Raw genomic sequence first — 55574 nt, 5'->3', positions numbered from 1 at the left:
TTCATCCCGAACATCCCGCTGGCCACGAAGAACAACATCGAGCGGCTGCGCGAGCAGAGCGCCGAGGGCCGTCTGGCCGTCGCCACCGCCGAGACCGGCTCGATCCCGGTCACCGTCATCGACGCGGCGGACGACCGACGCACGGATGCCGAGGCCGGCCGGACCGCCGGAGGCGAGCGCCGCCCGTGACCGCCCACGCCGACCTGCCCGCCCCGGAGCACCTCCTCGATGAGGAGAGGCTCCGGGCGGCAGCCGCGCTCGAAGCGGAGATCGGCGGCCTGATCGGCCGCTTCCGGCGCGTCGTGGCCGACAACGCCCAGCGCCTGAGCCCCGGTCTGCTGCCCGGCTCCTACAAGCTGTTCACGATGATCGTGAAGACGGGCCCGGTCTCCTCGAGCACGCTCGCCGAGCTGCTGCAGGCCGACAAGGGGCAGATCAGCCGCACCGTCCGCGAGCTGGAGGCGCTCGGCCTCGTCGAGCGGGCGCCCGACCCCCACGACGGCCGGTCGGCCCTGCTCACGGCGACGGCGGACGGCGCATCCCGCCTCGCCGCGGCCCGCCGGCCCAACGAGAGCCTCCTCGTGCAGGCCCTGAGCGACTGGTCGGTGACGGACATCGATCACCTCAGCAGGCTGCTGCGGGCACTGAGCGAGGCACGTCGCCCCGATGCCGCGGAGGACGGACGCGCGTCTTAGTGCAGAGGTGACACCGGCGTAACACGCGGGAGACATTGGCCGTATTGACTGAGGTCAGCCTCAGCCACCACGGGGTCTGCCGATGACGACACGCAGAGAAGGAGCGAACGATGCGATTCCATCCTCTGCGCACCGCCACCGCCGCCACGACCGACATCGTCGAGGTGCCGTCCCCGCCCGAGACGATGCGCGCCATGGTCTACGACCGCCCCGGCGAGCCTGGACTGCTCCGCGAGGCCCGCGTCCCGGTCCCCGATCCCGCGCTGAGCGAACTGCTGGTGCGGGTCGTGGCGGCGGGCACCAACCCGATCGATGCCAAGACGCGCGGCGGGCGCGGGGTGACCCCGCTCATCGACGGGTACCCGACGACCCTCGGGTTCGACTTCAGCGGCGTCGTCGTGAAGAGCCCGTTCGAAGCGCACCCGCTGCAGCCGGGCACGCCGGTCTTCGGAATGGTCTCCTTCCCCCGCACGAGCGGCTCGTACGCCGAGTACGTCGTGGTGCCGAGTCTGTCGGTGGCGCGGAAACCCGCCACGCTCTCCCACGTCGAGGCGGCCGGTGTCCCGCTGGCGGCCCTCACCGCCTGGGGGCTCGTGGTCGAGACGGCGCACGCCCACGAGGGTCAGCGGATCCTGATCCACGCCGGTTCCGGCGGCGTCGGCCACTTCGCCGTGCAGCTCGCCGCCTACTTCGGCGCGCACGTGACCGCGACCGGATCGCAGGCGAACCTGCCGTGGCTGCGCGAACTGGGGGCCGCCGTCGTCGTCGACTACGCCACGACGCGGTTCGAGGACATGGTCGGCCAGATGGACGTCGTCATCGACCTCGTCGGCAACGTCCACGACGACACCGGCACCCGTTCGCTGACCGTCCTGCGCCCGGGCGGTCTGTACGTCATGGTGCCCACCGGCGGGTTCCCGGGATACGCGGATGCCGCGGCCGCGGCCGGCGTGCGGGCGACGACGTACAAGGTCATCCCCGACGGCGCCGTTCTGGCGACCCTCGCCCGGCTCCTCGAATCCGGCGCGATCCAGGTGTACGTTGACCGCGTGTTCGATCTCTCCGACGCGGCCGAGGCGCACCGCGAGCTCGAGCGGGGCCACACCCGCGGCAAGCTCGTGCTGAGCGTCACGGGCAGCTGAGGCCCGCATGACCCGCCGTGTCCACGTGATCGTCCGCGGCACGGTGCAGGGCGTCGGCTACCGCTACACGATGCGGATGATCGCTCGGGAGGCCGGGGTCGCCGGATGGGTGCGCAACCGGCGGGACGGCACCGTCGAGGCGGAGGTCGAGGGGACGCCGCCGCGCGTCGACGAGGTGCTCGCCTGGATGGCCGAGGGGCCGCCCGGGGGCCGCGTCGACGCCGCCGACGTCACCGACGTGCGCGCGACCGGGCGGAGCGGCTTCGACGTGCTGCCGGACGCGTGAGCCGCCCGGACGGTCTCAGTCCTGCATCGGCCGCAGGATCCGGTCCAGGAACCGCTTCGTCCGTTCGTGCTGCGGGGCCGTGAACAGGGACGACGGATGCCCGCGCTCGACGACCACTCCCCCGTCGAAGAACACGACCTCATCCGCCACCTGACGGGCGAAGCCCAGCTCGTGGGTCACGATGACCATGGTCCAGCCCTCGTCGGCGAGCTCACTCAGGACGAGGAGCACCTCGCCCACCAGTTCGGGATCGAGGGCGCTCGTCGGCTCGTCGAACAGCAGCAGGTCGGGGCTGAGCGCCAGCGCCCGGACGATCCCGACGCGCTGCTGCTGCCCGCCGGAGAGCTCGTGGGGGTACGAGTCCCGCTTGTCCGCCAGCCCGACACGGTCGAGCAGACGCTCGGCATCCGCGATCGCCTTCGCCCGCGGCACCTTCCGCGCGTGCACAGGACCTTCGATGACGTTCTCCAGCACGGTGAGGTGCGGGAACAGGTTGTGGTGCTGGAACACCATGGCGGAGCGGTCCCGCAGCGCTCCGCGCTGGACCTTCGACTGCGGCTGCGCGAAGTCGTGGCGCTGTCCGTCCGCGAACTCGAGGACGCCGGCGTCGGGACTCTCCAGGGCGTTGAGACAGCGCAGCACGGTCGTCTTGCCCGAGCCGCTGGGTCCGATGAGGCACGTCACCTGACCTCGGTCCACGGCGAAGTCGATGCCGTTCAGCACGACGTTGGCGCCGAACGCCTTCTTCAACCCGGTCACGCGCAGGAGCGGCTCGTCAGTGCGCGACATAGCGGTCCAGCCTCTTCTCGATGATGTTCTGCCCCAGCGAGAGCACGAGGCAGAAGACCCAGTAGATGACGGCGGCCTCGGTGTAGATGATCAGGAACTCGTAGCTGAAGGCGGCGATGTTCTGGGCGACGCGGAACATCTCGGTGACGGTGATCACCGCGGCCAGCGAGGTGTCCTTGACGAGCGAGATGAACGTGTTCGACAGCGGGGGGACCGAGACGCGCGCGGCCTGCGGGATGATGATCCGCCGCAGCGTGCTCGCGCGCGAGAGCCCGACGGTGAAGCCCGCCTCCCACTGCCCCTTCGGAACCGACAGGATCGCCGCCCGGATCACCTCGGCGGCGTAGCCCCCGACGTTGAGGGAGAACGCGATGATGGCGGCCGGGAGCGGGTCGATGCGGATGCCGATCTGCGGCAGTCCGTAGAAGACGAGGAACAGCTGCACGAGCAGCGGCGTGCCGCGGATGACGGAGATGTAGAACCGGGCGATGCCCGACAGCACGACGTTCCCCGAGATCCGCATGAGGGCCGCGGCGATCGCGAGGACGAGCCCGATGGCGAACGACGCGACGGCGAGCGGGATCGTGACGATGAGGCCCGCCCGCAGCAGCGGCCAGAAGGAATCGAGGATGAGCTGCCAGGTGTCAGCGTCCATCGACATCCTTCCCGGAGAGGGGGTCGGGCCCGACGCGCGCGCCGCGCGCGGCGCCGAGCCCGACGAGAGCTGCCGTCACTCGCTGACGTCGGCCCCGAAGTACTTCTCGCCGATCTCGGCGAGGGTTCCATCTTCGCGCAATTCGGCGAGGGCATCGTCGATCGCCGTCACGAGCTCCTCCTTGTCCTTCGTGGTGGCGAAGGCGCTGAGCGAGGGCTCATCCGTCTCGACGGCGACCTTCAGACCCGTGGGGCCCTCGTTCTTCTCGTAGTCGAGGAAGGTGAGCGAGTCGTTGACGGTCGCGTCGACGCGGTCCTGCCGGAGCAGCTCCACCGCCTGCGCCCACCCCTCGACGGCTTCCACGTTGGCGCCGTTCTGCTCCGCGAGCTCGTACCAGTTGCTCGTGAGCGACTGCGCGGTCGTCTTGCCCTGCAGGTCCGAGAAGCTGGCGATCGAGTCGTCGCCCTCTTCCACGACGATGACGCCGGGCGAGACGGTGTACGGCTCGCTGAAGAGGTACTTCTCCTCGCGGTCGGGGTTGATCGAGACCTGGTTGGCGATCACGTCGAACCGGCCCGCGTCGAGACCGGCGAAGATGCCGTCCCACTGCGTCTCCTGGAACGAGATCTCGAGGCCGAGCTTCTCCGCCACGGCCTCGGCGATCTCGACGTCGTAGCCGACGAGCTCGCCGGACGCGTCATGGAAGCTGAAGGGGCGGTAGGTGCCCTCCGTGGCGACGGTGAGCGTGCCGCCGTCGACCAGGCCGAAGTCCGCCCCGTCGGACGTGCTCGGATCGGCTGCGTTCGAGGCGCACCCGGTAAGGGCGAGGGCGGCGGTCAGGACGAGGGCGCCGAGGACGGCAGGACGACGGGACATGGAACTCCTTGAGGGGGCGTGGACTGCGGCCGAGCAGCTCCGGTGCGCCGCGCGGCCCCCGGGTACAACGCTCAGCGCTGCGGGATCTTCCCGGATGCGACGTCCTGTTTCCCGTGAATTCCCGGGGTCAGCGCCCCAGGCCCGCCGCGAGCTCGGCGAGCACGTCGGTCGCGTCGTCCCGCCGTGCGAGCCCCGCCGCCTGCCCCGCCCACAGCGAGGACAGCTCGGGGTCGCCCGCCGCCGCGGAGCGGAAGACGCCGGTGAGCCAGTTCTGCGCCGGGAAGGGCGCGATCGCGCCGATCGCGTCGATCTCACGCACCGCGCGATTCGGGATGCCGCGCGCCAGCCGTCCGCTCATGGCGCGGGTCAGCACGGTGCCGGTGTCGCCCGCCGCCGCGAGCGCCGCACGATGCCCGGGCGAGGCCGCCGACTGACGGGTGCGCAGGAACGCCGTCCCGACCTGGACACCGGACGCGCCGAGCGCGAGCGCGGCCGCCGCACCGCGACGGTCGGCGATGCCGCCCGCGGCGATGACGGGGACGCCCACCGCGTCGACCACCTGCGGCACGAGGGCGACGGTCCCCACGAGGGAATCCGCCGGCTCGCCGAGGAACGTCACCTTGTGGCCGGCGGCTTCCGCGCCGCTCGCGACGATCACGTCCACGCCTCCCGCGTCAAGGGCGCGCGCCTCGGCCACCGATGTCGCCGTCCCGATGATCCGGATGCCCCGGCGGTGCGCCTCGTCGACCAGATCGGGTCCCGGGACCCCGAACACGACGCTGAGCACGGCGGGCGCGGCATCCCACACGGCGTCGAGCTGCTCGTCGAGCGACGGCAGGAACCGTTCGGGCGGAGAGGACAGGTCGGTGCCCGCCGCGGCGAACAGGGGCGCGAGCGCCTCCAGATAGGGCGCCAGGTCGACCTCGGCCGGTTCCACCTCGGTGCCGGCGGGAAGCCAGAGGTTGAGATTGACCGGACGGTCCGTCCGCGCCCGCAGAGCGGCGGCGGTCTCGCGGATCCGCGCTCCGGAGTACCCGTAGAGGCCGAAGGACCCGAGCCCGCCGCCGTTGCAGACGGCGGCGGTGAGATCGACGGACGACAGCCCGCCGAACGGCCCGAGCACCACCGGGACATCGACGCCGAACAGCTTCTGGATCTCGTCCGCCATGCTCCGACGCTACCGCCGGGCGGGTGCGGGCGCGACGCCCGGGCACGGAGAAGGGCCCCACCCGGAGGTGGAGCCCTTGACCGTCGTCAGGAACGCGCCTCAGGCGAGGGCGTTGACGTCCAGCGGGATGCCGGGACCGAAGGTCGTCGAGATGGCGCCCTTCTGGATGTAGCGGCCCTTCGCGCTCGAGGGCTTCAGACGCACGATCTCCTCGAGAGCGGCGGTGAAGTTCTCGTCCAGCTGCTCGGCCGTGAACGAGGCCTTGCCGACGACGAAGTGCACGTTGGCGTGCTTGTCGACGCGGAACTCGATCTTGCCGCCCTTGATCTCCTCGACGGCCTTGGCCGGGTTGGGGGTCACGGTGCCGGTCTTGGGGTTCGGCATGAGGCCGCGGGGTCCGAGGACCTTGCCGAGGCGTCCGACCTGGCCCATGAGCTCGGGCGTGGAGACGGCCGAGTCGAACGCGGTGTAGCCACCGGCGACCTTCTCGATGAGCTCGGCGCCGCCGACCTCGTCCGCGCCGGCCGCGAGAGCGGCTTCGGCGGCGGGGCCGGTCGCGAACACGATGACGCGCGCGGTCTTGCCGGTGCCGTGGGGCAGGATGACCGTGCCACGGACCATCTGGTCCGCCTTGCGCGGGTCGACGGCGAGCTTCAGCGCGACCTCGACGGTCGAGTCGAACTTCTTCGAGCCGGTCTCCTTGGCGAGGCCGACGGCCTCGGTGGAGCTGTAGAACTTGTCGCGGTCGATCTTGGCCGCGGCTGCTTCGTAAACCTTGGACTTAGCCATGTTGTTCTTCTCCTCAGCCCTCGACCGTGATGCCCATGGAGCGGGCGGTGCCGGCGATGATCAGCGAGGCGGCCTCGATGTCGACCGCGTTCAGGTCGGGCATCTTGGTCTCGGCGATCTGACGGACCTGCTCCTTGGTGAGCTTGGCGACCTTCGTGGTGTGCGGGGTCGCGGAACCCTTCTGGACGCCGGCAGCCTTCTTGATGAGCTCGGCGGCGGGCGGGGTCTTCAGGATGAACGTGAAGCTGCGGTCTTCGTAGACCGTGATCTCCACGGGGATGACGTTGCCGCGCTGCGACTCGGTCGCGGCGTTGTACGCCTTGCAGAACTCCATGATGTTGACGCCATGCTGACCGAGCGCGGGCCCGATCGGCGGCGCCGGGTTGGCGGCACCGGCATTGATCTGAAGCTTGATCAGGCCGGTCACCTTCTTCTTCGGTGCCATTCCTCTTCCTTTCACGAGCGAGACGGATGCCTCGTTCTCCCGCAGGCCCGGCGGTTCCGGGTCGCGGTGGTGTCCGTGCGCACGCTTACGGCACACAAACCAGACAAGTCTACCGCACGTCAGTCGGCCGCGGCTTCGCGATCCGGCCGGGGCCAGGGCCGCTCGCGGACGCTCTCCGCCCCCTCATTGAACCGGCGCATCAGGCGGACGAACTCGGCGAGCTCATCGGCGTCCCACTCGCGTGTCACCCGTTCGACGGAGGTGCGCCGCCCCTCGAGCTCCGCGCGGAGCCGGCGCCGCCCTTCGGCGCTCGCCTGGTGGGTGCGCGCGCCGGCACCCCGAGGGCCTTCGGTCCGCTCGATGAGACCGTCCTTCATGGCCGCCGCAACCTGTCGATGGACGGTGGAGACATCGAGCCCGAACGCATCCGCGAGCTCGCCGATCGTCATGGGCCCCTGCGCCTCGAGGCGCGACAGCAGGACGGCGGCGGAGCGGTCCAGCTCCGCCTGGCGGGCATACGGGGCGACCCCGTGAAGCGCCACCCGCGACAGCAGCATGTGCTCGTACACGAGCTCGTCGTGCAGGTTCATGTGGCCTCCTCGAGGCAGCGGAGCATCCGTGCCGTGTTTGTATTGTACAATTTGCATGATGCAAACTTCGACGCCGCCGACCCGAGTCCTGTCGCCCTCCTTCGTCCTGGCGTGGCTGGTCAACTTCTTCCAGTACCTCGGCTTCTACCTGCTGATCACGACGCTCGCGCTCTACGCGGTGACGCGGTTCGCCGCATCAGATGCCGCGAGCGGATTCGCCGCGAGCGCCTTCGTCGTCGGCGCGACGCTCGCACGGCTGGTGTCGGGGTATCTCGTGGACGCCTGGGGGCGGCGCCGCATCATGCTGGCGGCGCTCGCGGTCACCGTCGCCGCCTGCCTGCTCTATGTCCCGGCCGTCTCGCTGCCGCTGCTGATCGCCGTGCGCATCGTTCACGGCATCGCCTATGCCTTCGCGAGCACCGCGACGATGACGATCGCCCAATCCGTCATCCCGCCGTCCCGTCGAGCCGAGGGCACGGGCTACTTCGCCCTGGGGTCGACGCTGGCGACCGCGTTCGGTCCGGCTCTCGGCCTCCTGCTGGTGGGGTCGGTCAGCTACGACCTCCTGTTCTGGGCGTCCACCGGGACCGCCGCCGTCAGCCTCGCGCTCGGCCTGTTCCTGCGACCCGCCGCGGCGACGACGGAGGCCGTCCCGGCGGACGCGGAGCCCGACGTGGCGGTCACCGCCCCGGCGCGTGCGCGGTTCTCGCTACGCGAGATCGCCTCCCCCGCTGTGCTGCCGATCGGCGTCTTCATGCTGCTGATCGGCCTCTGCTACGCGGGTGTCATCACGTACCTGAACGCCTACGCCGTGGAACGGGACGTGACCGCCGGCGCCGGGCTGTTCTTCGTGGCCTACGCGCTCGCGATGCTGGTCATGCGCTTCGTCCTGGGCAGGACGCAGGACCAGCGCGGCGACAACGTGGTCATCTACCTGGGGCTCGCCTGCTTCGCCGCGGCCCTCGTCCTGCTCGCCGTGGCGACGGCGGACGGGGAGATCGTGCTGGCGGGCCTGCTGACCGGCCTCGGGTACGGCACGCTCATGCCGGCGTCGCAGGCCATCGCCGTGAGTGCCGTGCCTCCCGCGAAGCTCGGCACCGGCATCTCCACCCTCCTGCTGCTGACGGACGTCGGTGTCGGGCTCGGACCCGTCCTCCTCGGCGTGCTGGTGTCACTCACCGGGTTCGGTCCGATGTACGGGATGCTGGCCGGCGTCGTCCTGCTCGCGGCCGCCGTCTACCACGGCCTCCACGGGCGCCACCAGGCCGGCCGCGTCGGACGGGATGCGCACGCCGTCTGACCCGGCGGCGGCCCCCCCGCCGCCATGCAGAACGCCCCTCGGCCGAGCCGAGGGGCGTTCGTCGCGCGGGTGGGGCCGCTTACTGCTTGGTGACCTGGTCGAAGCTGAGCTCGACGGGCGTCTCGCGCTCGAACAGGGAGACGAGCACGGTGAGCTTGCCGCTCTCGGGCTTGATCTCGGAGATCGAGCCGGGCAGACCCGCGAACGAGCCTTCCTTGATCGTGATGGTCTCGCCGATCTCGAAGTCCACCTCGGTGATGACCGAGCGGGGCTGCGTCGCGGAGCCCTTGGCGGCGCCGCCCTTGGCGGGCGCCGTCTCCTTGACCTCCACGAGCGACTTCAGCATGTTGAACGCCTCTTCGAAGCGCAGCGGCGTCGGGTTGTGGGCATTGCCCACGAAGCCGGTGACGCCGGGGGTGTGGCGGACGACGGACCAGGTGTCCTCGTTGAGCTCCATGCGAACGAGCACGTACCCGGGGATCCGGACGCGCGTGACCATCTTGCGCTGGCCGTTCTTGATCTCGACGACGTCCTCCATCGGGACCTCGACCTGGTAGATGTCCTCTTCGACCTCGAGCGTCGACTTGCGCTGCTCGATGTTGGCCTTCACCTTGCGCTCGAAGCCGGCGTAGGAGTGGATGACGTACCACTTGCCCTCGAGCGAGCGCAGCTCGGCACGGAAGGCCTCGTACGGGTCGTCCGAGGCGGCGTCGGCGTCCTCGTCGGCGAGTTCGGGACCGTCGTACGGCGCCACCTCGTCGGCGGCCTCGGCGGCGCGCTCGGCCTCTTCATCGGCCAGCGACTCCGTGAGCGCCTCGGCGGCGGCCTCGGCCTCGTCGGCCTGGTCGATCTCGAGCGCGTCGTTCACGACGGCATCCGCTTCGGGGTCCTCGATCACGACGTCATCCTCACCGGTCGGCTCGTCGGGCTCGGAGTCGTCGCCCTCGATGTGCAGAGCGGCGTGCTCGGCGGATTCGGCGGACCGCTCCTGGCCGGCCAGGACGTTGCCCTCCTGGGCTTCGTCGTCCTCGCTGGACTGCTCCGCTGCGGTCGACCAGTCGGCGTCGTCGACATATCTTTCAGACACTTGCTTCACTTCCCTCGGGGGTTCGGATGCCGTCTCGTCATCCGTGCGTCACGGGCCTGGGCCCGATCTACGCCGGTACGCCGAAGACGACCTCGACGACCCAGGTGAACAGGAGGTCGAGTCCGTAGACGAACGCCATGACGACGACGACGAAGGCCAGGACGACGCCGGTGAACTTCAGCAGCTCCTGGCGGGTCGGGGTGACGACCTTGCGGAGCTCTGCGATCACCTGGCGGATGAAGAGGGCGATCCGCTGAAAGAAGTTGAGCTTCTTCTCACGGGCGGTGCCGCCTGCTGCGACAACCTCGCCGTTCGGCTCATCCTGGACCATTCAACCCACCTGTTGCTCGGTTCGAGTCAGCTGACGCTGACACGCAGGGCGGACAGGAATCGAACCTGCAACCTGCGGTTTTGGAGACCGCTGCTCTGCCAATTGAGCTACCGCCCTAAGGTCTTGCGACCCGGGTGTCCACCTCTTCCGCACGCCGGCGACACGGACGGATCCGTCTCAGGCACGGCGAAAGAATGCAGACTACTGCGTCGTCCAGTGTACGTCATGGGCACACCCGGCGCGAATTGCGCCGGGTGTGCTCCCCGGCGATCAGCCGATCCGGACGAGCTTCTTGTTGACGAATTCGTCCGCCGCCAGCAGGCCGAGCTCGCGCCCCGTGCCGCTGCGCTTGATGCCCCCGAAGGGCAGGCCGGGCTCGTCCGCCAGCACGAGGTTGACGTACACCATCCCCGCCTCGATCTGATCGGCGACCCGCGTCGCCTGCTCGTCGTCGGTCGTGAAGATGTAGGAGCCGAGCCCGAACGGCGTGTCGTTGGCGATCCGGACGGCATCCGCCTCGTCGGCCGCGCGGTAGACGACCCCGGCCGGGCCGAACAGCTCCTCGCGGTACACGTCCATCTCGGGGGTGACGCCGGTGAGCACGGTCGGTGCGAAGAACGCTCCGTCGCGGGTACCGCCGGTCACCACGGTGGCCCCCTGCTCGACGGCGGACGCGACCTGCTCCTCGAGCCGCTCGGCCGCGGCGACGGACGAGAGCGGCCCGAGGACCGTGTCCGAGCTCCACGGGTCGCCGACGGACGCCGCCGCCATCTTCGCGGCGAACTTCTCGACGAACTCGTCGTAGAGCCCGTCCACCACGATGAACCGCTTCGCGCCGTTGCACGACTGACCGGTGTTGTCGAGTCGCGCATCGACCGCTGCCTGGGCGACGGCGTCGAGGTCGTCGGCGGACAGCACGAGGAACGGGTCGGACCCGCCGAGCTCGAGGGCGACCTTCTTGAGGTTGCGTCCCGCCACCTCGGCGACGGCCGCGCCCGCCCGCTCCGATCCCGTCACCGACGTGCCGTGGACCCGCGGGTCGGCGATGATCTCCGCCGCCTGCTCGTTGGTCGCGTACAGGTTCGTGTAGGCGCCGTCGGGGAAGCCCGCGTCGCGGTACATCGCCTCGATGGCGGCGGAGGACTCCGGGCACTGCGGGGCGTGCTTCAGCAGGATCGTGTTGCCGATCGCCAGGTTCGGGGCGGCGAACCGCGCCACCTGGTAGTAGGGGAAGTTCCACGGCATGATGCCCAGGAGAGGGCCGAGGGGCTCCTTGCGGATGACCGCCGTGCCGTCGCCGTCGATGTCCACCGGCGCATCCGCGGTGATCTTCTCGATGTTGTCGGCGTAGTACTCGGTGATGTCGGCGGCGAAGTCGACCTCTCCCAGCGCGCCGTCGATCTGCTTGCCCATCTCGCGGACGATCAGCTTCGCGAGCTCGTCCCGCCGCTCCCGGTGCAGCTCGGCGACGCGACGCAGCAGGGCGGCGCGCTCGGCCGGTGCGGAGCTCCTGCCCCAGCTCCGGGCCGCGGCGTCCGCCGCCGCGACCGCCTGCTCGATCTCGGCCGCCGTGGCGGTGGGGTAGGTCGCGTGCGTCTCGCCCGTCGCGGGATCGATGACGGTGTAGTCACTCATGGTGCTCCGATCTCCCCCGCTCAGGCGGGGATCAGGGTGTACTTCACGTTGAGGTACTCGTGGATGCCCTCGAGGCCGCCCTCGCGGCCCACGCCGGACTGCTTGACGCCGCCGAAGGGCGCTGCGGCATTGGAGATGACGCCGACGTTGAGTCCCATCATCCCCGTCTCGAGCCTGTCGATCATCCGGTGGCCGCGGGCGAGGTCGGACGTGAAGACGTAGGAGACGAGTCCGTACTCGGTGTCGTTCGCGAGCCGCACCGCCTCGTCCTCGTCCGCGAACGTGGTGATCGCCAGGACGGGACCGAAGATCTCCTCGCGGAGGATCGCACTGCCGGCGACCACGTCCTTCACGACCGTCGGCTCGTAGAACGTGCCGGCGCCCTCGAGCGCATGGCCCCCGACGAGCACGCGCGCGCCGCGCTCGACGGCGTCGCCGACGAGCTCCTGCGCCTTGGCGACCGCCCGGTCGTCGATGAGGGGCCCGATCTGGACGCCGTCCTCGGTGCCCCGGCCCACCTTCATCGCGGCGACCCGCTCCGAGACGCGACGGGCGAACTCCTCGGCGACCGACTCGTGCACGATGAAGCGGTTCGCCGCCGTGCAGGCCTGCCCGATGTTGCGGAACTTCGCGACCATCGCGCCCTCGACCGCCCGGTCGAGATCGGCATCCTCGAACACGACGAACGGCGCGTTGCCCCCGAGCTCCATCGAGACGCGCAGCACACCCTCGGCGGCCTGGGCGATCAGCTTCTGCCCGACCGGGGTCGAGCCGGTGAACGACAGCTTCCGCAGGCGCGGGTCGGCGATGATCGGCGCCGACACGTCGCTCGAGGACGAGGTGGTGATGACGTTCACGACCCCGGCGGGAACGCCGGCCTCGACGAGCAGCTGGACGAAGAACAGCGTGGTCAGCGGCGTGAGCTCGGCCGGCTTGATGACGACGGTGCACCCGGCGGCGAGCGCGGGGGCGATCTTGCGCGTCGCCATCGCGAACGGGAAGTTCCACGGGGTGATGAAGAACGACGGCCCGACGGGGTGCTGCGAGACGATCGTGCGTCCGGTCCCCTCGGGGTTCAGTCCGTACCGACCCGAGATGCGGACGGCCTCCTCGCTGAACCACCGCAGGAACTCGCCGCCGTAGACGACCTCGCCGCGCGCCTCGGCGAGCGGCTTGCCCATCTCGATGGTCATCAGCAGCGCGAGATCCTCCTTGTGCTCCTGCACGAGGTCGAACGCCCGGCGGAGGATGTCGCTGCGCTCTCGGGGAGCGGTCGCGCCCCACGCCTCCTGGGCGGCGACGGCGGCGTCGAGGGCACGGATGCCGTCGGCCGGCGACGCGTCCGCGATCTCGCGGATGACCTCGCCGGTGGCGGGGTCGCGGACCACGAGGGTGCGGGAGCCGTCGGCATCCGTCCACTGCCCGTCGATGAACAGCTGGGACGGGACGCGGGCGAGCAGGTCGCTCTCAGATGTGGTCATCGGGCGTTCTCGCTTTCCGCACGCGCGCGGCGTGCACTCCGGGGGGCGTCGGTGCCGAGGGTCTGCCCGCGGAAGAACGCGGGCCGCTTCACGGCCTGCCACACCATGATGACGATGCCGACCACGATGATCAGCATGCCGAGGATGAACACGATGCCGATGCCGCCGATCTGCGAGCCGGAGCCGTAGGCGGGGTCCATCGAGTCGATCAGGGTCGTGAAGAAGAGGACGGCGAGGATGACGCCGCCCACGAGCGGGAAGAGGAAGGTGAAGAAGACGTTCCGCACCGAGTCGAACCACTGCTTCCGGAAGTACCAGACGCACGCGAACGCGGTGATGCCGTAGTAGAAGCAGATCATCATGCCGAGCGTGAGGATGGTGTCCCACAGCGTGTCCTCGCTCACCACGCGCATGACGGCGTAGAAGGCCGACGCCACGATCGCGGAGACCACGGTGGCGTACCCGGGCGTGAAGAAGCGCGGGCTGACCTTCGCGAAGGCGGGCGGAAGGGCGCCGTAGTGCCCCATGGCGAGCAGCGTCCGCGCCGGGCCGACGAAGGTCGACTGCAGCGACGACGCCGAGCTGGTGAGGACGGCGAGGGAGACGAGGAACGCGAGCGGGCCGAGGACCGGGTCGGAGAGGAAGAAGAAGACGTTCGCCTGGATGTCCTCGTTGCCGAGGCCGAGCTCCCCGTCGCCGACGCCCGCGAACATGATCATCGCGACCGCCAGCAGGAGGTACAGCGACACGATCGTGACGACGGTGACGGTGGCGGCGCGGCCGGGGGTCCTCTCGGGGTCCTTCGTCTCCTCGTTCATCGTGAGGGTCACGTCCCAGCCCCAGAAGATGAAGATGGACAGTGACAGACCGGCGGCGAACGCGCTGAACGAGCCCACCGCGAACGGGTTGAACCACTCGAAGGAGAACGGCGTCACATCGAAGCCGTTGCCTCCGGCGGCCTGGACGATGGCGACGGCGGCGAAGAGCACGAGAACGGCGATCTGGAAGGTCACGAGGACGTACTGCAGCTTCTGGGTCGTCTGCATGTCGCGATAGGAGATGTACGTCGCCCCCAGCATGAACAGCAGGCAGACGCCGATGTTGATCGGCAGCACGAACGCGAGATCGGCGACCCCGGGGTTGCCGGTGATCTGCGAGATGAGCAGGAAGAGGAACTCGACGGCGACGCCGGCGAGGTTCGACAGCACCAGGATGGTGGCGACGACGAGTCCCCACCCGGCCATCCAGCCCACCCAGGGACCGAACGCGCGCGCCGCCCAGGTGAAGGACGTGCCGGCGTCGGGCATCCGGTTGTTCAGCTCCCGGTAGCCGAACGCGACCAGCAGCATCGGGATGAAGCCGACCAGGATGATGGCCGGGATCTGTGCGCCGACGACGGATGCCGTGGGCCCGATCGCCGCCGTGAACGTGTACGCCGGCGCGATGCAGGAGATGCCGATGACGACGGCGCCGATGAGCCCGACCGTGCCGGCGCTCAGGCCCTTGCTGGACAGTCCGCCGTCGGCGCTGACGGGGGCCTTGTCAGGGGCGGTGCGACTCATCGCCCTCCTCCTTCGGATGTGCGGGCGGTGTCCGAGGCGCGGGTGCGCGGGACGACGATCATGGGGACCGGGATCTCGCCGAGGAGCTTCGCCGCGGTCGATCCGAGGAAGAGCCGACGCGGCTGGGCGAGTCGGCTCGACCCGACGAGGATGAGCTCGCCGGGAAGCCAGTCGAGGGACGAGACGGCGTCCTCGATGCTGTCGCCCTTCGCGGTCACGACATCGGCGACCACGTCGTCGGGAAGACCCGCGAGCACGGACGCGAGGATCTCCTCCGCGTGCGCGGCGCCGGCGAGGCGGATGACGCCGGTGTCGACCGAGGCGGGCAGATCGACCGTGACGAGCGATACCAGCCGCAGCGACGCGCCCGTCGCGGCCGCGAGGGCGACCGCCTCTTCGAGGAGGACGTCGGCGCCGGCGCGAGTGCCGATCGCCACAGTCAGGCGCGGGATGCCGGCATTCGTCACGCGCTTGCGCGCTCCGCGGGGCACGAGGACCACCGGAACGTCGGACGAGTGCAGCAGCTGGCTCGTCGTGGACCCTAGTCGATGGCGTCCGCGCGCGCTGCCGTTCGCGGCGCCGACGACGAGGGCGGAGGCCCCGAACTCGTCGGCCGCGTCGACGAGACCTTCAGCGAACGACTCCGCGTACCGGGCGTGCTCGCGATGAGCGACGCCCTCCGGGATGCCGGCGGCCGCCTCGGCGAGCCACTGCTCGGCCTGTCCGAGCAGGTAGCGGTCGTAGGAGGCGTCCGGAGGCGTGATGACGCTCCGGCCCTCGCCGGGGAGGACGAGCACGACGTCGAGCTCGGAGCCCGAGGCGGCCGCCATCCCGCCGGCGACCGCGATGGCGTCGCGTCCGGCCTTCGTGGCCGTGTAGCCGACGACGATCCGGCCGGTCATGCGCGCGTCTCCCCGATGATGGTCCGCGCGGCGAGCCGGCCCATCCGGATCGCCCCGTCGACGTGCTGGTAGCCCGCGCCGGCGAGGTCGCTGCACGCGAACGAGAGCGGCCCGACCGGGGTGCGCAGGTCGGCGCCGTAGCGCGAGAGCCCGCCCATGTCGAAGCTCGCCGCGTAGGCTCCGCGCGTCCACTCCTCGCTGCCCCAGTCGCTCTCGTAGTAGACGACGGGGCGTCCGGCCTCGGGGCCGTAGTAGTGCGAGAGCGATTCGAGGATGCGCTCCCTGCGCTCCTCGGCGGTCAGCCGGAACAGGTCGTCCGCGTTCTGATCCGAGACGAAGCCGACGAGCGTGCCGCGCTCGTCGCCGTGGTTGCTGTTGTCGTACGCCTCGTGGACCAGCTCGTACGGGCTGAACGCGGTGCCCGACAGCCCCTGCTCGCGCCAGAACGGACGGTCGTACACGGCGTGCACCTTGATGACGAAGCCCATCGACAGGTGCTGGTGCATCTGGTGCTGCAGCCGCGGCAGCGGCGGGACGAACGAGATGCGGTTGTACAGCACGGGCGCCAGCGCCAGGATCGCCCGGCGGGCGCGGACCGTCATCCCGTCGGCGACCGCCGTGACACCGGCATCCGACCATTCGAGCGTCCGCACCGGCTGACCCAGGAACACGTCGTCGCCCAGCCGCTCGGCCAGCAGCAGCGGAACCTGCTGCAGCCCGCCCACGACGCGCTTGTCGAGGATGAAGTCGGCATCGACGAGATTCGAGTAGCTGCCGGCGCTGGCCGCCATGAGCAGTGACTGCAGCAGCGAGAACGCGTGGGTCGGCTTGGTGAGCATCGCCGAGCCGGTCGCGAACGCGAGGTTGCGCACCGCCTCGTCGTCGTCGGTCTGCGTCCGCAGCCAGGCGTCCCAGGTGATCGCGTCCCACTCGGCGGCCCTCGGGTGCTCGTGCGGCCGGTCGGGGTCGATCTCGGCCACCATGGCGTCCAGACGCGCCGTGATCTCGGCGATCGTCGCCTCGGTCTCCGCGCTCACGGGGAACATCTCCCCCGTGAAGCGCGCGGTCTCACCATTCGGGCCGACGTACACGCTGTCGCCCTCGCGGTAGCGGCTGAACGTCTCGAGCCCGAGGTCGTCGATCGTCTCGATGAGCGCGTCCTGGTCGGGAGACACCCACTGGCCGCCGATCTCGAGCATCGCGCCGTCGATGACGTCGGTCCACAGCCGACCGCCGACCCGGTCGCGCGCCTCGAGGACCGCGACGGACAGGCCGGACCTCCGCAGCTCGTTCGCGGCCGTCAGCCCGGCTGCGCCAGCGCCGACGATGACGACGTCTCGGGTGATCTCGGTCATGGATGTCTCCTCGGGTAACGCGGTCGGGAAGCGGGTCAGTGCGATGCGAGAACGGATGCCACGACGTCGAGGCCCTCGTTCAGCAGGGCGTCGTCGATCGACAGCGGCGGCAGGAACCGGATCACGTTGCCGTACGTGCCGCAGGTGAGCACGATGACGCCCTCGGCGATGCAGGCCTTCGCGACGGCGGCGGTGAGCGCACCGTCGGGAGCGCCGGTGGCGGGGTCGACGAACTCGGCGGCGATCATCGCGCCGTGACCGCGGATGTCGCCGATCCGGGGATCCGCCGACGCCATCGCGCGGAGGCGCTCGCGGAGGATGCCCTCGATCTGCTGCGCGCGCTCGATGAGTCCGTCGTTCTCGAAGGCGTCCATCGCGGCGAGCGCCGCGGCGCAGGCGACGGGGTTGCCGCCGTAGGTGCCGCCGAGGCCGCCGGTGTGGGCGGAGTCCATGATGTCGGCGCGGCCGGTGACGGCGGCCAGCGGCATCCCGCCGGCGATCCCCTTCGCGGTCGTGACGAGGTCGGGGACGATGCCGAACAGCTCGCTGGCGAACATCGCGCCGGTCCGGGCGAAGCCGGACTGCACCTCGTCGGCGATGAAGACGACGCCGTTCTCGCGGCACCATGCCGTCACCGCGGGCAGGAAGCCCTCGGCGGGGACGATGAAGCCGCCCTCGCCCTGGATCGGCTCGATGATGACGGCGGCGAGGTTGTCGGCACCGATCTGCTTCTCGATCGACGAGATCGCCTTGGCCGCGGCATCCGGTCCGCTCAGGCCGTCGCGGAAGGGGTACGAGGCGGCGACGCGGTAGACCTCGGACGCGAACGGCCCGAAGCCGCTCTTGTAGGGCATCGACTTCGCGGTGAGCGCCATCGTGAGGTTCGTGCGGCCGTGGTACGCGTGGTCGAAGGCGACGACCGCCTGCTTGCCGGTGTGCTTGCGGGCGATCTTGATCGCGTTCTCGACGGCCTCGGCACCGGAGTTGAAGAGGGCGCTCTTCTTCTCGTGGTCGCCGGGGGTCAGCCGGTTCAGCGTCTCGGCGACGGCGATGTACGACTCGTACGGCGAGATCATGAAGCAGGTGTGGGTGAGCTGCGCCGCCTGCGCGGCGATCGCCTCGACCACGCCGGGGTGGGCGACGCCGACGGTCGTGACCGCGATGCCCGAGCCGAGGTCGATGAGCGAGTTGCCGTCGGCGTCGACGACGACGCCTCCGCCCGCGGCGACGGCGGCGATCGGCACGGTGTGCCCGACGCCGGCGGCGACGGCGGCGGCCTTGCGGTCGAGGATCTCCTGGGAGCGGGGACCCGGGATCGCCGTGGCCAGGATCCGCTGCTGGGGAAGGGTGGGGCCGCCGAGGGGCATGGTCGAGGTCGCAGTCGTGCTCATGCCGCGAGCGTAGGGCCGTTGGCGCGCCAGGGCCACTCGCCGAGGTGTATATCCTGACCTCGGTGGTGTACGCGATGTATACCCGGGGAGGCGGTGCCATGACGTATTCGGACGCCGAGCCCACCCTGCGCGCCCTCCTCGCGCGCCGCGAGCTCGACCTGCGACTCGCCTCCGATGAGGCGGACCTCGCCCCGGACGCGCTGGATCGCCCGACGCGCTGGGTCCACAGCTCCGACCTCGCGGACCCGACGCCGTTCCTCGCCGAGGATCTCGTGCTCCTGACCACGGGCACCCAGTTCGGTCTGCGCGCGCCGGCCGACGTCTTCGCGGAGTACGTGCGGCGCCTCGTCGACCGGGGCGTGACGGGTCTCGGCTTCGGAACCGAGGTGGCGCGCGCCGGGATCCCCGTCCACCTGGCGACCGCCTGCCGCGCCGCGCGGCTGCCCCTGTTCGAGGTGCCCTACAGCACGCCGTTCATCGCCGTGGCGCGCGCGAACGCCGCGACGATCGCGGCGCAGGCGTACGCGCGGCGGAGCTGGGCGCTGTCGGCGCAGCGCGCGATCTCGCTCGCGGCGCTCCGCCCCGACGGTCTGCGCGCGACGATCGGCGAGCTCGCCCGCCAGCTCGACACGTGGGTGGGGATGTACGACGCCGCCGGCGAGCTCGTCCAGGAGCATCCCGCGGGGGCGCTCGACGCGGCGACCGCCGGGGTGCTCCGCGAGGAGGTCGGCGCCGTCCTCCGGCGCGGCGCACGCGCCGGATCGTCGCTGCGGTCCCGGTCGCACGCGTTCACGCTGCAGACGCTCGGCCGCGGTGGCCAGCTGCGCGGTGTCGTGGCGATCGCCGCGGGCGACCTCGACCGCGAGGGGCGCGACGTCGTGACCTCGGTGATCGCGATGTCCGGGCTCGCCCTCGAGCAGCACCAGCGCCTCAGCCGCGCCCGGGGCGCACTGCGCGCCGGCATGGTCCAGTCCCTCCGCAGCGGCAATCCGGCGCTCGCGCGGCGCATCTCGCGCGACGTCTGGGGGCCCCTGCCGGCGGCGCCCGTCGTCGTCGCGCTGACGGATGCCGCGGCATCCCGCTCCGAACCCCTGCTCGAGCTCCTGGAGCTGCGCGCCGACGAGCGGCACGGGTCGCTGTTCTACGGGCGCGCCGACGACGGGCTCGTCATCGTCGTCCCGGCGTCCCACGCCGACGACCTCGCCGAGATCCCGGAGCGCTTCGACGTCGACCTGGGGGTCTCCTCCCCCGCCGACTACGACGGGTTCGACGCGGCCGTGGACCAGGCGCGCGTGGCCCGGGACCGCGGCGGCCGCGGGATGTCGGGGTTCGCGGACGTGGGCGACACCGGCATCCTGTCGGCCCTCGACACGCACGAGGGCCGTGCGCTGGCCCGGACGCTCCTCGATCCGCTCACCGCGGCGGATGCGGGGCAGGGGACCCGCCTCACCGAGACGGTGCGGGCGTGGCTCGAGGCCGACGGCTCGCACGAGGCGACGGCGGCCGCCCTCGGCGTTCACCGCCACACCGTCCGCGCCCGGCTCGCGGCCGCGGAGCGGCTGCTCGGCCGCGACCTCACGTCGTTCGCCGTGCGGGCCGAGCTGTGGGCGGCGCTGCACGTCGCCCCCGGATGACGGGGCGGCGCTGCACGTCGCCCCCGGATGACGGGCGGCGCTGCACGTCGCCCCCGGATGACGGGGCGGCGCTGCACGGCGCCCGCGTCAGCGCTCGTCGACCTCGCGGCTGAGGCGCTGCGACGCCCAGACCGGCAGCAACGAGAACAGGATCACGACGGTCGCGACGACGTTGACCATGCTGGCCTCGTTGGGCCGCGCCATCTGATTCATCATCCACAGCGGCAGGGTGTCGACGCCGGCCGGAGCCGTGAAGATCGTGACGACGACCTCGTCGAACGAGAGCGCGAAGGCCAGGATGCCGCCGGCGACGAACGCCGACCGGAACTGCGGGAACGTGACGAGCCGGAACGTCTGCAGCGGCGTGGCGCCGAGATCGCGCGACGCCTCCTCCACGTTGGGACTCATCCGCCGCAGCCGGGCGAACACGTTGTTGAACACCATGACGATGCAGAAGGTCGCGTGGGCGATGATCATCCCCGCGTACCCCACCTGGATGCCGATGGGCTCGAGGATCTGGTTGTAGGTGTTGTTGAGCGCGACGCCGGTGACGACACCCGGGAGGGCGATCGGGAGGACCACCAGCAGGTTCACGGACTGCTTGCCGAAGAACGCGAAGCGCTGCAGCGCGAAGGCGACGAGCGTGCCGAGGACGAGGGCCGCCGCCGTGGCGCCGAGGCCCACGACGACCGAGTTCCACAGCGCGGCGCGGAGCGGCTCGCTCGTGAGCGCCTTCCCCCACCACTCCAGGGAGAAGCCCGTGATCGGCCAGCTCGCGATACGGGCCTGGTTGAAGGAGTTGAGCACGACGAGCGCCAGCGGCACGTACATGAACAGCAGGACGACGGCGACGATGAGTCCGAGGACGACCTTCGCGGGCCGGGAGAGGCGGAGCACGGTTCCTCCTACATCCGCTCGAGCGCGCCGGTGCGCTGCACGCTCAAGAGGTAGATGACGACGAAGGCGATCGGGACGACCGCGAAGGCGGCGGCAATCGGCGGATTGAGGTTGATGTTGGACGCGATGACGCTGCCGATCATCTGGGTGGAGCCGCCGACGAACTTCGCGGCGATGTAATCGCCCAGGCTGAGCGAGAACGTGAACACCGATCCCGCGATGATCGCGGGTCTGATGAGCGGCAGCACCACGGTGCGGATGGTGCGCCACGCGCCGGCGCCGAGGTCGGCGGCGGCATCGAACAGGTTCGGGGGCAGCTGCCGGATCGCCGTGTACACCGGCACGGCCATGTACGGCAGCCAGAGGTAGGTGAGGGTCAGGATGACGGTGGTCTGACTGAACCCCGGTCCCGAGATGCCGAACGGCGCGAAGACCGAGTTGAAGAAGCCGTCCTGCGTGAAGGTGACGCGCATCGCGAGGATCTTCACGAGGTAGCCGGCCCACAGCGGGAGGGTGATCGCGACGGCCAGGACGGCGCGGAGCCACGGCTTCGCGATCTTCGCCATGAAGATGCCGAGGGGAACCGAGACGAGGATGCTCAGCGCCGTGACGGCGAGCGCGATCAGGAGGGTGCGGACCGCGATGGAGGAGTACGCCGGGTTCGTCACCAGCTGCTGGAAGTTGGCGAGGGTGAACCCGGGCTCGACCTTCGAGGTGAAGGGGTCGGTGGTCCAGAACGCCGTGATGAGCAGCATGACCAGCGAGAAGATGTAGATGCCGACGAGCCAGAGCATCGGCAGGGCGAGCAGGCCCGCCAGCTGGGTGCGACGCTTCACGTGCGTTCCCTTCGGGGAGAGTCGTTCGATCCGGAGACCCGGGGAGGGGCGAGGGGTGACGCTCCGGGCGGTGTCCGCGCCGGAGCGTCACTCCGCGGGGGAGATCAGCCCTTGACCGTCAGCCAGGCGTCCGTCCACTGCTGGAAGTTGGTGCACGTCACATCGGTGCGACCGTCGATGCACTGCTCGATCGGAGTGGTCCAGAACCACACCTTCTCGAAGTACTCCTCATCGGTGGCGTTGAAGTAGTCGCAGTGCGCCTGCGCCTCCTCGCTCGTCTCGCAGAAGGCGGCGTTGGCGGGGGCCATGCCGAAGTTCATCGCGATCGCGCCGTTGACCTCGGGCGAGCTGGTGTAGTCCATCCACTTGTAGGCGCAGTTGGGGCTGTCCGCCTCGGCGGCGAGCAGCCAGGCATCCGACCAGCCGGTGGAGCCCTCCTCGGGCAGGACGCTCTTGAACTTGTCGTCCTCCGTCAGCTTGCGCAGGACCTCCCACGACGTGCCGACGACGGTGTTGCCGCCGACGAACGAGGTGATCTGCGCGGCCGGGTCGGCCCAGTACTCCGACACGATGTCGTTCTGCGCCTTCAGCAGGTCGATCGCCGCGGCCAGCTGCTCCTCGTCGAGGGCGTACGGGTTGGTGATCCCGAGGTCGGGCTCGTGCGCCATCAGGTACACCGCTGCGTCGGCGATGTAGATGGGGGCGTCATAGCCGATGATCTTGCCGGCATAGGGGCTGTCGGACTCCCATGCGACGTCCCAGCTGGTGGGCTCCTCGGTCACGACGTCGCTGTTGTACTGCAGGATGTTGGCACCGCGGCCGATCGGGATGCCGTAGCTCTTGCCGTTGATCGTGTCGTAGATCTGGCCCTTCATGCCCTCGACGATGTCGTCGCCGAAGTTGGGCACGAGGTCCAGGTTGATCGGGGCGACGTCGCCGCCCGCGATGAGGCGGAGGCTCGCGTCGCCCGAAGCCGAGACCAGGTCGTAGTCGCCCGTGCGCATGAGCTGGACCATCTCGTCGCTGGTGCCGGCGACGCGACGATTGACCACGCAGCCGGTGTCCTCCGTGAACTGGTCGGCCCAGGCCGGCTCAACGAAGCCGGACCAGGCGATGATGTCGACCTGGCCCTCGAGGTCGCCGAGCTCCTCCTGCATCGGGACGTCGGGGACGTCGATGCTGAGGCCGCCGTCGGCGCCCGGCTCATCGGTGCCGGCACAGCCGCTCAGGGCGAGCGCCGCGACGGCCAGGCCGGCCGCGGCGACAGAGATCTTGCCTTTCATGGATTGCTCCTTCTCGTGGGACTTCTCGGGATTTCTCGGTGTGGTGGTGCGTCAGTGGGAGTCGGGGATCCGGGCGGCGTGGTCGGACGCCCACGCGACGCGGACACGGTCCCCGCGCGCGACGCTGACATCGGCCGCAGGGTGGTGCGAGTTCTGGTTCTCGGCGAGCAGGCGGATGCCGTCGGTGCTGTCGATCACGAAGCGGGTCGTCGGCCCGGTGTAGACGACCTCGGCGACGGTCCCCTCGAGGACGAGGTCGCCATCGCGAGGCGTCTCGGCGCCGGTGACCAGGCGCACCCGTTCGGGGCGGACGCTCATCATCTGCGCCGTCCCGGTCAGGCGGTGAGCGACGTCGGCGGGGATGATGTTCGACAGCCCCAGGAAGCGGGCGACGAACTCGGTCTTCGGGTACTCGTACACCTCGCGCGCCGTGCCGATCTGCTCGATGCGGCCGTCGTTGAACACGGCGACCCGGTCGCTCAGGGTGAGCGCCTCCTCCTGGTCGTGGGTCACGAAGATGAAGGTGATCCCCACGTCGCGCTGGATGAGCTTCAGCTCGATCTGCATCTCTTCGCGCAGCTGCTTGTCGAGCGCGCCGAGCGGCTCGTCCAGGAGCAGGACGCGGGGACGCAGGATGAGCGCGCGGGCGAGGGCGATGCGCTGCCGCTGTCCGCCGGAGAGCTGGTGCGGCAGCCGGGCGGCGTGCTGCTCGAGACGGACCTGGCGGAGCGCGGTGGCGACGGCGTCGTTCCGGTCCGCCGCGCTCGCGCCGCGCACCCTGAGGCCGTAGGCGACGTTCTCCGCGATCGTCATGTGCGGGAACAGCGCGTAATCCTGGAACACGGTGTTCACCGGCCGGCGGTGCGCGGGAAGGGACGTGACGTCGTCGCCGCCGATGCGCACGGTTCCGCTCGTGACGTCCTCGAAGCCGGCGATCATCCGCAGCACCGTGGTCTTCCCCGACCCGGAGGGACCGAGCATCGACACGAACTCGCCCTGCGCGACCTCGAGGTCGAGGCCCTGCACGGCGGTCGTCTCGCCGAACCTCTTCGAGACCCCGGACAGGTGCACGTCACCGCGCTCGCTCGTCGTCAGGGCGGCGGTGTCGGTGATGACGGAAGAAGGCATTCAGAAAACTCCTTGGGACGACTCTGTGCCAGGCACGAGTAAACATATGAAAGCAGAGGTTATATTTCAAGCGTGTTTCCGCAACGATCCGGCATCGGGCCGTTTCCCGGGGTCCGGGTGAAAGGATGACGAGGTGACCTCGACCTCCCCGGCTCCCGCGCGGCGCCCGCACCGGCTGCAGGGATCGATGTTCACGCCGATCGGCGAGGCCGGTCGCGCCGAGCTGGTCGAGCGCCGGCTGGCCGAGGCGATCATGGGCGGCCACCTCCGTGCCGGCGACCGGCTGCCGTCCGAGGCGGACCTCGCCAAGACCATGGGGGTCGCCCCCACCACCGTGCGGGAAGCGCTGACGAGCCTGCGCAGCCGGGGACTCGTCGTCACCCGCCGCGGACGCAACGGCGGCAGCTTCGTCTCGGAGACCGCCGATCCGCTCGCCTTCGCACGGGAATGGCTGATCGCCTCGTCGCGGCTGACGCTCCGGGACCTCGGCGTGCACTACGGCGCGCTCACCGTCGCGGCGGTGCGCCTCGCCGCACGCCGGGCGGCGGCCGGTGAGATCGACGCCGTGCGCAGCAGGCTCGGGCGCCTCGAGACGCTCCTCGACGACGCCGCCCCGGAGCGCGACCTGCCGCTCTGGCGGCAGACGATGGACGACCTTCAGCTCGAGGTCGTGGCGCTCAGCCAGTCCGCGCGCCTCACCCGCGACCAGATGCGCCTCCAGGCGGAGTTCTCGCCCCTGATGCGCCTCCTCGACACCGATGCCGCATCGCGGCACCGGCAGTCGACCGGCTTCCGCGCCATCCTGGACGCCGTCGACTCGGGGGACGAGGATGCGGCCGCCGCCGCGACCGACCGCTTCGTCGCCGCCGCGGTGGATGCCCTCGACGCGCTCCGCCGGCAGCTCGACACCGCCTGATCCCCCGTCCGCCGGGTGTGTACGATGCGAGCACGGCCCTGCGCCGTCCGCCCGAACCCCGACCCGACGGGAGCACCATGACGACGACGACGAACGCGGCATCCGCTTCGGACGCCGTCCTCGACGCGGATGCCGCCGTCGACGCCGCCGCGGCCGCCGCGACCGCCTACTTCGACGCGATCCTGCCGAGCCTCGAGCAGCACGCCGAGCGCATCGCCGAGGCGATCCGCACCGCGGGATCGGAGGGGCTGACCGCCGCCCGCATCGACGAGCTCGTCGAACCGCACGCCTTCTCGGTCCTGGACCACGCCGACGAGCCGGTCTACGGCGCCGGGTTCATCGCGACCGTCGATCTCCTCACCGACACGGCGAGCCACCTCGCGTGGTGGCAGGGCGCCGAGCGCCGCAAGCTCGTCTTCCCGGCGGAGTCCGTCAAGCAGGGCATCGACTACCGCGAGCTCGACTGGTTCCGCATCCCCATGACGACGGGGCGACCGCATGTGGCGGGCCCCTACGTCGACTACCTCTGCAGCGACGAGTACACGATGACCGCCGCGTGGCCGGTGCGCATCGACGGCGCCTTCGTCGGCGTCGCAGGGCTCGACGTGCTCATCGACACGATCGAGCGACGCCTCACTCCCCCGCTGCGCGCCCTCGGCGTGCCGCTCCTGCTCGTGAACGGCGTCAACCGCGTGCTCGTCTCGACGGACGTCAGATTCTCGGCGGGCGACGTGCTGCGCCCGGACCGCGTCGAGATCCTGGACCGCCGCGCCAGCGAGCGCGTCGACCTCGCGATCGTCCGGGTGGCCTGACCGGATCCGTCACCCCTCCGGCGCGTGCGCCTCGAGGAACTCGTACAGATCCGTCGTGTCGACACCGGGGAACGCGCCCGTCGGCAGCGTCGCCAGCAGGGTGCGAGGCGTCCGGACGTTCGGCCACGCCTGGTCGCGCCACTGCGTCTCGAGGTCCTCGGGCGGTCGCCGGCAGCACACCTCGACGGCGTGCCGGGAGACGCCGCGGTTCGTCGTCTCGCGCCCGATGAACCATTTCGTGTCGTCGAAGCGCACGCCCACGCTGACGGAGTGCGCGCCTTCGCTCGAGGCCTCCACCCGCGCGGTGCACCAGTACGTCCCGTTGCCGGTGTCGGTGTACTGGTAGTACGGGTTGAACTTGTCGGGGATGTCGAAGACCACCCGGCTCGTCCACCTGCGGCAGCACAGCTGTCCCTCGATCGAGCCGAACCGGTCGGCGGGGAAGTTCACGTCGTCGTTCTCGTACGCCTTCGTGATCGTGCCGGACTCGTGCACCTTGAGGAAGTGCACCGGGATGCCGAGGTGCCGCGTCGCCAGGTTGGTGAACCGGTGCGCGGCGGTCTCGTACGACACCGAGTACGCGTCGCGGAGGTCCTCGATCGAGATCGCGCGACGGGACTTCGCCTCCTGCAGCGCCGCCGCCGCCTGCGCCTCGGGGATCATCAGCGCGCCGACGAGGTAGTTCGTCTCGACGCGCTGGCGCAGGAACTGCGCATAGGAGTGCGGCTCGGCGTGACCGAGGATGCGGCTGGCGAGCGCCTGCAGCACCGGGGTGCGCGAGTCGCCGCGGTGCGGCACGGTGCTCGACAGGTACAGCCGGCCGTGCCGGATGTCGGCGACGCTCCGGGTGGACGGCGGGAGGTCGCTCACGTAGTGGAGCGAGAACCCGAGGTGGGCGGCGATGTCCGAGGCGGTCCGCTGCGTGAGCGGCCCGCCGGGGTGGTCCACGGCCGCCAGGATCCGCTGGGCGTGTTCCTCGAGCTCGGGGAAGTAGTTGTCCTGCCGCCGCATGAGATGGCGCAGCTCGACGTTGGCGCGACGGGCCTCCTCGGGCGTCGCGGAGCGCTCGTCGTTCAGGCGGTCCACTTCGCCCTGCAGCCGCAGCAGCGTCCGGAGCACCTCGTCGGGCACCGACTTGCCGATGCGGAAGGGAGCGATCCCGAGCGTCTGGAAGGTCGAGCCCTTCATCGCCCGCTCGAGGGCGATCTCGAGGGTGGCGCGCTCGTCCAGGGGCTCCGCCTCGAGCAGCGCGTCGATCGTCGTGCCGAGGGCTCGGGCGATCGCCTGCAGCAGAGTCAGCTTCGGCTCGCGTTTGCCGGTCTCGATCATCGACAGCTGACTCGGCGCACGGGAGACGGCGGATGCCAGGTCGTCCAGCGTCATCCCGCGGGCGAGCCGGAGCTGCCGGACCCGTCGCCCGATCGTGAGGGCGTCGGCGGCCTCGCCGTCGATCGGCGCATCTTCGATGATCGTCATGTCGGGGAGTGTGTCACAGGAGCAGAAGAAGGCGCAATCTTCTCCTGCGGAAGCTGCGTCCGGCGGTCGATCTTCACACAGAGTGAGTGTCACGAAACCGAATCGGCGCCCCGGCGTCGACCTCACCGCGAAGGAGTCGGCCATGACCCTCACCGTCACGGGCATCGCGCCCGTCAACACCCCCCTCCAGGCCCCCGCCGCACCGGCGCTCGTCGTCCGCGGCCGGATGGGCCACCGGTACGAGGCGATCCTGACGCCCGACGCCCTCGACTTCGTCGCACAGCTCCACGCGCGGTTCGGCGGCCGCCGTCACGATCGTCTCGCCGCCCGGATGCGCCGCCGGTTCGAGATCGGCAACGGGCAGGACCCGACGTTCCGGAGCGACACCGCGCACATCCGCGACGACACCGAGTGGCGCGTCGCCGGAGCCGGCCCCGGCCTCGAGGACCGGCGCGTCGAGATCACCGGACCCACCGACCCGAAGATGACCGTCAACGCGCTCAACTCCGGCGCGAAGGTCTGGCTCGCCGACCAGGAGGATGCCACCAGTCCGACCTGGCGGAACGTCATCGAGGGGCAGCTCTCGCTGTTCGACGCGATCCGCGGGCAGCTGACGCACACGAGTCCGGACGGCAGGGAGTACCGCGTCACGGCGGAGCGGACGCCGACGATCGTCATGCGTCCCCGCGGCTGGCATCTGATGGAGAAGCACATCGAGGTCACCGACCGCCACGGCCGCACCCTCGCGGCATCCGGCTCGCTCGTGGACTACGGCCTGTACGTCTTCCACAACGCGGCGCAGCTGATCCGGAACGGCCGCGGCCCCTACTTCTACCTCCCGAAGATCGAGTCCGCCGAGGAAGCGAAGCTGTGGGACGACGTCTTCACGTACAGCGAGCAGTACATCGGCATCCCGCACGGCACCATCCGCGCGACCGTCCTCATCGAGACCCTTCCCGCCGCGTTCGAGATGGACGAGATCCTCTTCGAGCTGCGTGATCACGTCGCGGGTCTGAACGCCGGCCGCTGGGACTACATCTTCTCGATGATCAAGAACTACCGGGGCCGTGGCGCGCGCTTCGTCCTCCCCGACCGCAGCCAGGTGACCATGACCGTCCCGTTCATGCGGGCGTACACCGAGCTGCTCGTGCAGACCTGCCACCGGCGCGGCGCCTACGCGATCGGCGGGATGAGCGCCTTCATCCCGAACCGGCGCGACCCCGACGTGACGCGGCAGGCGTTCGAGAAGGTCGCCGCGGACAAGAAGCGGGAGGCGGGCGACGGGTTCGACGGCACGTGGGTCGCCCACCCCGACCTGATCCCCGTCGCGCAGGCAGAGTTCGACGCCGTGCTCGGCGACCGGCCGAACCAGGTCGACCGGCTGCGGGACGACGTCGAGGTGCATCCGTCCGACCTCATCGACTGCCACATCGGCCTGCCGATCACCGCGGACGGCGTCCACGGCAACGTGTCCGTGGGGATCCGGTACCTCGAGGCGTGGCTGCGCGGCCTCGGGGCGGTGGCGATCGACAACCTCATGGAGGATGCCGCGACCGCGGAGATCAGCCGCTCGCAGGTGTGGCAGTGGATCCACCAGGACCGCACCACCGAGGACGGCACGCCGATCACCCGCGAGTACGTCGAAGGGCTGATCGCGCAGGTGCTGGCCGAGGTGGAGCGCCGCGACGGCGACCGCTTCGACGATGCCGCCGCCGTGTTCCGTGACGTCGCCCTCGGGGCGGAGTTCCCGGCGTTCCTGACCCTGGGCGCCTACGCCGCCTACCTGACCGATGCCGACTGACCCCGCCCGCCGCGACACGGAGGAACGACCATGACCGCCTACTCGAACGACATCGACGCCATCCAGGCCCTCACGCAGCGGCACGGTCCCGCGTGGGGCGCCATCGACCCCGAGTCCGTCGCACGGATGCGGGCGCAGAACCGGTTCCGCACGGGACTGGAGATCGCGCAGTACACCGCCGACATCATGCGGCGCGACATGGCCGAGTACGACGCCGACTCGTCCGTCTACACCCAGTCGCTCGGCGTGTGGCACGGCTTCATCGGCCAGCAGAAGCTGATCTCGATCAAGAAGCACCTGAAGAGCACGAGCAAGCGCTACCTGTACCTGTCGGGCTGGATGGTCGCCGCGCTCCGCTCGGAGTTCGGTCCGCTCCCCGACCAGTCCATGCACGAGAAGACGGCGGTGCCCGCCCTCATCGCCGAGCTCTACACGTTCCTGCGCCAGGCGGATGCCCGTGGGCTCGACCTGCTCTTCACCCAGCTCGACCGCGCGCGAGCCGCCGGCGACGACACGGCGGTCGAGTTCGTCCAGTCGCAGATCGACAGCTTCGAGACCCACGTCGTGCCGATCATCGCCGACATCGACGCCGGGTTCGGCAACCCCGAGGCGACGTACCTGCTCGCCAAGAAGATGATCGAGGCGGGCGCCTGCGCCATCCAGATCGAGAACCAGGTGTCGGACGAGAAGCAGTGCGGCCACCAGGACGGCAAGGTCACGGTCCCGCACGAGGACTTCATCGCGAAGCTCACCGCGGTGCGGTACGCCTTCCTCGAGCTCGGCATCGACAACGGCATCATCGTCGCCCGCACCGACTCGCTGGGCGCCGGCCTCACGCAGAAGCTCGCGGTCACGCACGAGCCGGGCGACCTCGGCGACCGGTACAACTCGTTCCTCGACGTGGAGGAGATCTCGGACGCCGACCTCGGAAACGGCGACGTCGTCATCAAGCGGGATGGCAGCCTGCTGCGCCCGAAGCGCCTGGCCAGCAACCTGTACCGGTTCCGTGCCGGCACCGGCGAGGAGCGGGTCGTCCTCGACGGCATCACGTCGCTGCGAAGCGGCGCCGACCTCCTCTGGATCGAGACGGAGACGCCCTCCATCGAGCAGATCGCGCGCATGGTCGACGCCATCCGCGAGGAGATCCCGGATGCGAAGCTCGTCTACAACAACAGTCCGTCGTTCAACTGGACGCGGAGCTTCCGCCAGCAGGCGTACGACGCGCTCGTCGAGCAGGGAGCCGACGTGTCGGCGTACGACCGCGGCGACCTGATGGACGTCGCCTACGACGACACCGATCTCGCCCGGCTGGCGGACGAGCGGATCCGCACGTTCCAGCACGACGGCTCGGCGCGCGCCGGCATCTTCCACCACCTCATCACGCTGCCGACCTACCACACCGCCGCCCTGTCGACCGATGACCTCGCGAAGGGCTACTTCGGCGACGAGGGCATGCTCGCCTACGTGAGAGGCGTGCAGCGCCGCGAGATCCGGGAGGGCATCGCCACCGTGAAGCACCAGAACATGGCGGGCAGCGACATCGGCGACAACCACAAGGAGTACTTCGCCGGCGACGCCGCACTGAAGGCCGGCGGTGCGCAGAACACGATGAACCAGTTCGGCTGAGCCGGCCGGGGACGACAGAGGGGGCGGATGCTGAATCCAGCTTCCGCCCCGTCTGCGTGCGCTCAGTCCTTGTGCCGGGGCTTCCGCGCGGGACGGTCGTCGAACGACCGCTGCGGGCGATCGCCGCCGCGCTGGCCGGGACGGCCCCGGTCGGGCGCGATGTTGATCAGCTGACCCGAGATGCGCGTGGAGCGCAGCCGGTCGAGGACACCGGCATCCATGCTGATCGGGAGCTCCACGAGCGAGAAGTCGGGGCGGATGGTGATCGCGCCGAAGTCGTCACGGCCCAGGCCGCCCTCGTTCGCGAGCGCGCCCACGATCTGACGGGGCTCGACGCGGTGGCGTCGCCCCACGTCGATCCGGTACGTCGTGAAGTCCCCGCGGCTGCGACGCTCACGGGAGCCACCGTCGGTGCGGTCGCTGCGGCCGCCCTTGTCGCTCCGCGTTCCGCGCTGCGCATCGGCGGCGAGCGCCTTGGCGAGCTGATCGGTCTCGGGGTCGAGCAGCAGCGGCGTCTCCCCCTGGGCGACGACGGCGAGAGCCGCGGCGACATCCTGCTCGGGGACGTCGTGGTTTCGGACGTAGTGCGCGATGACGTCGCGGAACGCCGTGATCCGCTCGCTCTCGGCGAGCGCCGCCGTGATGGCGTCGTCGAAGCGGGTGAGCCGGGTCGAGTTGATGTCCTCGGTCGTCGGCAGGTGCATCTGCGTCGGCTGCTGGCGCGTGGCCCGCTCGATGTGGGCGAGCAGGTAGCGCTCCCGCGGCGTGACGAAGCTGATCGCGTCGCCGGTGCGGCCGGCACGGCCGGTGCGGCCGATGCGGTGCACGTACGACTCGGTGTCGGTGGGGATGTCGAAGTTCACGACGTGGCTGATGCGCTCCACGTCGAGGCCGCGGGCGGCGACGTCCGTCGCGACGAGGATGTCGAGCTTGCCGTCCTTCAGCTGCGAGATGCTGCGCTCGCGCTGCGGCTGCGGGATGTCGCCGTTGATCGGCGCCGCGGAGAACCCGCGAGCGCGCAGCTTCTCGGCGAGCGTCTCGGTCTCGTTCTTCGTGCGGACGAAGATGATCATCCCGTCGAAGTCTTCGACCTCCAGGATGCGCGTGAGGGCGTCGACCTTCTGCTGGTAGGAGACGATCAGATAGCGCTGGGTGATGTTCGTGTTCGTCGAGGTCTTCGTCTTGACGGTGATCTCTTCCGGGTCGCGCAGGTACTGCTGCGCGAGACGGCGGATCGACGCCGGCATCGTGGCCGAGAACAGGGCGACCTGCTTCTCGGCGGGCGTCTGGGCGAGGATCTGCTCGACGTCCTCGGCGAAGCCCATCTTGAGCATCTCATCGGCCTCGTCGAGCACGAGGTTCTTGAGCTGCGAGAGGTCGAGGGTGCCCTTCTCGAGGTGGTCCATGATGCGGCCGGGCGTGCCGACGACGATGTGGACGCCGCGGCGGAGGGCCGACAGCTGCACGCCGTATCCCTGGCCGCCGTAGACGGGCAGGACGTGGACGTTCTTCATGCGCGCGGCATAGGACTCGAACGCCTCGCAGACCTGCAGCGCGAGCTCGCGGGTCGGCGCCAGCACGAGCGCCTGCGGCGTCTTCTGCGTCAGGTCGAGGTTCTCCATGATCGGCAGCGCGAACGCGGCCGTCTTGCCGGTGCCCGTCTGCGCCATGCCGACGACGTCGCGGCCGCCGAGGAGGACGGGGATGGTCGCGGCCTGGATAGCCGAGGGGGTCTCATAGCCGAGATCTTTGATCGCGGCGAGAACGGGGCCGGTCAGGCCCAGTTCGTCGAAGCCCGGGAGGGCCGGGGTTGCGGTTTCGGCCGCAGTATCGCTGTCAGTCACCTCCCCACAGTAGTCGGCCGCCCTGGGAGACACCCGGGCCGGCGTGCCGGAGCGGCGCCGGAACGGGCTGACGCCGGCGGCGCCGACGGCATCCGCGTCAGTCGACGGTCACGCCGTCCGGGCTGATCGTCACCGGCCGGGTGTGCAGGCCGCGATAGATGAACTGCTCGTCCCAGCCGTGGAAGACGAGGACATCGCCGCCGGGGGTCGGGACCACATCCTGACCGCCCGGGCCGTGGAACGCCCCGTCCGCGGACAGCGAGGAGAGCACCGGCTCGGGCTGCTTCTCGTACGGCCCGGCGATCTCCGTCGCGGTCGCCACCCCGACGGCGTAGGCGTCGCTGCCGTAGTCGTTCGCCGAGTAGAAGAGGTGATAGCGACCGTCCCGCTCCACGAGGGTGGGCGCCTCGATGAGCGCGCCCTCCCAGTCCTGGTCCTGCTTCAGCAGCTGCACCGGGTCCGCCGCGAGGCCGGTGCCCGCCTCGGTGAGCGGGGCCATCACGAGCCAGGTGTCCTGCGCGCAGCAGTTGCCGTCCGTCTTCCACAGCAGGTACCGCGTGCCGTCGGCATCGTCGAAGGTCGCCGCGTCGATCGCGCCGCCGGCATCCACCGGACAGACGAGCGGCTCGTCGCCGAGCGGCGTGAATTCGTCGTCGAGCGATGCGGCCACCGCCACCCCGATGCACTGCCTGCCCGACGCGGTGTCCTGCGCCGTCACGTACATGACGTATCCGTCGTCGGATGCCGCGACCTCCGGCGCCCACGTCCGGCCGGGCGACGCCCAGGCCGGCAGCACCGGCAGGGCGTCCCGGCGCTCCACCGTCCACGCGGCGAGGTCGTCGGACCGGGCGACGCGGATGTTGAGCCCGTGGCTCCCGGTCGCGAACGCGACGTAGCCGCCGTCGGCTTCGATGACGTCCGGGTCGGGGAAGTCCTCGTCGAGGACGAACGCACCCGGATCGGGGGCCGGGGACGGCGTCGAGGCGGGGCCGGGCTCCGAGGCGGCGGCGCAGCCGCCGACGAGGAGCGCCACCAGACCTGTCACGACGAGGGCCGCCGGCCGCCGGCCGATCATCCCTTGACCGCCGCCCCGGCGACCGAGTCAACGATCTGCCGCTGCGCGAACGCGAAGAGGATCAGGACGGGGATCGAGGCGATCGCCGCGCCGGCCATCACGATCCCGAAGTGGGTCCGGAACGCGCCCTGCAGCATGGCTAGGCCCGGCTGCAGGGTCATGTTCTCGGGCGAGAGCAGCACGTACACCGGCCAGAGGAAATCGTTCCAGTTGCCGAGGAACGACAGCACGGCCAGCGTCGCGAGCGCGGGCTTGGCCAGCGGGAGGGCGACCTGGAAGAAGATGCGGAACTCGCCTGCACCGTCGATGCGCGCAGCTTCCTCGATCTCGACCGGCACGCCCAGGAAGAACTGCCGCAGGAAGAACACCCCGAACGCGCTCGCCGCCCCCGGGATCGTGATCGCGAGGATCGTGTCGAGCCAGCCGAAGTTCTCGACGATCAGGTAGTTCGGGATCAGGAACACCACCGGCGGGACGAGCAGCGTCGCGATGATGAGACCGAACACGACGTTCCGACCGGCGAACTCGAGGCGGGCCAGCGCATAGGCGGCCATCGAGGCCGTCGCGAGGATCAGCACCGTCTGCAGCGACGCGGCGGCGAAGCTGTTCCACAGCCACAGGAAGATCGGCTGCTGACCGCTCGTGAGCAGGGTCTGGTAGGCCTCGAACGAGACCGGATCGGGCAGCGCGTAGGGGTTCCGGACCGCGTCGGCATCCGTCTTCACCGACGTCAGCACCATCCAGATGAGCGGGAAGACGACGACGAGCGCGAGCGCGACGAGGACGGCGTAGAGCGTCACCCGGGAGGCGGCGCGGGCCGTGCGCGGCCGACGTGGACTCGCCTCGCGCGACGTGCGCGGGGCGTCCGGTTCGGTGCGCGGGCGGCGTGCGGTGTCCGTCATTTGATGACCTTCTCGGTGCGCTCCCGCTGCAGGCGGAAGTTGATGACGCTGATGATGGCGAGGAACGCGAACAGGACGTAGCTCATGGCCGACGCCGGAGCCATGTTGTTCTGCGAGAGCCCTTGATCGGCGATGTACATGATCGCGGTGCGGGTGGCGTTTCCCGGCCCGCCGTTGGTGAGCAGGTACGACTGGCCGAACATGTTCGCCGACGCGAGGACGGTCGTCGTCGTGATGAACAGCATCACGGGACGCAGTCCCGGCAGGGTGACGCTGAAGAAGGTCCGCGCCGCACCCGCGCCGTCGAGGGCCGCCGCCTCGTACAGATCCGTGTTGATGCCCTTGAGCCCGGCGAGGAAGATCACCGTGTTCAGGCCGGCGGTCCACCACACCGTGACGCCCACGAGCGACACCCAGACCCACGGCGTGTCCACGACCCAGGGGGTGTCGTCGGGCAGCCCGAGCAGGCCGAGCAGATGGTTCAGGATGCCGGACTGCGTGTCGAACACATAGTTCCAGATGACGCCGACGATGGCGACGCCCAGGACGTACGGGGCGAAGAACACTGTCCGGAAGACCGTGGCGCCGCGGAGCTTCCGGTTCAGCAGCACCGCGATGAACAGGGGCAGGACCACGAGGAACGGGACGCTCAGCACGACGAAGAGACCGGTGGCGCCCATCGCCTGCCAGAAGTCGCCCGAGGTCGTCGAGCCGGCCGTGAAGAGGTCGAGGTAGTTCTTCAGCCCGACGAAGTCCTGCGAATCGCGGAAAGGGCTCCAGTTGGTGAGGCTGATCCACAGTCCGAAGACCGCCGGGACGATCACGAACGTCACGAACAGGATGAGGAACGGCGCCAGGAAGAGGTAGCCGATCAGGTTGCGGCGCCGCGCCGCGGGGCGGCGCCCCGAGCGGCCGCCCGACCTCGCGCCGGAGCGCGGGGTCGGGACGGCCGTCTTGGCGGCGAGATCAATCGCCATACTTCTCACGGTTCTGCTCGAGGACCGCGTCCGCCTTCGCCTTCGCGTCGTCGAGTGCCTCCTGCGGCGTCTTCTTGCCGGTCAGGGCCTCGTTGATCGCGGTCGTGATGAGGGCGTTGGCCTCGTTGATCCCCGGCGAGACCGTCTCGTAGTGGGCGTACTCGAGCTGCGCCATGAAGGGCTCGAGGCTCGGGTAGGTCGACAGGAGCTCGGGGTCCTCCCGCACGGTGTTGGCGGCGGGGAGCTCCCCGGTCTCGGCCCAGCCGAGCGAGTTGTCGTTCATCCACTTGACGAACGTCGCGGCCGCCGCGGTCTTGTCGGCGTCCTGGCCCTTGTTCGCCGGGAAGACCCAGTGCGTCGAGCTCGACCACACCGCCTTCTGATCGCCGATCTGCGGAACGGGCGCCGCCTCCCAGTCGAGGTCGCCGAACGCGGTGTTCGTCGTCTGCCACACGCCGTTCCAGTTGAACGCGGTGTCGCCCGCGAGCAGCGCCTTGATGTTTCCGTCCTGCGCGACGTTCGCGGGACTGTAGCCCTTGTCGACGAGGTCCGTCATCCACGTCAGCGCGTTCACGCCGGCCTCGGAGTTGAAGGTCGCCTCCTGGACGTCCTCGTCGTACAGCTCGCCGCCGAACTGCCAGACGAGGCTCTGGAACTCGAACGTGCCGGTGAAGACGTAGCCGTCGACCCACTCGCCCTCCACGCCGGCCTGCTTGAGCGCTTCCAGCGCCTCCAGGTAGCCGTCGCGGTCGGTCGGGATCTCGGTGAGGTCGGCCTCGGCCATGACCTCCTTGTTGGCGAACAGCCCGAGCGGCGTCACGCTCCACGGCACGGCGTACTGCGCGTCGCGGAAGTCGCCCATCTCGAACACACCGGGCGGGAAGTCGTCCGCGCTGTAGCCGAGGCCCTGGATGATCTCGTCGGCGGGCTGCAGCAGGTTCTGCGCCGCGTAGGTGGCGAGGTCGTCGCCGTGCAGGACCGCCACGTCGGGCCCCTTGCCGGCCCTGATGGCCAGCGGCATCTTCGAGGCGATGTCGGCCCACTCCTGCGGGACGTTCTTGACCGTGATGTTCTCGTGCTCGGCGTTGAACTGGTCGATCAGCTTGGGGACGATCGTCGGCGCCGCGCCACCGGTCCAGCCGTGCCAGAAGGTGATGTCGACGGCGGGGCCCTCGTAGTCCTCGCCCGAGACGCCACCGGGGCCGGAATCCGACCCGCCGCAGGCGGTCAGCGCGAGTGCGAGTGCTCCGGCGATGCCGATGCCCACCCCTCGTGAGAATCGCGAAGTCATGGAATTGCTCTCCTTTGAGTCCGTCCGCTCAGAACGCAGAGCGTGTGCTGTGATCGAGGTCTGTCGAATGTACAGCGCTAGAAATACACTGTCAACGGGTGCCGCTGCCGCTACCGGTAATCTGGGCGGAGCCTCGAGAGGAGCACGTCATGCGAGGACCCCGGCTGCAGGACGTCGCCGAGCGCGCCGGCGTCTCGATGAAGACGGTGTCCAACGTGGTGCGCGACTACGCCCACGTCTCGCCGCAGATGCGCGAGCGCGTGCAGCGCGCCATCGACGAGCTGGGGTACCGGCCCAACATGACGGCGCGCCGGCTCGCGACGGGCCGCACCGGGTTCATCGCGCTGGGCTTCGCCGACGTCGCGATCCCCTACTTCGCCGAGCTCGCCCATGTGGCCTCGCAGCGGGCGCAGGACTTCGACTACCGCGTCATGCTGGAGGAGACGGATGCGACCATCGAGGGCGAACGGGCCCTGATCGCCAGCTCCGAGGCCGGCCTCATCGACGGGATGCTGTTCCAGCCCTCGAGGATGTCCTCCGCGGAGATCGCACGCCACCGGTCGCTGATCCCCATCGTGCTGCTCGGCGAGACGCCCGCGCCGCTGACGATGGACCGCGTGATGATCGACAACGTCCGCGCGGCGCGCGAGATCACCGAGCACCTCATCCGCCTCGGCCGCCGGCGCATCGGCTTCGTCGGGCACGAGGCGACCGCGCTGAGCGACACCTCCCGGCAGCGCCTCCTCGGCTACCAGGAGGCGCTCGCCGCCGCTGACCTGCCCGTCGACCCGGGCATGCTCGTCGCCACGCCGTCGATCGCCGCCGTCGACACCGCCGGAGCGGTGCGCGCGGCGCTGGCCGGCGGCTGGGAGGTCGACGCGATCGTCTGCCGCGACGACCTCGCCGCCATCGGCACGCTCCGCGCCCTGCAGGAGCGCGGCATCCGCGTGCCGGAGGACGTCGCCGTCACAGGATGGGACGACACCCGCATGAGCGCCGTCACCTTCCCGAGCCTGACGACGGTGAGCCCGGACCTCGACGCGCTCTTCTCGCGCGCGATGACCCTGCTCCTGGAGCGCATCAACGGCTACGACGGCGCCGGTCGGCACGAAGTCGCGCCGCATCGCATCGTCGTGCGGGAGAGCGCGCCCTCGCCGCACGGGTGACGAGGCCGGGTCGCAGCGCCCCGTCGGTCGCGTCCGGTTTACAGCGCTGGAAGATTGCGGCATGCTGGACGCCATGATCGACGACGACCGGATGCCTGTGCGCGCGAGCTCGCAGGACGGCACCTACCCCCGCCCGCAGCTCCTCCGGGAGGCATGGGCCGATCTGTGCGGGACCTGGTCGTTCGCCCACGACGACGCGAACGCCGGCATGGCCGCCGACTGGACCGCCTCGGGCGTGACCGGCCGGCAGATCACGGTGCCCTTCCCGCCCGAGTCCGCCGCCTCGGGCGTGGGCGACACGGCGCCGCATCGGGTGTCCTGGTACTCGCGCACGATCGACGCGGCCTCCCTCGCCCAGGCCGGGCATGCCGACGGCCGGCGGCTGCTCCTCCACTTCGGGGCGGTCGACTACCGGTGCCGCGTCTGGCTCGACGGCCAGCAGGTCGGCGCGCACGAGGGCGGTCACACGCCGTTCAGCCTCGACGTGACCGACGCCCTCGCGGACGGCGACGAGCATCTCGTCGTCGTGCGGGTCGAGGACGACCCGCACGACATCGCGCAGCCGCGCGGCAAGCAGGACTGGCGGGAGCACCCCCACGTCATCTGGTATCACCGGACCAGCGGCATTTGGCAGCCGGTCTGGCTCGAGTCCGTTCCGCCCGTCCACGTCACGGCGCTCCGGTGGACCACCGATCCCCGTGGCGGCACCGCCACCGCACACCTCGAGCTGTCCGCCGTCCCCCGGCAGGACATCGAGGTGGACATCCGGCTCAGCTTGCACGGGCGCGCCCTCGGCGCCGTGCGGACCACCATCACCGACGACGAGTCGACCCTCGTGGTGCCGATCCCGGAGCTCGCGAACGGACAGGCGTACGAAGAGCTGCTGTGGTCGCCGGAGCATCCCCGTCTCGTGGACGCCGACGTGCGGGTCGGCGACGACCGGGTGCACTCGTACCTCGGCATCCGCACCGCGCACGTCGCGCGCGGTCGCTTCTTCCTCAACGACCGGCCGTACTACGTGCGGTCCGTCCTGAACCAGGGGTACTGGCCGGACTCGCACCTGGCGGCACCCTCCGCGACGGCGCTGGCCGACGAAGCCGCGCTCATCAAGGAGCTCGGGTTCAACGCGGCCCGCGTGCACCAGAAGTTCGAGGACCCCCGGTTCCTGTTCGCGGCGGACCGGCTCGGCCTGCTCGTCTGGGGCGAGGCGCCCGCGACGTTCACCTTCTCCCCCGCGGCGATCGAGCGGACGACCCGCGAGTGGCTCGAAGTGGTGCGGCGCGACTTCTCGCATCCGTCGATCGTGACGTGGGTGCCGCTCAACGAGAGCTGGGGCGTGCAGCATGTGGCATCCGATCCCCGTATGCAGCACTTCGCCCGCTCGCTCGTGTCGCTCACGAAGGCCCTCGACCCGACCCGGCCGGTCGTCTCCAACGACGGCTGGGAGCAGGTCGACACCGACATCGTCGCGATCCACGACTACGAGTGGCGACCCGGCGTCGTCCGCGAGCGGTACCGCACCCGCGCCGACGTGCAGCGGATGATCGACGGCGTCGGCCCCGCCGGCCGCCTCCTCGTGCTGAGCGGCGATGTCACGGACGCGCCGATCATGCTGACCGAGTTCGGCGGCATCTCGTACGACACGGACGCCGCGGAGGATGCCTGGGGCTACTCCGCCGCGACCTCCGCGGCGGACTTCGACGAGCGGCTCGGCGGCCTCATGGCGGCGGTGCGCGGCAGCGAGGTCCTCGCGGGCTTCTGCTACACGCAGCTGACCGACACCCTCCAGGAGACGAACGGCCTCGTCCGCGCCGACCGCACCCCCAAACTGCCCGTCGAGCGCATCCGCGCGATGATGACCGGCACCGCGCCGACCACCGACGAGCCGACCAGCGCCGGCTGACGCTGGTAGCGTCGCTCCCCACGAAAGGACGACGATGCGCATTCTGATGCTGGTTCTCAGCGACTCCGCCGCCGACCCCGACGAGGTGGCGCCGTTTCCGATCGAGCAGTGGGCCGACGAGGCCTACGGCTCCGGCCGCGCGTCGGTGGGCGACCGGCTCCGGCCCGCCGCCGAGGCGAAGACGATCCGTCAGCGGGACGGCGAGATCACCGTCTCGGACGGCCCCGCGGCCCGAGCCTTCGATCGCATCGAGGGCTTCGACGTCCTCGAGTGCGAGACGATCGACGACGCCATCGAGCTCGCGTCACGGCATCCGATGGCCGTGAGCGGTGTCGTGCAGCTGCACCCGGCCTGGCCGCTGGACCTCTGACCGGGGATCGGGACACACACCTGACGGGGCATACGCGCGACGGTACGCTCTGAGGGTGACCGAACGCGCACCGCTCTCCCGCAAGTTGTCCGCCATCGCCGAGTCGGCGACCCTCAAGGTCGACGCGAAGGCGAAGTCGCTGCAGGCGGCGGGACGCCCCGTCATCTCGTACGCGGCCGGAGAGCCCGACTTCGCGACGCCGCCGTTCATCGTGGACGCCGCGGCCGAGGCGCTGAGCGACCCGGCGAACTTCCGCTACACCCCCGCGGCCGGCCTGCCGGTGCTGCGCGAGGCGATCGCCGCGAAGACGCTCCGGGACTCCGGCCTCGAGGTGTCGCCCTCGCAGGTCATCGTCACCAACGGCGGCAAGCAGGCGGTCTACCAGGCCTTCCAGGCCGTCGTGAACCCGGGCGACGAGGTGCTGCTGCCCGCGCCGTACTGGACCACCTACCCCGAGGCGATCGCCCTCGCCGACGGCGTGCCCGTCGTGGTCTTCGCCGGCGCCGAGCAGGAGTACAAGGTCACGGTCGAGCAGCTCGAAGCGGCACGCACCGACCGCACGACCGTCCTCGTCTTCGTGTCGCCCTCGAACCCGACCGGCGCCGTCTACTCGGTCGACGAGACGCGCGCCATCGGCGAATGGGCTCTCGAGCACGGCATCTGGGTCGTGACCGACGAGATCTACCAGAACCTGGTCTACGAGGGCGTGCGCGCGGTGTCGATCGTGGAGGCCGTGCCGGAGCTGGCAGAGCAGACCATCCTCGTGAACGGCGTCGCCAAGACTTACGCCATGACGGGATGGCGGGTGGGCTGGATGGTCGGCCCGGCCGCCGCCATCAAGGTGGCCGCCAACCTGCAGTCGCACCTCAGCTCGAACGTCAACAACATCGCGCAGCGTGCGGCGCTCGCCGCCCTCACCGGGCCGCAGACCGAGGCCGAGGACATGCGCCAGGCCTTCGACCGCCGTCGCGGCGTCATCGTGGCGGAGCTCGCGAAGATCCCCGGCGTCCGCGTGCCGAATCCTCTGGGCGCCTTCTACGTCTACCCGGATGTCACCGAGCTGCTGAACCGCGAATGGCAGGGCTCGACTCCGACGACGTCGCTCGAGCTCGCCGACCTCATCCTCGAGAAGGCCGAGGTCGCCGTCGTCCCCGGCGAGGCGTTCGGCCCGTCCGGCTACCTCCGCCTGTCGTACGCGCTGGGCGACGACCAGCTCCTCGAGGGCGTGCAGCGCCTGCAGGAGCTCTTCGGCTGATCCCGCGGGGCGGCTACAGCTCGACGCCGAGCATGACCGGCTCGGGCTGCAGCAGCACGCCGAACTCGGACTGCACCCGCTGCACGACGAGGCGCGCCAGCTCGGCGACCTCGCCGGCGGTCGCCGTGCCGCGGTTCGTCAGCGCGAGCGCATGCTTGGTCGACAGCGAGGCGCGCGAGCGCGGCAGCGAGAAGCCCCTGCGCATGCCGGCGTGCTCGATGAGCCAGGCCGCACTCACCTTGACGGGCGGCGTGCCCGTCGGCCGCGGCGGGAGGGAGCCGTCGAACCGGTCGAGCGGGATGACGGTGTCCTCGTCGGAGCCGACCGCGGCCATCGGCCAGCGCGGGCAGTCGGCGGGCAGGGTGTCGGCGAACTCCGCCGACACGACCGGGTTCTGGAAGAACGATCCCGCGCTGTACGTGTCGGGGTCCGCGTCGTCGAGCACCATGCCCTTGCGCGCGCGGATCGCGAGCACCGTCTCGCGGATCTCCGCGAGCGAGACGGATGCCGTCTCGTCCAGCCCCAGGGCGGTGCGCAGCTGCGCGCCCGTCACCGGCACCGCGCCGTGGCCGACCTGCTCGAGCTCGAGGGTCACCGACAGGATCACGGCGGACCGCTCGGCGACCGAGCCGTAGTGGTTCTTGAGCACCGAGGTGCGCAGCCCGAGACCGAGCTCGGCGGCGGGAACCGTCGTCACATCGCCGGTGGCCTCATCGATCAGCTCGACCTCGACCAGCGTCTCGACGATCTCCTGGCCGTATGCGCCGATGTTCTGCACCGGCGCCGCACCGGTGGTGCCGGGGATGCCGGACATCGCCTCGATGCCGCGGAGCCCCGCGGCGACCGTCTGCGCGACGAGGTCGTCCCAGGAGTGCCCCGCCTCGACGCGGAGCCGGACGTGGCCTTCGCGGGGGGACGGCATCCGTTCGACGCCGCTCGTGCGGACGAGTACGACGGTGCCGTCGAAGGGGGCGTCGCCGAAGAGCAGGTTGGAGCCGCCGCCGACGGCGAGCCACGGCTCCGCGTCGGCCCATGCATCGCGGAGGGCCGCGACCACCTCGTCGCGGGTCCGGGCCTCGATCATGCGGCGGGGTGTGCCGCCGACGCGCAGCGTGGTCAGCTGCGCCAGCGGGAGGGGCGTGATCTCAGGCATACGAGGGCTCAGGATGCCGCGCGGACGCGCACCTGCGCCTTGCCCAGCACGGTCGTGTCGGCGGAGGTCACGGTGAGGTCGAGGCGGACGACCTCCTCGTCGATCGCCCCGACCTTCGCGGTGACGGTGACGTCGGCGCCCGCCTCGGCGTCGACGACGACGGGCCGGGTGAACCGGACGCCGTACTCGAGGATCCGCCCGGAGTCGCCGAGCCAGTCGACGACGGTCTCGACCGACAGTCCCATCGTGAGCATGCCGTGGGCGAGGACGCCCGGCAGGCCGACGCGCTCGGCGACGTCGTCGCGGTAGTGGATCGGGTTGAAGTCGCCCGACGCGCCCGCATAGCGGACGAGGGACTCGCGGGTCAGGTGCACGGTGCGCTCGGCGACGACGGCGCCGACCTCGACACTTGGGCCCACGCGCCCGGAGGCTCCGAGCGACGCGCCAGCGGCGCTGGGAGGGGGCGTGGGGATCATTCGTCGCCTCCCACCAGCAGGACGGACGTCGCCGTGACGACGTGGTCGCCCGCGGCATCCGTGATCTCGGCCTCGCTCGTCACCATCGCGCCCTTGCCGAACGCACGGATGCCGCTGACGGTGAGCGTCCCGGTCAGCTCGTCGCCGGCGACGATCGGGCGCGTGTAGCGGAACCGCTGCTCGGCGTGGACGAGGCGCTCGAGGACGATTCCGGAGCCCGGCTCGGCCAGCAGCTGCTGCAGCGTCAGGTCCTGGATCACCATCGCGAACGTGGGCGGCGCGACGACGTCGGCGTACCCCAGCGCCCGCGCCGCGGCGGGGTCGGTGTGCTGCGCGTCGGTGGCGAAGACCGCGCGCGCGAATTCGCGCACCTTCTCGCGGCCGACGAGGTACGGGGCGGTCGGCGGGAAGGCGCGGCCTTGCAGCTCGGGATTCACAGGCACCCGTCGATCCTACCGGGGCCTTCTCGGCGAAGGCCGGGAGCTCAGCGGCCGCGGCGCGCACGCACCGCCTTCACCGCCATCTGCGCGGCGATGAAGGTGAGGAAGGCGGCGAACAGGATGTTCGCGGCGAAGGGGTTGAGGAGCGTGGCCAGCCAGGCGCCGAGCGCCGTCGTGGTGCAGGCGGCGAGGCCGACGATGACGGCCGCGACCAGGTCGACGTTGCCGCGGCGGAGGTTCCCGACCGTCCCCGAGATCGCGGTCGGGATCATCATGAGCAGGGACGTGCCCTTCGCCTCGAGGTCGCTCGTGCCGAACAGGAGCATGAGCGCGGGCACGACGATGACTCCCCCGCCGACACCGAGGAGACCCGCGGCGGTCCCGGTGAACAGGCCGAGCACGATGAGCGAGAGGACGCTCAGGACGGTGAGCTCGAGCTCGGCGTCGCGCGAGGGCACGATGACGAACAGCATGACGATCACGACGACGAGGAACCCGACGAAGCCCCAGCGGATCGCGTTCTGCGGCAGTTTCGCCAGCAGCCACGTGCCGATCTGGGCGCCGATCACCGCAGCGGCCGCGAGGATCACGGCGGGGATCCACGCCACCGATCCGCCGACCCCGTAGGAGATGACCCCCACGGTCGCGGTCGGCACGATGGCGGCCAGGGATGTCCCCGCGGCGAGCCGCTGATCGAAGGAGAGGAAGAGCACCAGCAGCGGGACGATGACCGTGCCGCCGCCGACGCCGAACATGCCCGACATCAGGCCGGCGAGGAGTCCGATCGCGATGCACGTGAAGGCGAAGCGCGGCGTCCGGGGAGCGCGCACGGGTGCGTTCATGACGGGCGGCCCGGGACGGTGATCATCCTTCGACCCTACTGCGGCGAGTGCGCCCGGCTCTGCCCCGCGCCCGCCGGCGGGACGAGCCCTACGATCGGAGGATGACCGACTCCTCCCTCGTCTTCGTGGCCAACGCCGGCGACTCGACCATCAGCACCTTCCGCCTCGCCGACGGACGCCTCGAGCGGCTCGCCGTCACCGCCGGGACGACCGGATGCTCGAACTTCGTCGTGGACGCCGAGCGCGATCTCCTGCACGCGGCGGTGAAGCCCGATGAGGGGCACCCGGATGCCGGCATCCGCACCTTCGCGATCGATCGGTCGACGGGTTCCCTGACCCCGCAGAGCGATCAGGCACTGCCGGGCAGCGCGATGAACTACGTCGCGCTCACCCGGGACGGGTCCGTCCTCCTCGGCGCGTCGTACGGCGGCGGCTACGGAGTCGTCTGCCCCGTCGTGGACGGCGTCGTCGGCGCACCGGTCGCCCAGGTCCGCTTCCCCCGCCTGCACTCCGTGCGCGCCAGCGCCGACGGTCGTTTCGTCTACTTCGTCTCGCTCGAGGCCGACCTCGTCGCGCAGTACGCGCTGGGCGACGACCTCTCGCTCGCCCCGCTGTCGCCCGCCACGGTGGCGTGCCCGGCGGGCAGCGGGCCGCGCCATCTCGAGTTCGGCGCCTCGCAGGACGATCTGTACGTCCTGACGGAGTTCTCCGCCGAGGTGCTGCACTTCGCGCGGGACGCCGAGTCGGGGGTCCTGTCCTTCCGCACCGCCGCCCCCGCCCACGACACGTCCCGAGGGCTCGGCCACAGCGTCATCGACGAGGACCCGCGCGAGCACCACTACATCTGGGGCGCCGACATCCACCTCGCCGACGGCGTGCTGTGGGCGTCGGAGCGGACCGAGAGCACCCTCGGGGGTCTGATCATCGGGGCGGACGGCGCACCGAGCGCACCGACCGCCTTCACGGTGACGGAGCCGCAGCCGCGCGGGTTCGCGGTCAGCCCCGATGGCCGCTTCCTCGTCGCGGCGGGCGAGCGGTCCACCACGGTCTCGCTGTACGCGGTGGACGGCGACCGGCTCGAGCTGCGTCAGCAGGCCGAGACCGGCAGCGGCGCGAACTGGGTGCGCTTCGGCTGAGCCCGCTCAGCGCAGGAACTGCAGCGGGTCGAACTCGTCGATCGGGATGATGCGCACGCGCGGCAGCTGCGCGTCGAAGGCGCCCGCGTCGTACTCCAGATCGAAGAAGCGGATGCCGGGGATCTGGGCGAATCCGGCGTTGCGGAACTCCTCGAACGCGAGCACGCCGACGCGGCGCGAGCCATCGGCGATCGCTCCCATGTCGTCGACGAAGTCGCCGTCGTGGCTGATGAGGACGACGTCGCCGTCGCGGCCCTGCAGCGCCCGCAGCGTCCGCTGGATGGCGATGTCGACGACCTTCTCATCGGCCTCGCCCGAGAGCGGGACCGGCTGATACCCCATCGCGAGCAGCGCCTGGACGAAGGACATCGGCAGGTTCGTCGACGCGTTGAGGAAGAAGAGCCCGCGGGTCTCCTGGTTCCAGGTGTTCGCGACGAAGCTGAGGATCCGATCCCAGCGGGGGCGCTCATCCGGCTGCGGGCGGCGGCCGAGGATCGAGCCGCCGAGCGTCGCGTCGATGTTCTCGCCGTCGACGAGGACCCAGGTCGTCCGATCCGCTGCCATGCCACACTCCTCCACGCGCGACGCGCGTCCGCCTCATCCTAGGGGCGGTCCGCGCCGTCGACGTGCCGTCAGCGGCGTCGCCCGAAGACGCCCGCCAGGACGGCGTGCAGCAGCGGCAGCGCCGACGCGCCGATGAGCACTCCGCCGAAGACGGGATCGACCGTCCGCAGCACGGCGCCGCCCACGAGCAGGCCGGCGAACACGGCGGCGGACAGCAGCCGCCGACCGAGCTGCTCGAGCCGCGCGACGCGCTTCTCCAGCGCGGGGTCCGCGAACGACACCCGCCCCTCCTCCACCCGGGTGAGCAGGGCGTCGACGCGCCCCGGCAGCCGCAGGGCGATGCCGGCGGAGTCCGCCGCGCGCCGGACGACGTCCGTGACCACGTTGCGGCCCTCGTCGCGCACGAGCCGCGCGGCGTAGGGCTCGACGGCATCCCACAGGTTGAACTCCGGGTCGAGCGCGCTGCAGACGCCCGACGTGAGCGACATCGCACGGACGATCAGGAGGAAGTTCTCCGGCAGCTGGAACGGCAGCGTGCGGACGACGTCCTGGAATTCGAGCGCGAACGCCCGGAACTCGCGCGGGTCGACCTCGCGGAGCTGGGCGAATCCCATGCCGCCGAACCGCGCGAACAGCTGCGTCATCGCCCGTTCCAGCTCCGTCGTGTCGGCCGACGGGAGCAGGACCCCGACGTCGCGGATGCTCTGCACGAGCGCGGCGCCGTCGCGGGCGGCGACCGCGATCATGAGTCGCCGGAGTCCGCCGCGCAGCGCGGGCGACACGTCCCCCATCATCCCGAAGTCGATGAAGGTGAGCCGCCACGCCGGCGCGCCGCCGTCCGCGGGATCCGACGCCGCGGCATCCGTCGGCGGCACGGGGGTCACGAAGATGTTCCCGGGGTGCGGGTCGGCGTGGAAGAAGCCGTGCGTGAAGACCTGGTCGAACATCACCGACGCGAAGACGGCGGCGACCTGGGCGGGGTCGATGCCCACCGCGCGGAGACCATCGTGGTCGGTGATCTTGATGGCGGAGACGTCTTCGAGGGTGAGGGTGCGCCGCGATGTGCGCTCCCACACGATGCCGGGAACCCCGACGCGTGAGTCGCCCGCGAAGTCGGCGGCGAATCTCTCGGCGTTGGCCGCCTCGTGCAGGTAGTCGATCTCCTCGAGGCTCGTGAGCGCGAACTCCTCGACGAGTGCCGGGGCGTCCACGCGATCCGAGACGACCCGGACGCGTCGCAGCCACCCGCCGACGCGGCGCAGCGCGGCGAGGTCGGTGTCGACGATGGACTGGATGCCGGGACGCTGCACCTTCACGACGACGTGGGACATCCCGCTCTGCGAGCGGTCGTCGGCGGCGAGCACCGCCCGGTGCGCCTGGCCGAGCGACGCGGCCGCGACCGGCGCGGGCTCGAACGAGGCGAACGCCCGCTCGAGCGACACCCCCAGTTCGGCCTCGGCGACCGTGCGGATGCCCGCGAACGGAACGGCCGGCACCTCGTCCTGCAGTCCCTCCAGCTCCTTCGTGATCTCCGGCGGGAGGACGTCGAGCCGGGAGGACATGAACTGCCCGACTTTGATCATGAGCCCGCCGAGGTCGACGGCGAGCGCATGGAAGCGCCGTGCGATGCGACGGAGCCTCGCCGCGCGCCCACGCGCGGCGAGGGTGCCGAGCCCGATGCGCGGGAGGAAGAGCTCGAACCACCACGTCACCGCGAGGGCGCGGGCGGCGAACCGCAGGATCCGGCGATACCGCGCTCGCGTGCTGCGGTCGTCGGGGAGTGCGTCCCGGGTTCGACCGCCTGCAGTCACGCGGTCAGCCCTGCGCGAGGAGCGCGTACAGGCGGCGCCGGGCGTCGTCGATCACGTCGACGGCCTGCTGCACCTGCTCGGGCGTCCCCGTCCGCGCGACCTGGGCGGCGGCCTGCGCGAGCTCGACGCCCGCCTTCGGCAGCGCGGTGCCGCGGTGACTCTCCTTGGACGTCGACTCCCACGGCGCGGACTTGCCGGAGGCGGCATCCGCTTCGATGCGGCCCGCCTCGGTCAGCGCGTACGTCTTGCGTCCGCCGGCTTCCTCGGCCGTGAGGAGCCCCTCGTCCGCCAGCAGCTGCAGGGTGGGGTAGACCGATCCTGCGCTCGGCTTCCACGAGCCGCCGCTGCGCTCGCTGATCTCCTGGATGATCTGGTACCCGTGCATGGGTCGCTCGGCGAGCAGGGTGAGCACGGCCGCGCGCACGTCTCCGCGGCTCATGCGCGAGCCACTGGGACGCTGTTCGAACGCGGACCGCAGCGAGTCGACGGCCTCCCACACGCCCGCTCCGAGATTGCCGAGGCCGAGACCGGCGGCACCGCCGAATCCCCCGCTGCCGCTGCTGCCGAAGCCGCTGCCGCTGAAGCCAGGTCCACCGAATGGATTGCTCATGAGAACTCCTTCGTAGGGTTACCGATACCTGACGATATATCGCTCAGCGACGCCTGGGCCGAGTTGCCAGCGGGTTCGCAGACTACGGCCGCGAGTCGCGCTCGGCCCTCGTGCGCGCGTCCGGTACGCCCCGTGCTGACACGGGCTGCCCAGGTAACGCACCGGAACCGTCCAGAAACGTCGACCAGACTCGTCACCTTGTGCCCGCCCGAACGGTCACGAGCACGTCCCCCCGGCGTGTGTACCCGACACGGAACTGACTTCTCTGCATGCTTACTGACTCGACATCCGTCCCCACCCGCCGCTCCACCCGCCGCACCGAGCGCCGCCTGCGGCGTCGGCCGCTCCTGGTCGCGACGACTCTCACCGCCACCCTCGCGATGGCCGCCACCGCGACCGCCATGGCGCCTGCCCCGAGCTCGGCTCAGCCTGCGAACCCCGCGCTCACCTACGCGCTGGCGTCGTTCAGCACGGCGCTCCCGGCGTCGCTCGACGGCACGGAAGCGCCGACCACCACCGCATCGAAGGCGGATGCCGCCCTGGCGAAGGCGGATGCCGCGATCGACGCGTCCGCCGACGTGTCGGCCGACATCGCCGACTCGAAGCTGAAGCTCCGCGTCTCCGACACGACCGTCGAGACCGACGACCTCGAGACCGCGGTCGCCCACCTCGAGACGATCGGGGCCGTGCCGCTGTTCGACGTGGTCGGCGCGACCGAGGACGTCGTCGCCGAGACGCAGGAGGTCACCGAGGAGACCAGTGCCCTCCGCGGCCAGCTGGACGCGGCCGTCGAGAAGGAGAAGGCGCGGAAGGCCGCCATCGCGAAGGCGAAGGCGAAGGCTGCCGCCAAGGCGAAGGCCGAGGCCGCCGCCGAGCGCGAGGCCGCCGAGGAAGCGGCCGAGGCCGCGACGTCGACCTCGGGCTCCGGCAGCTCGGGCGGCTCCTCCGCTCCGGCGGGGCCCGCCACCGCCCCCTCGGGCACGAGCGCGAGCGCGGCCCAGTCGACCGCACGGTCGATGCTCGGCGACTACGGCTGGGGCGACGACCAGTTCTCCTGCCTCGTGTCGCTGTGGAACAAGGAGTCGGGCTGGAACTACCGGGCCTCGAACCCGTCCAGCGGCGCCTACGGCATCCCGCAGGCCCTTCCCGGCAGCAAGATGTCCAGCGCCGGCTCGGACTGGCAGACGAACCCCGCGACCCAGATCGCCTGGGGCCTCGGCTACATCGACGGCCGCTACAGCAGCCCGTGCGGCGCGTGGGGCCACTCGCAGTCCAACGGCTGGTACTGACCGACCACACCCGGATGCCACGGGATGCGGACCGCTGCGGCGGGCGCAACCCCGTGGCATCCGTCGTCCTCAGCCGGTAGACCGGCATCATGGCGAAGAAGGACGACGCGGTCACCCTCGACATCGACGGTCACGAGGTGCGGGTGTCGAGCCCCGGCAAGATCGTGTTCCCCGAGCCGGGCATCACGAAGCTCGAGCTCGTCGAGTACTACCTGGCCGTCGCTGAAGGCGCCCTCCGGGGCGCGGGCGATCGTCCGATGGTGCTCAAGCGGTTCGTGAAGGGCATCGACGCGGAGGCGTTCTTCCAGAAGCGCGTGCCCGAGAACAGACCCGATTTCGTCTCGTCCGCCACCCTTCGGTACGCCTCGGGGACGAGCGCCGAGGAGGCGGTGATCACGGATGCCGCGGGACTCGCCTGGATCGTGAACCTCGGCTGCCTCGACCTCAACCCGCATCCCGTGCGTGCCGGCGACCTGGATCATCCCGACGAGCTCCGCATCGACCTCGACCCGATGCCCGGGGTGGAGTGGTCGCAGATCGTCGACGTCGCCTTCGTCGCGCGGGACGTCCTGGCGGACTGCGGTCTCATCGGGTGGCCGAAGACCTCCGGCTCGCGCGGCATCCACATCCTCGCCCGCCTCGAGCCCCGCTGGGAGTACGCGGAGCTGCGGCGGGCCGCGCAGACGTTCGCCCGCGAGGTGGAGAACCGCGCCCCCGGGCTCGCGACCGCGCACTGGTGGAAGGAGGAGCGAGGGGAGAGCGTGTTCGTCGACTTCAACCAGAACGCGAAGGACCGCACCGTCGCCTCGGCGTACTCGGTGCGCCCGCTCCCCGACGCGAGGGTGTCGACGCCGGTCGGGTGGGACGAGCTCCGCACCGTCCGCCCCGACGAATTCACCGTGCCGACCGTGCGCGCGCGCTTCGGCGAGCGCGGCGACGCGCACGCGAGGATCGACGACGCCGCGGGGTCCCTCGATCAGCTGCTGGCGCTGGCGGACGAGATGGGTCCGGCCGACAAGGCGCCGCGTTCCGGGGACGGGTCGGGGCGACGGCAGTCCGTCATGCCGCTCGTGGAGATCTCCCGCGCCGCGACGAAGAACGAGGCACTCGCCGGCCTCGAGACGTGGAAGGCGCGTCACGCGGCGATCGTCCCGCATCTGACGCCCGCCGACGTCCTGGTCGACGGGATGCGCGGGTCGAGCTCGCTCTGGTACCGCGTCCGCGTGAACCTGCAGCATGTACCCGAGGGCGACCGGCCGGCGCAGGAGCGGCTCGAGGTGGACTACGACCCGTGGACGCGCCAGAGCTGATGTGGATCGGCTGGATGGAGTTCGACCTGCTGCTGGGTGACGTCCACTCCCTCAAGGAGAAGCGCAGCATCCTCCGCCCGCTGCTCGCCGACCTGAGCCGCCGCACCGAGGTGGCCGCCGCCGAGGTCGGCGCCAACGACCTCCATCGCCGGGCGCAGGTGGGCGTCTCCGTCGTCGCCCGCGAGTCCGGGCACGTGCGCGATGTGCTCGACCGCGCCGAGCGGATGATCGCCGAGGAGCACCCCGAGGTCGTGTTGCTGTCGACGCGCCGCGGCCTGCACGCGAGCGAGGACTGAGCGCTCAGGCGGTGAAGAAGACCTCGGCGACGCGGGCCAGGTCGGCGAGGTCGCTCACGCCCGCGAGCTCGCGAGCGGAGTGCATCGACAGGATCGGGATGCCGACGTCCACCGTCGCGATGCCGAGTCGGGTCGCCGTGATCGGGCCGATCGTCGACCCGCACGGCACGGCGTTGTTCGAGACGAACTCCTGGCTGCCCACGCCCGCCGCGGCGCACCACCCGTTCCAGGCCGCCGCGCCCCTGCCGTCCGTCGCATAGCGCTGGTTGGCGTTGATCTTGAGGATGGGACCCGAGCCGAGCCGCGGCTGGACCACCGGGTCGTGCTTGTCGGGGTAGTTGGGGTGCACGGCATGACCGACATCGCTCGAGACGCACCAGGACGATGCCAGCGAGCGCAGCTGCTGCTCGCGGTCGGCGCCGAGCGAGAGCTGCACCCGCTCCAGGACGTCGGCGAGGAAGGGCCCGGCGGCGCCGGAGCGCGTGGCGGAGCCGACCTCCTCGTGGTCCAAGACGGCGAGCATCGCGATGTGGGGGGCGTCGAAGCCGTCGGCGGCGCGTTCCAGCGCGACCACTCCGGCGTGGACGGATGCCAGGTCGTCGAGCCGCCCCGACGCGAAGAAGACGTCGTCGTGGCCGAAGACCGCGCCGCGCGCGGCGTCGGCGGTGACGACGTCGTAGCCGCGGATCCGCGCGGCATCCACCCCGGCCTCGGCAGCGAGCTCGCCCAGGAGGTCGGCCGAGTCGGATTCGCCGAGGCCCCACACCGGCTGCGTCTGACGCTGCCGGTCGAGCGCGAGGCCGTCGTTCACCTCGCGGTCGAGGTGGATCGCCAGCTGCGGCAGGCGCAGCAGCGGACCGGTGGCGGCGAGGACGCTCGAGCCGTCGTCGAGGACGAGACGACCGGCGAGGCGCAGCTCACGGTCGAGCCAGGAGTTCAGCAGCGGACCGCCGTAGACCTCCACGCCCGCTTGAAGCCAGCCCAGCGACCCGGTGGTGGGACGCGGCTTGAGCTTGAACGCGGGGGAATCGCTGTGCGCTCCGAAGATGTGAGCGCCGGTCGCGGGCCCGGCATCCGTCGGCACCACCCATGCGATGACCGCGCCGTCCCGGACGACGAGGAACCGGCCCCCGGGTTGCGCCGGCCAGGCGTCCGCCTCGGCGAGCGGCTGGAAACCGCCGGCGACCAGCCGCCGGGCGACCTCCGCGGCCGCGTGGAAGCTCGAGGGCGATGCCGCGACCAAGTCGGCGAGGTCGTCGGCGTGGGCGAGAGCGGCGGCGGACACGACGGACCTCCTGGACGGGTGCGGACGGATCCTTCGATCGTAGTTCGGCGCACCGCACCGCGAGGCGCGCGGGTGGGCGCCGGCTAGAGCTCGGTCACCTGACCGGCCTTGACGCGCCACCGACGATCGGTGCGCACGGTGGACAGCATCCGCCGATCGTGCGTCACCAGCAGGAGCGTTCCCTCGTACGTGCCGAGGGCCTCCTCGAGCTGCTCGATCGCCGCCAGGTCGAGATGGTTCGTGGGCTCGTCGAGCACCAGCAGGTTCACGCCCCGCGCCTGCAGCAGCGCGAGTCCGGCGCGGGTCCGCTCGCCGGGTGACAGCTCGTCGACGGGCCGACCCACGTGATCGGCCTTGAGCCCGAACTTGGCCAGCAGGGTGCGCACCTCGGCGGACGGCATCTCCGGGACCGCGGATCCGAACGCGTCGGCGAGCGGCCGCGCGCCGGCGAGCAGCGATCGCGCCTGATCGATCTCGCCGATCTGCACGCTGGCACCGAGGGCGGCGGTCCCCTCGTCCGGAGCCTGCTGCGTGAGGATCGCCCGGAGCAGCGTGGACTTCCCCGCGCCGTTCGGTCCCGTGATGCCGATCCGCTCCCCCGCCGTGACCTGGAGCGAGACCGGCCGAGCGTGAACGCCCCCTGCCGGAGGACCGCGCCACTGAGCGTCGACACGACGGAGCTCGACCGGGGGGCGGAGCCGATCGTGAACTGCAGCTGCCATTCCTTGCGGGGTTCGTCGACATCCTCGAGCCGAGCGATGCGGCTCTCCATCTGGCGCACCTTCTGCGCCTGCTTCTCGCTGGACTCGGTCGCCGCCCTGCGGCGGATCTTGTCGTTGTCCGGCGACGCCCTCATGGCGTTCCGGACGCCCTGGCTCGACCATTCCCGCTGCGTCCGCGCGCGGGCGACGAGGTCCGCCCGCTTGTCGGCGAAGTCGTCGTACTTCTCGCGCGCCTGCCGGCGGAGCGTCGCGCGCTCCTCCAGGAACGCGTCGTAGCCGCCCCCGAAGACGCGGTTCGATCCCTGCGCCAGGTCGAGTTCCAGGACCCGCGCCACGCACCGGGAGAGGAACTCGCGGTCGTGGCTGACGAGCACGACCCCGCCGCGGAGCCCGCGGACGAACGCTTCCAGGCGCTCGAGCCCGTCGAGATCGAGATCGTTGGTGGGCTCGTCGAGGAGGACGACGTCGAAGCGCGAGAGCAGGAGGGCGGCGAGGCCCACGCGCGCGGCCTGGCCGCCGGAGAGTGAGGTCATGAGCGACTGAGCAGGGTCCGCACCGAGGTCGAGGCCGAGGTCGGCGAGGACGACCGGAAGCCGATCGTCGAGGTCGGCGGCACCGCTCGCGAGCCAGCGGTCGAGCGCCGTCGAGTACGCGTCGGCGGGATCGACACCGGCAGCGGCGAGCGACGGATCAGCCAGGGCGGCCGCCGCCGCGTCCATGTCGGCGGTCGCCGCGGCGCACCCCGTCCGCCGTGCGATGTAGGCGGCGACCGTCTCCCCCGCGACGCGCTCGTGCTCCTGCGGGAGCCACCCGACGAAGGCGTCCGCAGGGGCGAGCGCGACCGTCCCCGCGTGCGGGGCGTCGATGCCGCCGAGCAGGCGCAGCAGCGTGGACTTCCCCGCGCCGTTCGCCCCCACGACGCCGACGACGTCGCCCGGGGCCACGGTGAGGTCGAGGCCCTCGAACAGCGTGCGGTGACCGTATCCGCCGGCCAGGCCCTGCGCCACGAGTGTTGCCGACATCCGTCCATCCTCGCACCGGCACGGCGCGCTACGGTCAAGGGATGCCGTCCCCCGCGTTCCGACGCATCGACCTCACCCTGCACCGACCGTGGTTCGCGCTGTACGCGGGCGTCCGGCCCACCCTCGTCATCGGCGGGCGCGGCCAGCCGACGCAGTGGGGGCGCGGCACCTGGCAGGTCCCCGCCGACGAGCCGGTGGTCCTCCGCGTCTACCTCTACAACCGCGTCTGGCGGTTCGGCCTGGCCGAGACGACGCTCGAACCGCACCACGCACCGGACCTGATGTACCGGGCGCCCGCCCTCCCGTTCCGGCCGGGACGGTTCCGGGCCGGCTAGAGCCGGACGAGCTCCGCGTCGACGATGGCGCCGTCCCCGACGGTCACCGTCATCACGGTGTGGTGCGGCTGACGTCGCTTGTCGGTGGGTGATCCCGGGTTCAGCAGCCGCATCCCCGCGGGCGTCGTCGTGTCCCACGGGATGTGGCTGTGCCCGAAGACGAGCAGATCGATGCCCGGGTGCGCGGCATCCATCCGCGGCTCGCGACGCGTCTTCTGACCGGTCTCGTGGACGACGGCGATCCGGACGCCCTCGATCTCGCGCCGCGCCACCTCGGGGAGCCGCGAGCGCAGGTCCTCGCCGTCGTTGTTCCCCCAGACGCCGAGCACGTCACCGTGCGATTCGAGCTCGTCCAGGACGGATGCCGCGACCCAGTCGCCGGCATGGACGATGACGTCGGCGGCATCCGCCATGCGCAGCACGGCGTCCGGGAGGCGGCTGGCCCGCCCGGGGATGTGCGTGTCGGAGATCAGGAGCAGCCGCGTCGTCATGACGCCCATCCTCTCGCGGCCGCGGCCCGCCCACCGGCGGCGCAAGGGTAGCCGCATCCGTCCCCGGACGACACCCCCGCCGACTCCGCCGGCGCCCCGGGTGAGACTCGGACGGTCCATC

The 55574-nt window shown here is 70.9% G+C and carries 53 protein-coding genes, 1 tRNA gene and 1 pseudogene (1 of these 55 only partly in view); 19 read left to right on the top strand and 36 right to left on the bottom strand.

The window, feature by feature from the left end; genetic code table 11:
- The 4 genes from AB3M83_RS04840 to AB3M83_RS04825 form a co-directional block, all read left to right on the top strand.
- A protein-coding gene (locus AB3M83_RS04840; protein WP_412945573.1) for a DHA2 family efflux MFS transporter permease subunit crosses the window boundary here: on the top strand, nt 1-189 show its 3' end. Its footprint begins 1524 nt before the window's first position; the window shows 189 of its 1713 coding nt (coding positions 1525-1713); the start codon falls outside the window, past its left edge; it ends in the stop codon at nt 187-189.
- Nucleotides 186-695 carry a MarR family winged helix-turn-helix transcriptional regulator gene (locus tag AB3M83_RS04835; protein ID WP_412945572.1) on the top strand — a complete coding sequence of 170 codons (510 nt, stop codon included), beginning with the start codon at nt 186-188 and terminating at the stop codon, nt 693-695. Before AB3M83_RS04840 ends, AB3M83_RS04835 begins: the two co-directional genes overlap by 4 nt.
- Nucleotides 696-805: 110 nt before the next feature.
- Nucleotides 806-1837, top strand: coding sequence for an NADP-dependent oxidoreductase (locus tag AB3M83_RS04830; RefSeq protein WP_412945571.1), 1032 nt, complete (start codon nt 806-808; stop codon nt 1835-1837).
- Nucleotides 1838-1844: 7 nt separating this feature from the next.
- The gene (locus AB3M83_RS04825) at nt 1845-2123 is read left to right on the top strand and encodes an acylphosphatase (RefSeq protein ID WP_412945569.1); all 279 of its coding nucleotides are present in this window, start codon (nt 1845-1847) and stop codon (nt 2121-2123) included.
- Nucleotides 2124-2138: 15 nt separating this feature from the next.
- Here the strand turns inward: AB3M83_RS04825 and AB3M83_RS04820 are convergent, their stop codons facing one another.
- From AB3M83_RS04820 to AB3M83_RS04790, 7 genes are all read right to left on the bottom strand, one after another.
- Nucleotides 2139-2912, bottom strand: a complete 774-nt coding sequence (locus tag AB3M83_RS04820) for an amino acid ABC transporter ATP-binding protein (RefSeq protein WP_412945568.1) — start codon at nt 2910-2912, stop codon at nt 2139-2141.
- A complete protein-coding gene (locus tag AB3M83_RS04815; protein WP_412945566.1) occupies nt 2899-3567 on the bottom strand; it encodes an amino acid ABC transporter permease in 669 nt (222 codons plus the stop codon). The genes AB3M83_RS04820 and AB3M83_RS04815 overlap by 14 nt, the downstream gene beginning before the upstream one ends.
- Nucleotides 3568-3642: 75 nt before the next feature.
- Nucleotides 3643-4443: an amino acid ABC transporter substrate-binding protein gene (locus AB3M83_RS04810; RefSeq protein WP_412945565.1), complete on the bottom strand. Its 801-nt coding sequence runs from the start codon at nt 4441-4443 to the stop codon at nt 3643-3645.
- Nucleotides 4444-4570: 127 nt separating this feature from the next.
- The gene (locus AB3M83_RS04805; protein ID WP_412945563.1) at nt 4571-5611 is read right to left on the bottom strand and encodes an NAD(P)H-dependent flavin oxidoreductase; all 1041 of its coding nucleotides are present in this window, start codon (nt 5609-5611) and stop codon (nt 4571-4573) included.
- Between the two features lie 99 nt (nt 5612-5710).
- Nucleotides 5711-6400, bottom strand: coding sequence for a 50S ribosomal protein L1 (gene rplA, locus AB3M83_RS04800; RefSeq protein WP_412945561.1), 690 nt, complete (start codon nt 6398-6400; stop codon nt 5711-5713).
- Between the two features lie 13 nt (nt 6401-6413).
- Nucleotides 6414-6845, bottom strand: coding sequence for a 50S ribosomal protein L11 (rplK, locus tag AB3M83_RS04795; protein WP_412945559.1), 432 nt, complete (start codon nt 6843-6845; stop codon nt 6414-6416).
- A 119-nt stretch (nt 6846-6964) separates the two neighbouring features.
- Nucleotides 6965-7435 carry a MarR family winged helix-turn-helix transcriptional regulator gene (locus AB3M83_RS04790; RefSeq protein WP_412945557.1) on the bottom strand — a complete coding sequence of 157 codons (471 nt, stop codon included), beginning with the start codon at nt 7433-7435 and terminating at the stop codon, nt 6965-6967.
- A 58-nt stretch (nt 7436-7493) separates the two neighbouring features.
- Between AB3M83_RS04790 and AB3M83_RS04785 the strand changes: the two genes are divergently transcribed.
- A complete protein-coding gene (locus AB3M83_RS04785; protein WP_412945556.1) occupies nt 7494-8735 on the top strand; it encodes an MFS transporter in 1242 nt (413 codons plus the stop codon).
- Between the two features lie 79 nt (nt 8736-8814).
- On the opposite strand, the gene nusG is transcribed toward AB3M83_RS04785, so the two are convergent.
- The 9 genes from nusG to gabT all read right to left on the bottom strand — a co-directional run bounded on the left by nusG (nt 8815) and on the right by gabT (nt 18479).
- On the bottom strand, nt 8815-9822 hold the full coding sequence (nusG, locus tag AB3M83_RS04780) for a transcription termination/antitermination protein NusG (RefSeq protein WP_412945554.1): 1008 nt from the start codon (nt 9820-9822) through the stop codon (nt 8815-8817).
- A gap of 67 nt (nt 9823-9889) precedes the next feature.
- Nucleotides 9890-10153, bottom strand: a complete 264-nt coding sequence (gene secE, locus AB3M83_RS04775) for a preprotein translocase subunit SecE (protein ID WP_412945552.1) — start codon at nt 10151-10153, stop codon at nt 9890-9892.
- A gap of 44 nt (nt 10154-10197) precedes the next feature.
- Nucleotides 10198-10270: transfer RNA gene (locus tag AB3M83_RS04770), tRNA-Trp, on the bottom strand.
- Between the two features lie 153 nt (nt 10271-10423).
- Complete coding sequence (locus tag AB3M83_RS04765) at nt 10424-11788, bottom strand: NAD-dependent succinate-semialdehyde dehydrogenase (RefSeq protein WP_412945551.1); 1365 nt, start codon at nt 11786-11788, stop codon at nt 10424-10426.
- Between the two features lie 20 nt (nt 11789-11808).
- The gene (locus AB3M83_RS04760) at nt 11809-13269 is read right to left on the bottom strand and encodes an NAD-dependent succinate-semialdehyde dehydrogenase (RefSeq protein WP_412945550.1); all 1461 of its coding nucleotides are present in this window, start codon (nt 13267-13269) and stop codon (nt 11809-11811) included.
- Nucleotides 13266-14831, bottom strand: a complete 1566-nt coding sequence (locus AB3M83_RS04755; RefSeq protein ID WP_412945549.1) for an APC family permease — start codon at nt 14829-14831, stop codon at nt 13266-13268. The genes AB3M83_RS04760 and AB3M83_RS04755 overlap by 4 nt, the downstream gene beginning before the upstream one ends.
- Nucleotides 14828-15733 (bottom strand): universal stress protein, encoded by a 906-nt coding sequence (locus AB3M83_RS04750; RefSeq protein WP_412945547.1) that lies wholly within the window; start codon nt 15731-15733, stop codon nt 14828-14830. The genes AB3M83_RS04755 and AB3M83_RS04750 overlap by 4 nt, the downstream gene beginning before the upstream one ends.
- Nucleotides 15730-17088 (bottom strand): flavin monoamine oxidase family protein, encoded by a 1359-nt coding sequence (locus tag AB3M83_RS04745; RefSeq protein ID WP_412945545.1) that lies wholly within the window; start codon nt 17086-17088, stop codon nt 15730-15732. The genes AB3M83_RS04750 and AB3M83_RS04745 overlap by 4 nt, the downstream gene beginning before the upstream one ends.
- Before the next feature lie 35 nt (nt 17089-17123).
- On the bottom strand, nt 17124-18479 hold the full coding sequence (gene gabT, locus AB3M83_RS04740) for a 4-aminobutyrate--2-oxoglutarate transaminase (protein WP_412945543.1): 1356 nt from the start codon (nt 18477-18479) through the stop codon (nt 17124-17126).
- A 98-nt stretch (nt 18480-18577) separates the two neighbouring features.
- Here gabT and AB3M83_RS04735 point away from each other — a divergent pair, with 98 nt between their 5' ends.
- Nucleotides 18578-20113 (top strand): PucR family transcriptional regulator, encoded by a 1536-nt coding sequence (locus AB3M83_RS04735; RefSeq protein WP_412945541.1) that lies wholly within the window; start codon nt 18578-18580, stop codon nt 20111-20113.
- An 87-nt stretch (nt 20114-20200) separates the two neighbouring features.
- Here AB3M83_RS04735 and AB3M83_RS04730 read toward each other — a convergent pair whose 3' ends face one another.
- The 4 genes from AB3M83_RS04730 to AB3M83_RS04715 all read right to left on the bottom strand — a co-directional run bounded on the left by AB3M83_RS04730 (nt 20201) and on the right by AB3M83_RS04715 (nt 24257).
- Complete coding sequence (locus AB3M83_RS04730) at nt 20201-21010, bottom strand: ABC transporter permease (RefSeq protein ID WP_412945539.1); 810 nt, start codon at nt 21008-21010, stop codon at nt 20201-20203.
- Nucleotides 21011-21018: 8 nt separating this feature from the next.
- Nucleotides 21019-21846, bottom strand: a complete 828-nt coding sequence (locus tag AB3M83_RS04725; protein WP_412945537.1) for an ABC transporter permease — start codon at nt 21844-21846, stop codon at nt 21019-21021.
- Between the two features lie 104 nt (nt 21847-21950).
- Complete coding sequence (locus tag AB3M83_RS04720) at nt 21951-23129, bottom strand: ABC transporter substrate-binding protein (RefSeq protein WP_412945535.1); 1179 nt, start codon at nt 23127-23129, stop codon at nt 21951-21953.
- A 51-nt stretch (nt 23130-23180) separates the two neighbouring features.
- A complete protein-coding gene (locus AB3M83_RS04715) occupies nt 23181-24257 on the bottom strand; it encodes an ABC transporter ATP-binding protein (protein WP_412945533.1) in 1077 nt (358 codons plus the stop codon).
- A 133-nt stretch (nt 24258-24390) separates the two neighbouring features.
- Between AB3M83_RS04715 and AB3M83_RS04710 the strand changes: the two genes are divergently transcribed.
- Both AB3M83_RS04710 and AB3M83_RS04705 read left to right on the top strand, forming a co-directional pair.
- Nucleotides 24391-25173, top strand: a complete 783-nt coding sequence (locus AB3M83_RS04710) for a FadR/GntR family transcriptional regulator (RefSeq protein ID WP_412945531.1) — start codon at nt 24391-24393, stop codon at nt 25171-25173.
- Between the two features lie 77 nt (nt 25174-25250).
- Nucleotides 25251-25985 carry a cache domain-containing protein gene (locus AB3M83_RS04705; protein WP_412945530.1) on the top strand — a complete coding sequence of 245 codons (735 nt, stop codon included), beginning with the start codon at nt 25251-25253 and terminating at the stop codon, nt 25983-25985.
- 9 nt (nt 25986-25994) lie between these two features.
- Here the strand turns inward: AB3M83_RS04705 and AB3M83_RS04700 are convergent, their stop codons facing one another.
- Nucleotides 25995-27461, bottom strand: a complete 1467-nt coding sequence (locus AB3M83_RS04700; RefSeq protein WP_412945528.1) for a helix-turn-helix domain-containing protein — start codon at nt 27459-27461, stop codon at nt 25995-25997.
- Between the two features lie 142 nt (nt 27462-27603).
- Between AB3M83_RS04700 and aceB the strand changes: the two genes are divergently transcribed.
- Together aceB and AB3M83_RS04690 are read left to right on the top strand one after the other, a co-directional pair.
- Entirely contained in the window at nt 27604-29262 is a 1659-nt protein-coding gene (aceB, locus tag AB3M83_RS04695) for a malate synthase A (RefSeq protein WP_412945526.1), read from the top strand.
- A gap of 30 nt (nt 29263-29292) precedes the next feature.
- Complete coding sequence (locus AB3M83_RS04690) at nt 29293-30888, top strand: isocitrate lyase (protein ID WP_412945524.1); 1596 nt, start codon at nt 29293-29295, stop codon at nt 30886-30888.
- 62 nt (nt 30889-30950) lie between these two features.
- On the opposite strand, the gene AB3M83_RS04685 is transcribed toward AB3M83_RS04690, so the two are convergent.
- From AB3M83_RS04685 to AB3M83_RS04665, 5 genes are all read right to left on the bottom strand, one after another.
- The gene (locus AB3M83_RS04685; protein ID WP_412945522.1) at nt 30951-32732 is read right to left on the bottom strand and encodes a DEAD/DEAH box helicase; all 1782 of its coding nucleotides are present in this window, start codon (nt 32730-32732) and stop codon (nt 30951-30953) included.
- Nucleotides 32733-32829: 97 nt separating this feature from the next.
- Entirely contained in the window at nt 32830-33807 is a 978-nt protein-coding gene (locus AB3M83_RS04680; protein WP_412945520.1) for a glycoside hydrolase family 43 protein, read from the bottom strand.
- Nucleotides 33804-34709 carry a carbohydrate ABC transporter permease gene (locus AB3M83_RS04675; RefSeq protein ID WP_412945518.1) on the bottom strand — a complete coding sequence of 302 codons (906 nt, stop codon included), beginning with the start codon at nt 34707-34709 and terminating at the stop codon, nt 33804-33806. Before AB3M83_RS04675 ends, AB3M83_RS04680 begins: the two co-directional genes overlap by 4 nt.
- Nucleotides 34706-35686: a carbohydrate ABC transporter permease gene (locus AB3M83_RS04670; protein WP_412945516.1), complete on the bottom strand. Its 981-nt coding sequence runs from the start codon at nt 35684-35686 to the stop codon at nt 34706-34708. Before AB3M83_RS04670 ends, AB3M83_RS04675 begins: the two co-directional genes overlap by 4 nt.
- The gene (locus AB3M83_RS04665; RefSeq protein ID WP_412945514.1) at nt 35676-36977 is read right to left on the bottom strand and encodes an ABC transporter substrate-binding protein; all 1302 of its coding nucleotides are present in this window, start codon (nt 36975-36977) and stop codon (nt 35676-35678) included. Before AB3M83_RS04665 ends, AB3M83_RS04670 begins: the two co-directional genes overlap by 11 nt.
- A gap of 197 nt (nt 36978-37174) precedes the next feature.
- Between AB3M83_RS04665 and AB3M83_RS04660 the strand changes: the two genes are divergently transcribed.
- The 4 genes from AB3M83_RS04660 to AB3M83_RS04645 all read left to right on the top strand — a co-directional run bounded on the left by AB3M83_RS04660 (nt 37175) and on the right by AB3M83_RS04645 (nt 41671).
- Complete coding sequence (locus AB3M83_RS04660; protein ID WP_412945978.1) at nt 37175-38143, top strand: LacI family DNA-binding transcriptional regulator; 969 nt, start codon at nt 37175-37177, stop codon at nt 38141-38143.
- A gap of 61 nt (nt 38144-38204) precedes the next feature.
- Nucleotides 38205-40046 carry a glycoside hydrolase family 2 protein gene (locus AB3M83_RS04655; RefSeq protein WP_412945512.1) on the top strand — a complete coding sequence of 614 codons (1842 nt, stop codon included), beginning with the start codon at nt 38205-38207 and terminating at the stop codon, nt 40044-40046.
- Between the two features lie 34 nt (nt 40047-40080).
- Complete coding sequence (locus AB3M83_RS04650) at nt 40081-40416, top strand: YciI family protein (RefSeq protein WP_412945510.1); 336 nt, start codon at nt 40081-40083, stop codon at nt 40414-40416.
- 55 nt (nt 40417-40471) lie between these two features.
- On the top strand, nt 40472-41671 hold the full coding sequence (locus AB3M83_RS04645) for a pyridoxal phosphate-dependent aminotransferase (protein ID WP_412945508.1): 1200 nt from the start codon (nt 40472-40474) through the stop codon (nt 41669-41671).
- Nucleotides 41672-41684: 13 nt separating this feature from the next.
- Here the strand turns inward: AB3M83_RS04645 and AB3M83_RS04640 are convergent, their stop codons facing one another.
- From AB3M83_RS04640 to AB3M83_RS04625, 4 genes are read right to left on the bottom strand one after another with little or no spacing between them, the layout of a single operon-like run.
- On the bottom strand, nt 41685-42824 hold the full coding sequence (locus AB3M83_RS04640) for a UDP-N-acetylmuramate dehydrogenase (RefSeq protein WP_412945506.1): 1140 nt from the start codon (nt 42822-42824) through the stop codon (nt 41685-41687).
- An 8-nt stretch (nt 42825-42832) separates the two neighbouring features.
- A complete protein-coding gene (locus AB3M83_RS04635; protein WP_412945504.1) occupies nt 42833-43243 on the bottom strand; it encodes a MaoC/PaaZ C-terminal domain-containing protein in 411 nt (136 codons plus the stop codon).
- Between the two features lie 53 nt (nt 43244-43296).
- Nucleotides 43297-43743: an FAS1-like dehydratase domain-containing protein gene (locus tag AB3M83_RS04630; RefSeq protein WP_412945502.1), complete on the bottom strand. Its 447-nt coding sequence runs from the start codon at nt 43741-43743 to the stop codon at nt 43297-43299.
- Nucleotides 43744-43784: 41 nt separating this feature from the next.
- Nucleotides 43785-44582: a sulfite exporter TauE/SafE family protein gene (locus AB3M83_RS04625; RefSeq protein WP_412945500.1), complete on the bottom strand. Its 798-nt coding sequence runs from the start codon at nt 44580-44582 to the stop codon at nt 43785-43787.
- A 101-nt stretch (nt 44583-44683) separates the two neighbouring features.
- Here AB3M83_RS04625 and AB3M83_RS04620 point away from each other — a divergent pair, with 101 nt between their 5' ends.
- Entirely contained in the window at nt 44684-45718 is a 1035-nt protein-coding gene (locus AB3M83_RS04620; protein WP_412945498.1) for a lactonase family protein, read from the top strand.
- Between the two features lie 6 nt (nt 45719-45724).
- Here AB3M83_RS04620 and AB3M83_RS04615 read toward each other — a convergent pair whose 3' ends face one another.
- From AB3M83_RS04615 to AB3M83_RS04605, 3 genes are all read right to left on the bottom strand, one after another.
- Nucleotides 45725-46282: an NYN domain-containing protein gene (locus AB3M83_RS04615; RefSeq protein ID WP_412945496.1), complete on the bottom strand. Its 558-nt coding sequence runs from the start codon at nt 46280-46282 to the stop codon at nt 45725-45727.
- A gap of 68 nt (nt 46283-46350) precedes the next feature.
- Nucleotides 46351-48093 (bottom strand): ABC1 kinase family protein, encoded by a 1743-nt coding sequence (locus tag AB3M83_RS04610; protein ID WP_412945494.1) that lies wholly within the window; start codon nt 48091-48093, stop codon nt 46351-46353.
- 4 nt (nt 48094-48097) lie between these two features.
- A complete protein-coding gene (locus tag AB3M83_RS04605; RefSeq protein WP_412945492.1) occupies nt 48098-48703 on the bottom strand; it encodes a PadR family transcriptional regulator in 606 nt (201 codons plus the stop codon).
- A gap of 269 nt (nt 48704-48972) precedes the next feature.
- Here AB3M83_RS04605 and AB3M83_RS04600 point away from each other — a divergent pair, with 269 nt between their 5' ends.
- The 3 genes from AB3M83_RS04600 (at nt 48973) to AB3M83_RS04590 (ending at nt 51598) form a co-directional block, all read left to right on the top strand.
- On the top strand, nt 48973-49992 hold the full coding sequence (locus AB3M83_RS04600; RefSeq protein ID WP_412945490.1) for an aggregation-promoting factor C-terminal-like domain-containing protein: 1020 nt from the start codon (nt 48973-48975) through the stop codon (nt 49990-49992).
- Nucleotides 49993-50081: 89 nt separating this feature from the next.
- Nucleotides 50082-51302 (top strand): DNA polymerase domain-containing protein, encoded by a 1221-nt coding sequence (locus AB3M83_RS04595; protein ID WP_412945488.1) that lies wholly within the window; start codon nt 50082-50084, stop codon nt 51300-51302.
- The gene (locus AB3M83_RS04590; protein WP_412945977.1) at nt 51302-51598 is read left to right on the top strand and encodes a DUF503 domain-containing protein; all 297 of its coding nucleotides are present in this window, start codon (nt 51302-51304) and stop codon (nt 51596-51598) included. Before AB3M83_RS04595 ends, AB3M83_RS04590 begins: the two co-directional genes overlap by 1 nt.
- A 4-nt stretch (nt 51599-51602) precedes the next feature.
- On the opposite strand, the gene AB3M83_RS04585 is transcribed toward AB3M83_RS04590, so the two are convergent.
- Both AB3M83_RS04585 and AB3M83_RS04580 read right to left on the bottom strand, forming a co-directional pair.
- Nucleotides 51603-52883 (bottom strand): M18 family aminopeptidase, encoded by a 1281-nt coding sequence (locus AB3M83_RS04585; RefSeq protein WP_412945486.1) that lies wholly within the window; start codon nt 52881-52883, stop codon nt 51603-51605.
- A gap of 83 nt (nt 52884-52966) precedes the next feature.
- Nucleotides 52967-54627: pseudogene (locus AB3M83_RS04580) on the bottom strand (ABC-F family ATP-binding cassette domain-containing protein).
- A gap of 41 nt (nt 54628-54668) precedes the next feature.
- Here AB3M83_RS04580 and AB3M83_RS04575 point away from each other — a divergent pair.
- On the top strand, nt 54669-54962 hold the full coding sequence (locus AB3M83_RS04575; RefSeq protein ID WP_412945484.1) for a hypothetical protein: 294 nt from the start codon (nt 54669-54671) through the stop codon (nt 54960-54962).
- On the opposite strand, the gene AB3M83_RS04570 is transcribed toward AB3M83_RS04575, so the two are convergent.
- On the bottom strand, nt 54959-55453 hold the full coding sequence (locus AB3M83_RS04570; RefSeq protein WP_412945482.1) for a metallophosphoesterase family protein: 495 nt from the start codon (nt 55451-55453) through the stop codon (nt 54959-54961). The genes AB3M83_RS04575 and AB3M83_RS04570 overlap by 4 nt on opposite strands.
- Nucleotides 55454-55574: the final 121 nt, after the last annotated feature.

This window comes from Microbacterium pasadenense, assembly GCF_047246565.1.
Lineage (GTDB): Bacteria > Actinomycetota > Actinomycetes > Actinomycetales > Microbacteriaceae > Microbacterium.
This window is presented reverse-complemented; position numbering and strand designations above follow the sequence as displayed.

Excerpts from the sequence above, each read along its gene's own strand:
- AB3M83_RS04820 (WP_412945568.1), bottom strand. The coding sequence starts at position 2,912 with ATGTCGCGCACTGACGAGCCGCTCCTGCGCGTGACCGGGTTGAAGAAG.
- AB3M83_RS04655 (WP_412945512.1), top strand. The coding sequence starts at position 38,205 with ATGCTGGACGCCATGATCGACGACGACCGGATGCCTGTGCGCGCGAGC.
- AB3M83_RS04735 (WP_412945541.1), top strand. The coding sequence starts at position 18,578 with ATGACGTATTCGGACGCCGAGCCCACCCTGCGCGCCCTCCTCGCGCGC.
- AB3M83_RS04705 (WP_412945530.1), top strand. The coding sequence starts at position 25,251 with ATGACGACGACGACGAACGCGGCATCCGCTTCGGACGCCGTCCTCGAC.
- AB3M83_RS04825 (WP_412945569.1), top strand. The coding sequence starts at position 1,845 with ATGACCCGCCGTGTCCACGTGATCGTCCGCGGCACGGTGCAGGGCGTC.
- AB3M83_RS04805 (WP_412945563.1), bottom strand. The coding sequence starts at position 5,611 with ATGGCGGACGAGATCCAGAAGCTGTTCGGCGTCGATGTCCCGGTGGTG.
- AB3M83_RS04760 (WP_412945550.1), bottom strand. The coding sequence starts at position 13,269 with ATGACCACATCTGAGAGCGACCTGCTCGCCCGCGTCCCGTCCCAGCTG.
- AB3M83_RS04790 (WP_412945557.1), bottom strand. The coding sequence starts at position 7,435 with ATGAACCTGCACGACGAGCTCGTGTACGAGCACATGCTGCTGTCGCGG.
- AB3M83_RS04615 (WP_412945496.1), bottom strand. The coding sequence starts at position 46,282 with ATGGCAGCGGATCGGACGACCTGGGTCCTCGTCGACGGCGAGAACATC.
- AB3M83_RS04810 (WP_412945565.1), bottom strand. The coding sequence starts at position 4,443 with ATGTCCCGTCGTCCTGCCGTCCTCGGCGCCCTCGTCCTGACCGCCGCC.
- AB3M83_RS04815 (WP_412945566.1), bottom strand. The coding sequence starts at position 3,567 with ATGGACGCTGACACCTGGCAGCTCATCCTCGATTCCTTCTGGCCGCTG.
- AB3M83_RS04660 (WP_412945978.1), top strand. The coding sequence starts at position 37,175 with ATGAAGACGGTGTCCAACGTGGTGCGCGACTACGCCCACGTCTCGCCG.
- AB3M83_RS04595 (WP_412945488.1), top strand. The coding sequence starts at position 50,082 with ATGGCGAAGAAGGACGACGCGGTCACCCTCGACATCGACGGTCACGAG.
- AB3M83_RS04650 (WP_412945510.1), top strand. The coding sequence starts at position 40,081 with ATGCGCATTCTGATGCTGGTTCTCAGCGACTCCGCCGCCGACCCCGAC.
- AB3M83_RS04600 (WP_412945490.1), top strand. The coding sequence starts at position 48,973 with ATGCTTACTGACTCGACATCCGTCCCCACCCGCCGCTCCACCCGCCGC.
- AB3M83_RS04720 (WP_412945535.1), bottom strand. The coding sequence starts at position 23,129 with ATGAAAGGCAAGATCTCTGTCGCCGCGGCCGGCCTGGCCGTCGCGGCG.
- AB3M83_RS04670 (WP_412945516.1), bottom strand. The coding sequence starts at position 35,686 with ATGGCGATTGATCTCGCCGCCAAGACGGCCGTCCCGACCCCGCGCTCC.
- AB3M83_RS04575 (WP_412945484.1), top strand. The coding sequence starts at position 54,669 with ATGCCGTCCCCCGCGTTCCGACGCATCGACCTCACCCTGCACCGACCG.
- AB3M83_RS04765 (WP_412945551.1), bottom strand. The coding sequence starts at position 11,788 with ATGAGTGACTACACCGTCATCGATCCCGCGACGGGCGAGACGCACGCG.
- AB3M83_RS04665 (WP_412945514.1), bottom strand. The coding sequence starts at position 36,977 with ATGACTTCGCGATTCTCACGAGGGGTGGGCATCGGCATCGCCGGAGCA.
- AB3M83_RS04675 (WP_412945518.1), bottom strand. The coding sequence starts at position 34,709 with ATGACGGACACCGCACGCCGCCCGCGCACCGAACCGGACGCCCCGCGC.
- gabT (WP_412945543.1), bottom strand. The coding sequence starts at position 18,479 with ATGAGCACGACTGCGACCTCGACCATGCCCCTCGGCGGCCCCACCCTT.
- rplA (WP_412945561.1), bottom strand. The coding sequence starts at position 6,400 with ATGGCTAAGTCCAAGGTTTACGAAGCAGCCGCGGCCAAGATCGACCGC.
- AB3M83_RS04680 (WP_412945520.1), bottom strand. The coding sequence starts at position 33,807 with ATGATCGGCCGGCGGCCGGCGGCCCTCGTCGTGACAGGTCTGGTGGCG.
- AB3M83_RS04640 (WP_412945506.1), bottom strand. The coding sequence starts at position 42,824 with ATGCCTGAGATCACGCCCCTCCCGCTGGCGCAGCTGACCACGCTGCGC.
- AB3M83_RS04750 (WP_412945547.1), bottom strand. The coding sequence starts at position 15,733 with ATGACCGGCCGGATCGTCGTCGGCTACACGGCCACGAAGGCCGGACGC.
- AB3M83_RS04605 (WP_412945492.1), bottom strand. The coding sequence starts at position 48,703 with ATGAGCAATCCATTCGGTGGACCTGGCTTCAGCGGCAGCGGCTTCGGC.
- AB3M83_RS04785 (WP_412945556.1), top strand. The coding sequence starts at position 7,494 with ATGCAAACTTCGACGCCGCCGACCCGAGTCCTGTCGCCCTCCTTCGTC.
- AB3M83_RS04745 (WP_412945545.1), bottom strand. The coding sequence starts at position 17,088 with ATGACCGAGATCACCCGAGACGTCGTCATCGTCGGCGCTGGCGCAGCC.
- AB3M83_RS04755 (WP_412945549.1), bottom strand. The coding sequence starts at position 14,831 with ATGAGTCGCACCGCCCCTGACAAGGCCCCCGTCAGCGCCGACGGCGGA.
- secE (WP_412945552.1), bottom strand. The coding sequence starts at position 10,153 with ATGGTCCAGGATGAGCCGAACGGCGAGGTTGTCGCAGCAGGCGGCACC.
- AB3M83_RS04625 (WP_412945500.1), bottom strand. The coding sequence starts at position 44,582 with ATGAACGCACCCGTGCGCGCTCCCCGGACGCCGCGCTTCGCCTTCACG.
- AB3M83_RS04715 (WP_412945533.1), bottom strand. The coding sequence starts at position 24,257 with ATGCCTTCTTCCGTCATCACCGACACCGCCGCCCTGACGACGAGCGAG.
- AB3M83_RS04620 (WP_412945498.1), top strand. The coding sequence starts at position 44,684 with ATGACCGACTCCTCCCTCGTCTTCGTGGCCAACGCCGGCGACTCGACC.
- AB3M83_RS04830 (WP_412945571.1), top strand. The coding sequence starts at position 806 with ATGCGATTCCATCCTCTGCGCACCGCCACCGCCGCCACGACCGACATC.
- AB3M83_RS04570 (WP_412945482.1), bottom strand. The coding sequence starts at position 55,453 with ATGACGACGCGGCTGCTCCTGATCTCCGACACGCACATCCCCGGGCGG.
- rplK (WP_412945559.1), bottom strand. The coding sequence starts at position 6,845 with ATGGCACCGAAGAAGAAGGTGACCGGCCTGATCAAGCTTCAGATCAAT.
- aceB (WP_412945526.1), top strand. The coding sequence starts at position 27,604 with ATGACCCTCACCGTCACGGGCATCGCGCCCGTCAACACCCCCCTCCAG.
- AB3M83_RS04590 (WP_412945977.1), top strand. The coding sequence starts at position 51,302 with ATGTGGATCGGCTGGATGGAGTTCGACCTGCTGCTGGGTGACGTCCAC.
- AB3M83_RS04690 (WP_412945524.1), top strand. The coding sequence starts at position 29,293 with ATGACCGCCTACTCGAACGACATCGACGCCATCCAGGCCCTCACGCAG.
- AB3M83_RS04700 (WP_412945528.1), bottom strand. The coding sequence starts at position 27,461 with ATGACGATCATCGAAGATGCGCCGATCGACGGCGAGGCCGCCGACGCC.